This window comes from Lacticaseibacillus sp. 30 (assembly GCF_053819265.1).
In genome coordinates this window covers 1-57671 of the sequence record NZ_JBSOQX010000015.1, presented here as the reverse complement: position 1 = coordinate 57671, position 57671 = coordinate 1, and the positions used below count along the sequence as shown (strand labels likewise).

Sequence of the window (57671 nt, the reverse complement as noted above, 5' to 3'; positions counted from 1 at the left end):
CTGCGCCCAATCTTTTAAAAGAGTTGCTGGCCTTAAAAGGCGGCAGTGATCTGGAATCCAGCAATCTGGTAATGCACGGGATCAATACCTATATGGAAAATAACGATCTTGATGCACATATCAGGGAAATTCAGGATTGCTATCGTGAGAAAAAGAATGCCATGGTGGCAGCGATGAAGCGCTATCTGCCAGAAGAAGCGCACTTCACTAATCCTGACGGCGGCTTCTTTATCTGGCTCACCATGCCAGCCGGCTTCGATATGGGCGCGTTCATGAAAGAACACCTATTACCAGAAGCCAATATCTCCTATGTGCCATCAACCAATCTATATGCGACAGCGGCTTTGTCCAACGGTGCCCGGTTGAACTTCACTGGTCCTAGTCTGGCGCAAATTGATACCGGCATGAAAGCTTTGGGTGCAGCATTAAAGGTTGCTTTGCAACACAATCTGGTTGCCGAACAAGCCTAGGCTATAACGCTTTCAAAAAAACTCGGTTAACCTTAACAAAATGACAACGTAACGATCACATTTTCGTCACACTTTGCCGGTAGTATTAACAGCATAGAAGTGAGCCACCCACTCATTCCTAAACCCCAACCTAATTTTCATTTTTCTCCTCCAAAGAAAAATCGGTGATTGGCCCCCATCCGATCACCCAATAACAAAAACGCCCGCTGCGATGGTAGCGGGCATTTTTGTGTTTTGAAGACAAAAAATCGCCGCACACTTTCTCAAAGTGTAAACGGCGATTAATCAAACATCCATCAGTTGCTTAAACTAACCGATCAACCCCGAAGCTGGCAGGGTCATCTTTCTTGTCGGCTTTCTTTTCAGTATCAGTGGTCGTTGTTTTTTCGGTCTTTTTATCAGCAGATGCCTGATCGTCTTTCTTATCATCCTGCTTCTCATCGGTTTCTTCAGGCTTCTTTGGCGCAACTTGTTCACGAATCTTTTCTTCAATTTCCTTAGAAATTTCCGGATGTTCATCCAAGTAGTGAGATGCGTTGACAAGTCCTTGGCCCAAACGTTCCTTGCCATAGTTATACCAAGAGCCAGACTTGGTGATGACGTCAATGTCATTGTCTTTATCGGTTGCCAAGTTAATCATATCGGTATTGTGTTCAATCCCGTGACCAAATGACATCGTGGTTTCAACCGATTTAAACGGCGGTGCGACCTTATTCTTAGTGACTTTCAGTTTGCTAGCGAAGCCGACAACATCTTTGCCGTCTTTCACCTGCTGCCCACGCTTGACTTCAATCCGCACAGACGCATAGAATTTCAAGGCACGACCGCCCGGTGTCACTTCTGGGTTGCCAAACATCACGCCAACTTTTTCACGCAATTGGTTAATGAAAATAACCAGCGTATTGGTATTATTGATCGAACCGGCCATCTTCCGCAGTGCCTGCGACATCAGCCGGGCTTGCAAGCCCACATGGCTATCCCCGATGGCACCTTCAATTTCAGCCTTGGGAACCAAGGCTGCGACAGAGTCAATGACAACAATATCAACAGCCGCTGATTCAATCAGCATTTCAGCAATTTCAAGCCCCTGTTCCCCAGAGTTTGGCTGAGACAACAGTAAGTCGTCAATATTTACGCCAAGTTCCGCCGCATACTTCGGGTCCATCGCATTTTCGGCGTCAATGTAAGCCGCCTTGCCGCCTGATTTCTGCAATTCGGCAATAGTCTGCAACGCAATCGTTGTTTTCCCGGTACTTTCAGGACCATAGACTTCAACGATTCGGCCACGTGGTAACCCGCCGACACCGAGTGCAAGATCCAAGGATAAAATGCCTGTTGAGACGACATCAACCTTCAGTTCTGGTCGATCGCCCATCTTCATGACGGCACCTTCACCAAAGGCTTTCTTGATCTTCTGAAGGGCTTTTTCTAGTTCGGTATCGCGATCTGTAGCATCGGATTTAGTATTATCATTCTTTGCGGTCGTTTTCTTAGCCATACTTGTCTCCTTAAATGCGCTCACTGGCGCAAAAGTCTGTGTGTAAGCACCTTGGTCACAATAGCTCAACCAGACCACTTATATCCCAGTCTTTAACCATGCCAGTGCACGCTTTGTCTTATAAAAATGCGCCAGCAGTTCCAAAAACCTGTGCACGCTATTTTAAACATATACATCCGAGTGTCAATTTACGCTGTCTCCATTATCGAACATGCGTTTGTTTTTTGCAAGCTTTTACGTTAAAAAAGTCATCCCCAAAAATTGTTTGCAGGTGACTGCTTTATTTTACCTGATACTGACACCTTTTTGGTAAAAATGACGCGTTATTTATGGCACACAAGCATGGTATGATGAGGCGATTGGCTTGATACTACAAAAATAGGTAAACGAGGAAAATGAAATGATGTTCATGGGTTCTATTGTCAATGGGTTGACGATTATCGGTGGCGGGCTCTTAGGCTTGATTCTCCACAGTATTAGCGATCATGCTAAAGATACTGTCACCAAAAGTCTTGGGCTTGGTACCTTCGCATTGGGCATTCAAATGGCCTTGCAGACAAAAAGTTTTATTGTTATGGTCCTCAGCCTTTGCCTTGGCGGCTTGATCGGTGAGTGGTTGCATATTGAAGATGGCATGAACCACCTCGGTTTGATGTTGGAACAGCGCTTTGCCCGCGGCAATCAGCATTTTGCGGAAGGGTTCGTGACCGCCACCCTGATTGCTGTCATCGGTGCCATGGGTATTTTAGGCGCGATTCAGGCGGGCGTTTCTGGAGACAATACCACGCTATATACTAAATCCGTCATGGACGGGTTCATGGCGATTATGCTGACCGCGTCACTCGGGGTTGGCGTGATCTTTTCCGCGTTGCCAGTGATCATTTATCAAGGCACAATCACACTCTTCGCCAGTTTTTTAGTCCAATTCGTTCCCAAGGCATTGATGACGAACGCACTCCGCGAAATTGGTGCAGTCGGCGGCTTAATGATCTTGGGGATTGGGTTAAACTTGATGGGCATTACTAAAATTCGTATTTCTAATCTGCTGCCTGGCTTGCTAGTCCTTGTTGCGATCCTAACTGGTCAGTATTTTCTATGATTAATGATTGAACCATTTAGGAGGAGGCTATTGGCAGATCATAAACTGACCGGTTTGAACGGTTGTGGTGATAAATCAAAGCAGATTTTTACCAAAAAAACGACCCCCTGCTTCACTGGCATGGGTCGTTTTTTTTTGGTAAAAGTGCCGATTATGATTCAGAAATTCGGAATGAGCCGCTGCTTTTGGCGATGGAAACGATAGTAAACCAGTTTGCAATGCCAATCACGCACGACACCCAGCAAGTGCGAATTGGCATCATAATACCAGTAGCGCAGATCATCTTTTAGGTACTGCTGATTCAACCATGCATGATCGTGCCGCAAGAAAGTATAACTTTCAAGCATGTCCTGCTCTCGCCAAACATCAGGTAATAAGAATTGGCTACGGGTAAACCGTTTTAAAAACCGATCTGAATAATAAACCCGCTCAATGCGACCGACAAACAATGCCGTCTCGCCTTTACCCACATATGGCGCCATGGGCACAACAATCAAACCACCGCGTAAACGTTCAAACCAGTCTGTTTGCTGACTGACGTTAATGGCACGTGTGACATCCTTGGGTAACCGAAAATCCAATACTAAACCATCCGGGCGTCGAACCCGAGCAACGATGTGTCGTTTTTTCATATAAAGTTCCCCCAAAACAAGTGAGCGGTCTTCAGCGCGGTTAGCAGCCAGCGTGTAAGCGGCCTTGGCCGTGATGGTCGCTCTTTGACCATTGCGGCCAAGGTCCTTACACGCTGGCTGCTGCGCTGAAGAGCGCGTTATGGTGAGCGCGAGCAGGAGCGCTTAGAAACCGAAACATAAGTGGGCTTGAACCCAAATGGCCCGATCTTGGCCATTTGGGTTCAAGATCCTTATGTATAGGTTTCTGCGACTGCGAGCGCGTTATAACTTGGCCTATAGGCGACTTTTACTAATGGCAAAAGTTTAACACTAAATGACCTCATCTGCATTGAAAACGCTTGTTTCGACAAAGTTTTTTTAAACAGTTCTGTCTGTTAAGCATTGTTCTACGCTCTTTTTTAAATGTGAACAATGTCGCCACAAAACGATAACCAATTGTTGGATTTGTCTTCACATTTCGTTCACACCCTGCCGGTAGTATAGGAAACATAGAAATGAGCCACCCACTCATTCCTACAAACCCCAACCCAACTTTTTCATTTTTACTCCTCCAAAGTAGCAATCGTCGATCGTCCCCCAAACGATCGCAACAAAAGGGCCGCCCACCCAGCGGTCCTTTTTGCTGCACCCGATCACAAGCAACGTGAAAAATTCTCAATCAAAAATGGCCTCCTGACCGAACGTGTCAGAAAGCCATTTTGGTTAATTAACGATTAAATAGATCATACAGTGCATCTGGTGTCTGTGCTGCTTGGAAACTCTTGACGAAGTCTTCGTGCGTCAGCAACTTTGCTGTATTGGACAAGTATTTCAGATGACTGCCGCTGTCATGTTCTGGGATCAAGAAGGAGATCACGGCATTGACAGGCTTGCCGTCAAAGGTTTTCCACTCAACAGGTTGCGCCAAGTGCAAGATCAACATAGCCGATCGTTTGATGGTTTCATCTTGAGCATGCGGAATGGCGATCCCTTTTTCCATCCCTGTTGATCCTTCCTCTTCACGCGCTACGTACTTTTTGAAAATGGCGTCTGCGTCGGTGGCAAGTCCATCCTTGACCGCCATGTCAGCGAGATAATGCAAAACATCATCTCGCGTCTTAGCAGGTACGTTGACCTCAATAAATTCTTTGTTGAGAATTTCGCCAGGATCAAAACTTTGATCATCATCGGTGGTTGGTGCAGGTTGGTTGCGAGCATCGTCGACAGCTATTGGGGCAGCAGCGACATCGTCATCGGCAGCTTCGGTTGCTAACGCCGCTTCAACAACACCGGTTTTTACACCACGTTTTCTAGCCGACCGACCCGCGATCATGGCAAGCAGAACACCTGATGCTGCGGCGCCTACCAGAATCCATGCAACCCAGAGAAATGGCTTATTGACCAACGGCAACACGATGAAGCCGCCATGTGGTGCAGGCACCTGAATGCGTGACATGTAAGTCAAAACAGCCGCAATTGCCGAACCAACCATGAATGCTGGAATATTCATTAACGGATTCTTCGCGGCGAATGGAATCGCGCCTTCTGTGATATGCGTCGAGCCAAGAAGTGCATTGACATAACCAGCACTGCGTTCATCGCGGTTATAAGCTTTCGGGTTGAGCAGAACCGAAATCGTTGTTGCCAACGGCGGGGCAATGCAGGCCGCTGATACACCAGCCATGAAGAAGTAATTGCCTTGTGCCAGTAGTGCCGTCCCGGTCAGATAAGCCGCTTTGTTAATCGGTCCGCCAAAATCAGCGGCACACATCACACCAACGATAATACCTAGAATGATCGGGCTGGAGCTTTCAAGTCCTTTTAACCAAGCCATTAAGCCTAAGTTCATCGCCTTCATTGGCGTATTAATCAAAAACATAATTGATCCGGCAATGAAAACGCCCAATACCGGATACAGAAAAATAGCTTTTAACCCACGGAACTCTCTGTCAGGCATGAAAGCAAATGCCTTTTGCAGTAATAAGATGACCAATCCGGCCATGTAGCCACCAACAATAGCGCCTAAGAATCCCGACCCGTTGCCGCCGTTATAAGCAATCATGCCGACTGCCATCCCAACGATCAAGCCGGAACGCTTAGCAACAGCTTCACCAATATAAGCAGCCAGCACTGGCACCATGAGTCCCATTGCTGCACCGCCGACTGCATTCAGCATGGCTGCAAACTGATTGTATTGAGCGTTCTTGGGATCGGCAGAATAAATGCCCCAGAAGAAGGAAATCGCAATCAGGACACCACCGGCGACCACTAGTGGCAACATGTGTGAAACACCATTCATCAAACTCGTATAAATCTTGTTCCCGATACCTGCTGAACTGGTTTCGGTCTTTTCACCGGCTTCAGCCGTGGCTTTGCCACCTTTAGGCATGAACACCGCCGTATCGCTGCTTAACGCTTCTTGAATCAGTTTAGCCGGTTCGCGAATGCCAGCAGCAACTGGGACATTGACCAGTGGCTTGCCAGCAAAGCGATCGGCGTCGACATCAATATCTGATGCGATGACAACCCCTTTAGCGCCGCTGATTTCTTCTTGTGTCAACGGATCGTCCACCCCGGTTTGTCCGTGGGTTTCGACTTTAATTGTCAAGCCCATTTTCTTAGCCGCTTGTTCCAAGGCTTCCTGCGCCATGTACGTATGAGCGATACCAGTTGCACAGCCTGTCGCGGCGATTAAATCATACTTTGCCATTACTTAACCCTCCATCTTGCGAATTTTGATTTGTCCTAACAACTCATCGGTATTTGAAAAATCAGTGATCCATGCCTGTCGTGCCGTGTCACTGCCAGCCGCAATCGCCAGTTTCAGTGTCTCTGCCAGATCATGATGCTGATACAACCCGGCTAAAAAGGTCCCAAGCATCGTATCGCCTGCACCAGCCGTGTTTAGAACGGCAATTTTAGGAGCATTGCCAACCAGCGTTACATCGTGATTCATGAACAAGGCACCTGCCGCACCAAGTGACACTAAAATGTTCTGTGCCCCAGCTTCCAATGCCCGATGACCTAGCGTAATCATGGTCGTTAAATCAGCCTCCCCGGCCTGGTGGAACCAATTCATCAACTCAACATCGTTCGGTTTCACCAACAGCGGCTTGTAAGCCAATGCCTCAACTGCTTCAGGATACGCACTGTCAATGATCAACTGGAACCCATTTTTTTGGCTCAATGCACCCAGCTTTAATAAAAAGGCTGGCGCGATGCCTTGCGCAAAACTACCAGACACGCATAACCAATCGTCTGACCCCAGCGTGGTTAATTGTTGGTATAATTGATTTAATGTGTCCGCACTAATCTGCGGCCCCGGATTGACCAACTTATACTCCGTATCGGTTGTCACAACCCGCGCAAAGACATTAATCCGGGTAAAGCCAGCATCCTTATAAAAATGATTTGGCACACCTTGTTGCGTTAAAAAGTCGGCGATGTAATCAAGCGTAAACCCAGCACCAACGCCAAGCGCCGTATTGTCCACGCCACGCCGTTTCAAAATGCAACTGACATTCACCCCTTTACCATTGGCTTGCACATCATAACTGTCGGTTCGATTAACCGTATTTGGCGCCATCTGTTGGGTTTTAATAAATAGATCAATTGCGGGATTTAAAGTCAGGGTATAAATCAAGTTAAGCGCTCCTTTGTGTCGTTTGTTTTGCTTATCCTTATGTTAACCGCTTTCAGCCGAAAACGGTTTTCAGTTTCAGGCGAATCTGCGCCAGTACTGAAAATGCTTTTCAGGAGGTTAAATTCATGGCTACACTCAGTCCCACCGAAGCGTACCTTTGGGATTACATTGAAAATCATCAGCAAGCCGTCGTTAACGCATCCATCACCCAACTCAGTACTGCGGCCAATGTCTCTCCTGCCACCGTTGTTCGCACCATGAAGAAAAAAGGGTTTAATGGCTATACCGATTTCCGTCACGATTTGCTAAAACGCACAGGCGATGCCGCACCGTTCAGCATTCTTGACCAAGTTGACGACCAAATCAAAAAAGTCATTATGCAAAACCAAGTGGAAGTCTATAATACGCTGGAAAATTTGAAGGTTTCTGTCATTGAAGACTCGGTTCAATTGCTAGCTAAGGCCGAAATCGTCCTGATTCTTGCGCGCGGCTTATCTGAATCAATTGCGTCGGAAGTCACTTTGAAATTGCAGCTCTTAGGTAAATACGCCGAGTTTTTTAGTGATCCGAATATCATTCAAACGATTGCCGGTCAGGTCAGCCCGAAGGCAGTCGCCATTACTATCACGTTGAATGGCGAAACCCCAGAGCTTGTTGCTGCAGCAAAGACTTTAGCGGCGCGCGACATTCCGCAAATCATTTTGACAACCAACGCAGAAGCGCCAATTGTCCAATATGCCGATGAGTTATTTGTCGGGTACAAATCCAAAGCCGCTTACTTCGACAAATATGAGGTGGCATCACGCCTGCCGCTGCAAGTTATGAGCCGTATTTTGCTGGATAGTTATGTTGTGCGGAAACGTGGGCAGAAAAGTTAACGGTCACTAGCAGGCTTTGATAACTTGCTCGTAACCACATAAAAAGGCAATGATCACTTGAGAAAACAGTGATCATTGCCTTTTTCACTTCATCCAACCATCAACTATGCTTTTGGTAGCGGCCGATGTTTAAATAGTTGTGTAGCGGCGACCGCTTGTTGCCAGCCAGCGTATAAATTCTCGCGCCGGGCTTCTGACATCTGCGGTTCAAACCGCTTGCCGATCTTGAAAATCTTTTTGAGTTCATCCGTATCTTGCCAGAAGCCAACCGCTAATCCGGCCAGAAAAGCGGCGCCCATTGCCGTTGTTTCCAAATTTGCCGCTCGTTCCAACGGCTTGCCTAAAATATCGGCTTGGAATTGCATCAAGTAATCATTTTTAGCAGCACCACCGTCAACACGCAAGGCGGGGACAGCGATTTGGGTATCCTTATACATGGTATCGACCACGTCGCGCGTTTGATAGGCTAGTGCCTGCAAAGTCGCCTTGATGAAATCGGTTTTCGTCGTGCCGCGTGTCAGCCCGAAAACCGCACCGCGGGCTTCAGCATCCCAATATGGCGCCCCCAAACCTGTGAAGGCCGGCACCACATAGACTTCATCATTACTAGTTGACGCATTGGCGGCCATCTCAGTATCTGGTGACTTTGCAACCAACCCCATTTGATCACGCAGCCACTGAATCGCTGAACCGGCGACAAACACCGAGCCTTCAAGTGCGTAATTAATTTTGCCGTCAATGCCATACGCAATCGTTGTCAACAAATTGTTCGCGGACATGGTTGGTTTTTCACCGGTGTTCATGACAATGAACGAGCCGGTGCCATAAGTATTTTTAACCATACCAGGTGCCAGCGCCAACTGACCGAAAAGTGCACTCTGCTGATCGCCGGCCATCCCTGCAATCGGCACAGCACTGCCAAAGAAGTGATAAGCCGCCCCTTCGCCGTATATTTCGGAGTTACTGTGCACTTCAGGCAGGATCGCGCGCGGAATATTCAGCAGTTGCAGGATGTCGTCATCCCAATCCAACGTATGAATGTTAAACAACATGGTTCGACTTGCGTTCGTATAATCAGTCACGTGAATAGCGCCACCAGACAACTTCCAGCTTATCCACGTATCGATCGTGCCAAACAATAACTCGCCATTTTCTGCGCGTTGCTGGGCACCGGGAACATGGTCCAAAATCCAACGAATTTTAGTCGCAGAAAAATAGGCATCAATCAAGAGACCGGTTTTCTCATGAATGGCATCCCCATGCCCTGCTTTGCGCAACTGTTCAGCAATGCCATTCGTTTGCCGTGACTGCCAGACAATCGCGTGATAAATCGGCAAGCCAGTCTTTTTATCCCAGACCACCGTCGTTTCGCGTTGATTCGTGATCCCAAGTCCGGCAATTTGACTAGGCTGAATCCCGGTCGAAATGAAGGTGTCTGCGATCGTTGACAACACGGCTTCCCAAATTTCATTAGCATCATGCTCAACCCAACCAGGTTCAGGAAAATATTGGGTAAATTCTTTTTGCGCCTCACCCACCATGTTGCCGGCGTGATCAACGATAACCGCCCGCGTGCTGGTGGTTCCTTCGTCGATTGCCATCATATACTTGTCTGCCATTTCTGTATCCCCCTGCTAATGACTGTTGCCGCTTTCAATTCAGTATACCGGATGTAGCGAAGGAGGTTAAGGTTCAGATGGTTTAAAAATCCCACCGCCTCAAGTTTAGCCTTATTGCAACGATTAGATCCGGCATGCTATAATGAAGATACAAAGAGGGGCGCTGGCCTCAAACAGCACTCCCTAAAAAGACCGTCACCAAAACTTCGTCAAAAGGTTTGGTGACGGTCTTGTTGTTGTCTAAGATTTGAAATTGGCATCGTTGCGACGCCTTGATACTGCATGCTATAATGAGGACACAAAAGGGAGCACCGGCTAGGATCAGTACTCCCCCTGACAAGGCCGTTGAAGACGGTCGACATTCGTTTAAGCAATCAATTAAGACCGTCAAACTCGTCAAAAGTTTAGTGACGGTCTTTTTGTTTGTCTATGATTGCTACCACAATCGTGATGATGAGTGCGATCAATGATAGTATGAAACCACCAAAGACCAGCATCAGCATCAAGGCGTCAGCAACGGACAACTAGGCACCTCCCTTCGTATAGATTTTGATCATCGCGCATAGGCGACCACCTCACAATACGTTGGATTTGCCAACCGTCATTCACTTTCTTGTCTCATCCATTATGCCATACCAAATAGCAAAACGCTTAGAGTCGCAAAGATTCTAGGCGTTTTTTAATTACTCGTGTCACCGTGGTAGCGACTGCTTTTGAAAATATGCAATACTTTTCCAGCAGTGCTTACAATTCTGGCTCAATGAAGCCATAGGTTGAGTCTGTCTGCAGCCCCCAGAACTCAGGAAGCTTGTAGCTGATGGCGTATTCCAAATGACTTGCTGCGTCAAATGGCAGGTAGGTTTGCCGGAACTGCTGGATAAAGGTTTGTTGTTCAGGGCGCTCGGGAAAATAAGCGGTCACAAGTGCCGCATCAATGGTCCCCGCCAAATTGCGCTGGGTGTATGGCAATTTGTACGGGTCAAGGCGGCTGTCATCACGAATGCGTTGGTACACGGATAAAAAAGCCTCAGGGTGACTAATCTGATCCGTATTGATATAGGCTGCATTAATATTGTTGACCGTGTACTGAACGGCTTGGTCACCGATCATGCGCAATCGTTTGATGACAACATAAGCTTCCTTGTCTGCCAAGCGTAGATTTTGCCGCACAACTGGGTCATCGCCAAAAGCAACACTCAAAACCTTCGTCCATTCTGGCTCGGTTTTGGCCATATTGAGATCAGTCAGGTAAACAACCCGACGATGACTTTCTTTTGCCACAAAAGTGCCGCGGCCTTTAATACGTGTAACGCGATTTTCTGTTTGTAATAAGTTCAAAACTTTGACCGCGGTCGTTGAGCTGACATCAAAGCGGCTTTTAAGTTCTGCCTCACTGTAAAAGCGATCACCTTGATTGAGACGGCCTTGATCAAGCTCGCTGATCAACACATCTGCAATTTCTTGATACTTTGGCTTGGTCATGACAGAGACTCCTTGTTTTCCGTACACTTTCACCAACCCCATTTTTGAGTTGGTGACCGTTTACTCGTAATCTATTTGGGCAATTCGAACCACCCAGTCACTCCCATAAGGATAACCCGTTGCATCAACTGTGAGAACCTTTTTATCTAGATCTTGCGTAAAACTCAGCACTTCATCATTATCTAGCCAGTGAATGCGCTGAATTGGTTGACCAATGCCAACAAACGAACGCGGATTAACCCCTTCACCGCCAAGCACCACATTATCATTACCGACAACTTGCAGGTCCAAAATGCATAAGTAATCATGGTTCGATGTGTGCAAGACAAAGTCACGCGTACCATGTGCTGAAGTTACTGGCGCAGGTCGGCCTTTGTACAACACGGGTGCCGCCATCGCTGTCCATCGTCCTAGTAAGTGCATGTATGTTTGCTCTGCGGCAGGAATAGCGCCTGTCCCTGTTAGACCAATATTGACCAAGATGTTAGCGCCAATATGCCGCGCATGTGCGACCGTTTCAATCACCTCAGCAGGCGACTTATAGTTAAGATCGTTGGCAGCGATGCCCCAATGTTGATTTAAGGTGATTGAAATTTCACCAGCAACATATTTTTCGTTCGGAGCACCGTGGTAAATCTCATCAGGTGTGCGTCGCTCGTAAGTCACCACATCAATTTCCGGATCACTCACCTGGCCGCGATTCTTTAAGCCGGTATTGTTCACAATGATCGCGTTAGGTTGATAATGCCGAATCATGCCATACAGTTCAGGCAGATGCCAATCAGCGTCTTTTTTGTTCCAGTTGCCGTCAAACCAAAACCCGCCAACTGGGCCATAGTTGCGACATAGCACCTCAACCGATTTTTGCAGATACGTTAAATACGCCGGAAAATCATCATCATATAACGGTGTGTGCCAATCATAGGTGGCCATATAAAAGAATGGTAACAAGTCTTCTTCACGACAAGCCGCCACGAATTCGGCAATCAAATCTCGTCTTGCTGGCGCATGCATGACATCAAAATCGCTTAATCCCTTCGTGTCATAAAGAAAAAAACCTTCATGATGCTTAGTCGTTAAAACAATATACTTTGCGCCCATCGCCTTTGCGGCGTGGGCGATTTTTTTTGCATCAAATTGTTCAGCCGTAAAAGTCTTAATCAACTGCTCATAGTCATGCTGATTGCGATGGTGAATAAATTCCGTCCACTCACCAACTGCCATCTGAGAATATAGGCCCCAGTGAATAAACAATCCTAGGCCAAGGTCCTCATAATGTTGAATGCGCGGTAATGGTTCTGTCATGTCTTCACCTCATTTGTTTTCTTATGACACATATCCTAACACATTAAGTAGCCAAATTTAAATTTATTTTTATCTAGACCCATTTTCGACTTAACCGTTTTCTTTTGCTTTAGTACAGCATTATAAGAATGTCCCAGAGTGTTGCCGCCGACAAACTATCGTGCTATTATTTGCGTGTGAAGTTAACTTAACACATTAAGAAAAATGGGGTGATATAGGTGTATGTTTTCGCAAGTCATGGCGATTATGCTGCCGCAACACTCGCAAGTTGTGAGCTAATCGCTGGCAAATTATCCAATTTCGCCACGGTCACATTTCATGATCCAATGGGGTTGGCTGATCTCATCGCGGCCTATGAAGCACTGTTCGCGAAAGAAACCGACCCAGCCAATTTTCAAATTATCACCGATATTCCAAATGGATCACCTGCCAATGCCGCCTTACAGTTCAAGCACAAGCATCCAGGTGTTCGCGTCTTCTCTGGGTTGTCGCTCGGCTTGGCATTGGCGTTAGCAACTGGTACGCCCATTGCCGAAGCGCTTAAGGAGTCGCAGGCTATTGCTAAAGAACTCTTTCTCAAAGGCGAGTCTCAAGCTGAGGCGCCGGCAGACACGGCTGTGACATCAACTGAAAAAGCATTTGTTCCTGCACCTGAAAACACAAACACTGGCGATCCATTGATCAACGTCCGGGTGGATGCCCGCCTAATCCACGGACAAGTCGCCACCATGTGGACACGCACGCTGAATGCCACGCGCATCATGGTCGTTGACGATCAGATCGTCCAAAGCGAAGTTCAAAAAATGACGCTAAAAACCGCTGTTCCCGGTGGCGTTCATTTAAGTATTTTGACACCATCAGGAGCTGCTAAACGAATTTTAGCAGGTAACTATCAGGGACAGCGGGTTTTTGTCATCGTTCGCAATCCAAAAGCATTACAAGAAATGGTTGAAGCCGGTGTCACCTTGAAAGCCGTGAATGTTGGCAACATCTCCATGGCGGCAGGTGCCAAGCAAATCGCCAAAAGTGTCGCCGTCACGCCTGATAATATCGCCGTTTTTGACTATCTAACAAAACACGGCGTTGAGCTATATCACCAAATGGTCCCGAATGATCAAAAAGTTCCTTTCAATACGCTACTTAAAAACAAAGCGTGAGCTGGACCGGTTAGAAACCGGAACATAAGCGGCCAGGGTCCTTATGTGCAGGTTTCTGAGCCAGCGAACGCGTTTAAAAAAGGAGAGTGAGTTCTATGGCAATTGCATGGTGGCAAATTCTACTACTGACAATGTTGGCCTTCTGGATGATCATTGACCAGATCACCGTCGGCATTTTAACAAATTATCCTTTACTCTACGGTTTTGTATCCGGCATCATCATGGGTGACGTCAAAACTGGCCTAGTTGTTGGCGCAACGCTGCAATTGATGGTGCTTGGTGTCGGTACTTACGGCGGCGCCAGTATGCCAGACTTCATGACTGGGGCCATCATTGGAACAGCCTATGCCGTCATCTCAGGAAAAGGTATCAACTTCGCCATTGGCCTCGCGGTGCCAGTTGGTTTATTGATGGTACAACTGGACGTTCTTGCCCGTTTCACCAACACCTTCTTCCTACATCGCGTGGACCGCTACATCGAAAAAGGCGACACGAAGCGCGTCGCCCGCAATATCGTTTACGGTGTCTTCCCATGGGGCCTTTCTCGGGCCATTCCAGTGTTCGCAATGCTCGTTGTGGGTAACACCGTGGTTCAAAAAGTGGTCAACGCGATGCCGCAATGGCTATCAAAAGGGCTAACCGCGGCTGGCGGTATTCTGCCAGTTGTCGGGATCGCCATTTTATTACGCTTCCTGCCGACAAAACGATTTATCTCGTACTTAGTCATTGGCTTTCTGGCAGCGGCCTATCTCAAGGTGCCGATGCTGGGCGTTGCTTTGCTAGGTTTGGCATTAGCCATCATTTATTACAAACAAGGCAGCCATCAATCAAGTGATCATCATGACGATCAGGATACAAACAAAGGAGGCTATGAAAATGCCATCGGCGAATACGAAGACTGAACTGCCAGTCAAACTCACCAAACATGATTTATTTCAGGCAAACTGGCGCTGGCTTTGGGGCAGTCAAATCTGTTGGAACTACGAGCGAATGATGTCAACCGGTTACTTATTTACGATGTTGCCAACATTGAAAAAGCTCTACAAAAATGATCAGGATCTCATCGAAATGATGAAGATGCATAATCAATTTTTCAATACCAACGCGTACGTTGGTGGCTTCATCGTCGGCATGGACATGGCCATTGAAGAAAAACAAGGCCGCAAAGCTGAAGACACCGTTGCCGGCTTAAAAACGGGCCTCATGGGTCCTTTTGCAGGTGTTGGCGATACGATTGTCGGCGTCATCCTGCCAACGATTTTCGGTTCAATCGGCGCGTATATGGGGCTGAAGGGCAATCCAACCGGTGCAATCTTATGGTTACTCGTAAATTTCGCTGTCCTTATCCTCCGATTCTTCCTCCTGCCCCTTGGTTATTCGCAAGGTGAAAAGCTCATCTACGCGACAGGCGATAAGCTGAATCGCATTACGGATGCTGCAATCCTGCTGGGGGTCACGGTCGTCGGTGCGTTAATTCCAACAGTAATCTCCGCCAATGTACCATTGGTCTTCAAAACCGGCAAAGTCGTCCTCAAGGCACAGACGGTTTTGGATCAAATCATGCCGTCGCTCGTACCAGTAGCATTAGTCGCTTTATGTTACTGGCTATTAGGCAAAAAGAGAATGAATTCGACCCGACTGATTGTGCTAGTGCTGATTCTTGGGATCGCGCTTGGCGCATTTGGTATTATCGGAAAGTAAGTCGTCATAAGTATCACTGTCTCAGTTATCAAAAAGGCGCAAGCAACGTGTTTAATATCACGATGTTTGCGCCTTTTTACTTTCCATGAAACAACTTGCTGCGTTTTTTGTGGTGGTCGTCATTGACTTAAGCTAAAGTTTCTTTACTTCCCACAATTTTAACTCGTCAATGACTTTACCGACTGGCGATCTGCTCATGTAAGGCAACAATCTCGCCCGCCAAATCCCGGAAAGTAATCGCCGTCATCACATGGTCCTGTCCATGCACCATCAGTAACGATACCGGTTGATGTTCGCCGCTTGCCTCAGCGGTTAGCATGCCGGTTTGTGCTTGGTGTGCCTCCGCCAGAAATTGATCGGCTTCTTTTAGTTTGGTTTCAGCTTGAGTAAAGTCACCAGCTTTGGCAGCTCTAATTGCTTCAACCGCTGCCCCTTTTGCATTGCCGCCTGCCATGATTAACTGCATGACGACAAGTTGTTGTTGTTCATCCATAAAAGCGTCCCCCTTAATAGCCTTGAGCGCCAGCACTGTCTTTATGTCCTGCAAGCAGGTTGTTGACGCCTTTTCGGCCTGTTTATGCCATCAAATCAAGCGCTGTTTGTAGAACATGATCGCCTTTCATCAGCCCGTAATCTTGCATATTAATGACCGCTACTGGAATCGTCAGCGTCTTTTTAAAGTCACTTTCTAAGTAACGCACTTGCGGCCCAAGCAGCAACACATCAGGGTGCTCAGCTGCTAATTGATCCTGAGCATCGGAAGCTGATGCGGCAAATATTTTGACATGAGCATCTGTCTGCTCAGCAGCATCCAGCATTTTTCTAACCAACATACTGGTCGACATACCTGCTGCACAAACCAGCATGATCGTCTTCTCATTTTCAGCCATGATTCTTTTCCTCACTTTCAAATGGACGCAACGTTGGCGCCACCAGTCCAGTCGCCGCCACCTGACTAAACCAGTGACCTGATTTTTTGAGTGACTTTGTTTGATTGCGTAGGTCATTACGAATCAAACCGTACCGATTCTTGTAAGCATTCAGCCATGACCAGCAGTCAATGCCGGTCCACACGAAGTAGCCATGACAATTAGCCCCTTCTGCGATAGCCTGGCTTAAGAATCGCAGGTGATCGGTCATAAACTGAATGCGATAATCGTCTTGGACCATACCGTCTTTCAAAAACCGTTCTTCGTTTGCTACCCCTATACCATTTTCAGCCACAAACCAAGGCAGATTGTCGTAGCGACGCTTAATGGTCATTGCAATGTCATATAATGCGTCTGGGTATATTTCCCAGCCTTTATCCAAATTCATTTTTCGGCCTGGCATGTCGTAATTGTCAAAATAGATGTCAGGCAACCACGCTTGTAAGCTATCTGGTGAAACAGCCGGGGCTTGCACCCGGAACGGATGGTAGTAGTTAACCCCAAGGACATCAATTCGGTTGGCAGCAATCACTGCGAGTTCATCAGGAGTTGCCTCCCATAAAACGCCATCTCGTTTGAGTCTTGCTACCAGCTCTTCTGGAAAACGGCCATGAATAGCTGGCTCTAAATAAAGATCATTCGCCCACTGTTCCGCAAATCGCGCCGCAGCCAAGTTCTCAGGTGCCTGCGAGGCCGGATAAACCGGTGTCAGATTAACAATTGTGCCAATCGTTCCTTGCGGCTGCCGATTGATCTGCCGAAACGCCGCCACAGCTTTGGCGCTAGCTAAGTTCAGGTTGTACGCAGCTTGCACAGCCAGCCGCCCATCGACAATATTAGGATAGTGAAACTGATATAAGTATTGACCGTCAACGATGACTTTAGGTTCATTAAAGGTAAACCAATGCGTCACCTGATCGCTATACAGTTCAAAACAACGCGTGGCAAATTTCACATAGAGATCCACCACATGCTTTGACTGCCAGCCGCCATATTGATGTTGTAACGTCACTGGTAAGTCAAAATGATGCAGATTCACATACGGCGTGATACCAAGTTGATGCATAGTCTTAAAAACTCGGCGATAATAATCGGCCCCTACTGGATCCACCGTGCCTGATTCAAGATCGTCAATCAGGCGCGTCCACTGAATCGAGATTCGTAATGCCTGCACGCCTGCTTGCTTCAACAAAGCAAGATCGTTTTCATAATCGTTGTAGAAGTTCGAGGCAACATCCGGACCAACGTTGTGGTAGAAGTCTTGTGGCCGAGTATGGTAATGATAATCAAAAATATTTTCGTGCTTTTTATGAAAAGTGCCTTCTGCCTGCGGACCGCTGGTTGCCGCTCCCCAGACAAAGTCAGCATCAAATTGAATGGTCATGTCTTAGCCTAAATGCGCTTGCCAGACGAGAAGCTAGTCTGACTTGCGCTCCTTTCTATACTCGATTTCTGATGTCAGCGGCTGCGTTGATGCTGTTGAAAATTAACTGCGGCGCCGTATAAATTGGCTTCAGCCTGAAACTTGGCAATGCGAACGATTGGCCGAATGGGGGCAATTTCGACTTTTGCCATCACAACATCGAGCGCCTGATTCAAATCTGCAAGCAAGTCAGAATTTTGGGAAATGCCACCGCCAATGACAAAACAATCTGGATCAAGACTGTACTGCAAATTGAAAATGGTTGTCGCCAGCACCTGTAGCATGTCACGAACGGCTTTCTGGGCTAATGGCTGTCCGGTTTTGGCCAGTTCGTAAAGGGCTTTCCCGTCCAAATCAGTGCCATTTGCCCGGTTGTAGCGATCAGTCGCGTTCACAATGGTACCAAGATGACTGACCGTGTCGTCATTGCCGTACAACATATAGCCAAACTCGCCGCCTAACAGATGTCGACCACGATGAATCCGGCCATCCAAAACGACCGCACCGCCAACCCCAGTGCCTAATACCAGAAAAATGACGTCACGAACATCCGCTGCTGCACCGGCCTGAACTTCTGCCAGTGCGGCGCAATTGGCATCATTTTCGATGGTGACAGGCAGCTGGAAACGTTTGGTCAATTCAGCCACAATTGGAAAATGGTGAATATACGGAACCGCACTGGCACCGCGAATGATGCCTGTAGTTTGATCCACGGAGCCGGGACTGCTGATGGCCACACCGGTAATGGTTGCTTTGCGTTGCAATTCATGAACCTGAGTTTGAAGCGCCTGGTAAAACGAGGCCAATGTCTGCGGTGTTTTCACACTGGTCTGGTGAGAAATACCAGACACTTCATCGTAACAACCGAATTTAAGGGTTGTGCCGCCAATATCAATGACTACTAAACTCACAGTGCCACTTCCTCTTTTTGATCACTTAGGTAGTCCAACGCCAATTGACAATAAGTCATGTTTGCCCACGAAAACCACGTTCGCGTGAATTGTGCGGGATCGTCTTTGTGCACGCCTTCATGACATTGGCCGGTACCGGCTGTTGTGGCGGCAATCGTGGCAAGTTTTGCTGCCTTCTCCGTTTTGCTTTCAGCCACTAAGCCTGCCATTGCCACTGCAATCGGCCAAACATATTCCGGCGGGGTGTGCTCGCTACCAATGCCTGCAAAAGCTTCTCCTTGGTAGTAGTACGGATTTTGTCTACTCAAAATAAAGGTTTTGGTTGCCAAGTAAATCGGATCGTCAGCTGCAATGGCCCCCAGAAAAGGTAAACTCAACAAACTTGGAACATTCGCATCATCCATGAAACGTGTCCTGCCAAGGCCATCCACTTCATACGCCAAACCTTGATCCCCGCTCGGCAACGTTTGAATCGCATACTTAGCAATGCCTCGCTCAATTGCTGTCACCAAAGTTTGTGCTCGTGCAGCCAAGGACTGGTGATTGGCCGGAATCAGCGGCAACAAGCCTTTCAAAACCGTTTTTGCAAACAAATTGGCTGGAATATGGTACCCATATTCACACCGGTTATCACTCGGCCGGAAGCCATCCCAGATGAGCCCAGTATAAGCAACAGGGGTGCCATAACCGTTATTTGGCAAAGTATCGTTAGCTGCAGTGTCACGCCGGCGGAAAAAATAGGGTGACTGTTCATGATGCTGTTCCTGTTCAAAAATATCTAAAATGACCGCGAATGTTTCCCAAAAAGTCGCATCAAACAGCGCTGCATCGCCTGTTTCAGTATGCAACCGCAACGCCAACAGCAACGGTGCACATAGCGTATCAATTTCGAACTTGCGCTCCCAGACTTGTGGTGAAACCGAAATATTGGTTTCATCGTCATCGCGCCAATGAGCCGCATTGGCCGTCTGATTAAAGGCATTGGCATACGGATCAAGCTGCACGAACGCCAATTCTCGTCGTAGGACACCTTCAAGAATCGGCTTTAAATCAGGCACGTCTTTGATGAGCTGTACATAAGGCAACACTTGAAAGGTTGCGTCTCGTAGCCACATCGCCGGAATATCGCCGGTCGCAACAAAGTAGGTCCCATCCGCCTGCCGACTTGTGGCCTTCATCAGCGCATCCGGCAGTAAGGTGCGAAACATTTGCTGAGCCGGGGCATCTGGTAATGGATGCTCATCAGCAAAAGCAGTAAGTGCCGCTGCTAACGGTCGGCTGTCTTCAGTCATAGCGACTCCTTTTTCGATGCTAAGCTGATGTGTCGCGGATAGATACCGTACGTACGAATCTCTCCCGGTTTGAAGGCTGGCAGCTTAAATGTGGTGACATCGGTGGCAAGCGTTTGCTTCGTTTCATGATTGAGATTCAATTGACGAATACTTGCCGCAACTTCAAGGATAAAGTCTCCTGCTGTTACCACAGTGACATCGGTCGGGTTATAAACGCGAACTAGGTAGCCTGCATGGTCAGGCGTTTCACTGACACTCGACACAACCAGATCGCGACTCACCAGTTGCACAGGTGACTGATGCACTAGGTTTGTCTGATCAGTGTTGATCGGGAAGTATTGCAAAGGCGTGGTGAAACGATCCAACGTCTGTGTTTGATAGCCAAGGCTGCCAATTGCCAACGACTGAACCCGTCGTTGCAATTCCGCCGGGACAAAATCAGCATCAAGGCAACTCCCGCCTTGCATTTGCCGGGTCCCTAAAAGTTGACTATCAGGCGTCGGCACATACTTGGTCTGCAGGCCAGAGGCATCACCAGGCCGCCGTTTTAAGTCAGGTCGGCCAAGGTACCCGACACCGCGGAACATAGTAACGGCTAACTGGTCAAATTGATCACCAATCAACTGAAATTCTTTTTCGCCTAATCCTAAGAAGGTCCAGCTCGTTTTGTCATCGTGCGTATTGGCAAAATGAATGAGCGGCCGCAATGCCGTCGGTTCTTCATGATAACCAATGGCGCGCCAATCTTTGAGATGTGGATCAATCACCGGACGAGCGGCAATTCCGAATGGCGTATCGGCAAAACTCGTCTGTGCTTGCACCGGTGTCTTCAGAATTAAACGGAGTCGATGATCACAAACGGTGTTTTCAACGGTAAATTCAAAATGAATCACCGGATCATCAGCGGCCAACTTCAAGACCAACACATACGGCATCCCGACACTGGCCTTTTTGGCTGCACGTTGAGCTAGATCACTTGGCAACTGCCATTGACCACGAAAGACAAGTTCGCTTACCAGTTTCCCTTGCTGACCCGTGACCTCGGCTTCAGCCAGCGTCAAGTCCAGCAGCCAGTCTTGAAAAGCCGGCGAGTAGTCATAGGTATCACCTTCATCACCGCCATCGTCAAAATGAAACGGGTTCACAAACGATTGCTTCGTGCGTCGATCAACCAACACCAGCTGGCCCTTGTCGAATGTCAGCGTGTAATAGGCGTTGCTAATCGTTGTGCTCGGCTGACGATCCGTTACGCACTGGCCCGCTTCCTCAAGCGTGAAGCCCACCCAATCCATCGCCTTCATTGTCAATGGCACGACAATCGTTGTCCGATAATAAACATCAGGTTTTTCCTGTGCTGGATCGCGCCGCAAAACGGCGTTATCAACTTTCACCTGTTTTAAGATTTCATACGCGACGACTTCACCATTTTCATCTTTAAGTGAAAAATGCTTGCCACGCGTTGCCAGCGTGATCTCACCATTTTGATGAACGGGCCGCACCGTTGGATTCCAGAAAAAGACATTTAGCGATGCCGGTGCTCCGCTAGCCAGTTTGCGTAAAAGATAATCGCGGACTGATTCTGCCAGTTGTAGCGCCTCAACGCCGCGTTGGTAAATATCTTGATTCGTCGCATCTGAATTGCAGCCGCCTGATGAATCATGTGCTTGGCCACGGGCGATGGCACGCCAGATATGAGCCACCATCCCATCTTGCGCTTCGATGCCTTGATGAGCCGCAATCACCATCATCGGTTCAACCACATCGACCATCAAATGCTCAAGCCGATCGTACAAATGCTTTAAATCTGCTCGCGATGAATAAATGCCGCGATGAATTTTCGATGCTGACGGATCAATGAACTCGCCTTGATAGGTTGGCAAATCAGAACTTGTTGCTAAAGCTTTGAAAAAATCCGGATAGTTGTCTTCCACCAATTCAAAGTCGGACGTCTGCTGATTGGCGTACTGAAGCCGATCCTTCAAGTTAAAGTCGACTGCTCGTTGATCACCACCCACTGGCAGCGCTAAGTCATGTGCTTGCGTATCTGTGGCAATACGGTGTAGCAAAGCCGCCGTATCATCGTTTTCAATTAGGTCAACGCCTGCATAGTAACCATTCTTGATATTAGCCGCTAGAACTTTTGAGCCATCATTAGCCGTCCAGTAGAAGTAACGGGCATTCTTTTCATGCGGCATCCCGCGCCAAAAGACAGTGGCGGTAATGTCAAAACCTTGATAAATCTTCGGCATATCCTGTCCTTGACCAAATGAGTCAGGCAGATAGCCAACTTTCATGACGCCGCCCAAGTCAGCCGCTAATTTGTGGCCAAGCTGCAAATTACGAACGATGGCTTCACCACTCGTTACCATCTCGTCAATTTGAGTGTACCAAGGGCCAATGAAAAGCCGCCGTGCTTTGACAAAGCGCATCATGGCTGCTCGTTTATCCGGGTTTGTCTGCAGATAATCGTCGACAATCGCCAATTGCCCATCTAAAAGGTAACTATCCAGCTGATTATCGGCGAGTGCCTGTAAGACTTCTGCCATGTGATAGGCAAATTGAACCCGTGCTTGCTGGCGCGTGAAATACCATTCGAAATCCCAATGTGTATGGGCAATAACATGAACTTTCTGCATCAAATAAACTTCTTTCTATTCTTTATCGCTCGTTAAGTTTGCAACTCATTAAGCTGCTGCCATTTGTCGCTCGTTGCGTTGATTCATAATGACAAACGGTGCGTAAAGGAAAACATCAAAGATCACTAATACCAAGGCGAGAATGACGGGACTCATATGCAAGTCGCCAAGAATCCAGGTACTAAAGAAGATCGGTTCATTACCCGAGTTAAGTACCACCAGCGGCACAACCCAACCGATTGACGTCACTACATAAGCCACAATGGCATTAAACAGCGGTACGACAATCCAAGGAATGAACATGATCGGATTCAAAACAATTGGCAGTCCGAAGATCACCGGTTCATTAATACCGAAGCAACCTGGCACCAGCGCCAATTTTGCAACTTCGCGCTCCTTTTCGCCTTTTTTAGCAAAAATCAACATGGCAATGATGAGGCCAAAGGTAGCACCGGAACCGCCAATCATGGCGTACACATTCGTCATGGTGTTAGGCGCGATCGAAATATCGGCAAAACTTTTGGTTTCAGCAAACTTAGCAACATTTTGTAAGAATAGCGGTAACCAGAAGGCCGATACGATCCCCCAAACAATGTTGAAGCCGTGCAAGCCAAGGAACCACAGAATTTGTTCTAGTAAGATGACAACAATGATAGCTGGTAATCCTGTACCCACGGTCAACAGCGGCTTAATCACGACCGTCGCGATCAATTGAATTAAGCTTGCATACCCCATCGCCTGCAGCCCAATTCGAGCAAGCCCAAAGAGCAACAACACTTCTGCCATTGGAATTAAGGCAAAAAATGAATCAAAAACATTTTGTGGGACGCTGCCGGGCATTTTGATCGTGAATTTGGAACGGCTAAATGCCGCGAAAAGGGCAACAGCCAACATTCCGACAATCAAGCCGGTAAACATCCCTTCATAACTAAAAAGTGATGACGCGAAGCCTTCAATCACCTTCGCCTTAGGATCGGCAAAGTTCACATTGTTGGGTACCATCACAAAATATGCAGAGAAGGCTAACAACGTGGCGATAATAATGTTCATACTCTTGTTTTCATCGCGCTGTTTTAATTCAACTGCGTAGGAATAGGCGCTTGAGATCACGACAATCAAACCAACGATGCCAAGGGTTGCGACGCCTAAATAACCGAATAAATTGCTAATACTTGTCAGCCAACCCCAGTGAAGATTTTGAGACTTAATCAAGGCATCCAACTGCATCTTGATTAAGTTAGAAAAAGACCCAATCACTGTAAACGGAATCGTTCGAACAAAGGCGTTCTTGACCGCCCGTAAAATCGTGTTGTTTTGAACCCACATTGATGCTTTAAGCAACGGTTCTTGAAGCTTATCAACATTGAACTTCATCATTAACCACCCCTAAGTAGATTTTGTTGGGACAACGCGCTGTGATATTGTCAGTTTAAAGGCGCTTTCATTTTTTGTAAAGACTTATTTTTATCTTGTGTATACAAATTTTGTGAAATAGAAAAATGTTAATATACAAATATTCAAATAATTAACAGAATGACATGCCAAATATCTGGCTTGTGTTACAATTAGTGAACAAATAATCCAGCTGAGGTGACATCGTTGTATCTATATTGGGAAATCTATTCCGACATCAAAAAAGACATCCTGACAAATCATTATCGCGCAGGCAAACCGCTGCCAACTCAGGAAGTTCTCGCCAGAACCTACCACACAAGTCGTTTGACCATCAAAAAAGCCCTTCGTATGTTGCAAGATGAAGGGCTAATCTATACCAAACAAGGATCAGGCAGCTTTGTGCGCGCCCAAGCACCAGACGACGACAAGGAATTGTTGCCGCTTGATGCACCAATTGGCGTGACTTATTCGCATCGTGATCAAAAAATCACCAGCAAGCTGCTTTATTTTGACGCCCGCTTACCAAGCGCAACTGAGCAAAAAAATCTTGGCATTAAAAGTAATGAACCTGTCTACGATATCAAACGGGTTCGCCTCGTGAATGGGCATTTTTACAGTCTAGAACACACCACCATGCCGACCAACATCGCACCGCTCGACAAGAAAATCTTGAAGGGCTCGATTTATGATTACCTTGGCAGTAAGGGCGTTCAGTTAACTGATGCCCGACGCATCTTGTATGCCACCGAAGCTGATGAAGAAACAGCCGAGGCACTCCAAATCAAACAAGGCAGTCCAGTGCTGGTTATCGAGCAGACCGCCTATGATCAAGAAGGTCACGCATTTGAATACTCGGTTTCAAGCTTCATCCGCGACCACTCGCGATTCGTTTTGAATATCCATCGCCGCTTGCCGGATTTACCGCATTAGTTTGGGGCTGTGCGAATTCATTAAAGCTGTGATTACTGACAGCCAAGATGAGGAAAACGGTCCCTCTGTACGCAAAGGGCCAGACTAACGTTTCTCTTGCCGTGCCAAACTCCGCAATCTCCGGCCAGATGGGGCTTGCGACGCGAAGCTAGAGCGGAGACGGCGCTTCGAGCCCAGTCGCTGTGTTGTTTGCACGGCCGAGCCCCATCTGGCCTACGATCGCTCCGCCTTGGCACTGAAATCCTCAATCCTCGACAGGTAATCTATGAGACAACAAAAGCCGGACAAATTTTCCTCGCATGGGAAAATTTGTCCGGCTTTCTTTACCAGTTTTAACTTGTTCTAATCTTGTCTTGCTACATTGTTTAAATTCAGTTTTTAACCACCGCTAGGCTTTCAAAGGTTCCTTCAACATGCCATCAGTTGTTTTACCGCAGGACTGATAGCTTTCTAACAATCCCAGTTTCATGAAGACCGTCTGTTGATAAGCAATCTTCGCATTCCATTCAACGGTTTCCAGAATTTCTGTGGCATGATGCAAGTCTTCGGAAGTGATCAAAACACCATGGCTGTTTAAGAGGAAGATGTGCTCTTTTGCCGCATCTCCGACTTCCTTCAGGCCATTGTAGACCGTGTCTGCAAGTTCCTTGGAGCAGGCTGGTGCGTATGGCAGTACCCGAATCGGACCAACTTCTTCAGTAACTTCGGTGACATTTGGCATATCCAATCCGGCTGTTGCCCAGAACATGGATTCTTCAGCATGGGAATGATAGACACAACGGATCTTGTCGTTGGCCCGATAAGCTTCTTCATGCATGTTGATTTCACGGGTCAGACGACCAACGCCGTCAATCAGTTTGCCGGTTTCAAGATCAACCACCAAAATTTGGGTTGGTTGCAACTTGGCATACCAGGCTTCAGACATCATGGTTGGCGTCATAATCAGATAATCTTTGCCAGCTTTAATATGAATATCCCCGTAATCAAAATCCTTGTCAGGGGTGATCCGAACGCTAATGTTGCCACCTGCAACATTGGTATTCTTCCGCATGAACATTTCGCGGGCCACTTCGGCTAAATCTTTCCGCTCATTTTCAAAGACATATTGTTCGGTCATTTTGAAATTCCTTCCTTATTTGTCCGACGCGCCAATAACTCTTCCCGTCTTTTTTCAATCTTTTCCTTGCGTTTGCGATCATAATCGCCAAACAAAATTGGATTGACTTTGACGTAAAGGATCACGGTGGCAATTCCCATCAAGAGACATAACCATGTGTTACCACCTAGCAAAGCAATTGATATCCCAATCGTATCTAGGAAAACCAAGAATGATGCTAAGGTTTTACTCACCTTTATCACCACGTTTCTTATCATGACTGGTCTGACTGAAATCCAGCCCGCTAATGTCATTCAAATCAACATCATCAGCTGTATCATTTTGCTTATCTTTGGCAGCCTTCTTTGATTCGTTCGACGCTTTCGCATCGCTGAAGTCCAAACCGCTGAGATCGCTCAGATCAACATCGGTAGCATCACTGCTGGTTGAAGCCGGTGCTGTTGGCGCAGCTGCGGCCGTGACCGGCGCTAGTGCACCGTAACGTTGACTCGGTAATTTGATCTTGATTTGATCGCGGTACAACCAGATGAACCCGAGTGTCCAAAGCACCGCCAACGCGATTGCCCACCACTGACCATTGAAAGCTTGCGCGAAGAACAAGCGGAAGTCCGGCCCTTCAAATGTGGACCATGAAAGCTGCTGACCAGCCTGAACTTTAACAGTGCCGGTTGATTTGGCCAGATTCGTGATAACTGGCGCAAAGTACGTGGCACCATATAAGAAGATCGGCGTAGTAATGATGCCCAATGTGATCATCCGCAACAGGTTTGCCCCAGTCAGTAACAACGCAGCGTTAACAAAGGACAAGTTGATGATGCCAGCGAATGGCAAGACGGTGTTGTGCGGCAAGATCATGGCGAAGACCAACATGATCGGCACCAGAATGATCACCGTAACCCACAATTCGTTACGTCCGGCAAGGATTGGCCAATCAAGGCCGATATAAACCTCACGACCTTTAAAGTGTTTCTGCATGAAGCCGCTCATCGCATCAGCAATTGGTGATAAGGCGGTCATGAAAAGTTTGGAGATCATTGGGAATAAAGTCATCGCAGTTGCCGCTTTAATCGCTAAGTTCAAGGAGCCAGAAACGGAATACCCGGCACCAAAGCCTAAAAGCACCCCAATCAAGGCACCCATGACAGTATTGTCACCCCAGACACCAATTCGCTTTTGCAACGCATCAGCGTCAAACGGCTTGTTCATAATCGGAATAAAGTCAAGCAACTTATTAAGCGGTTGCAAGATGACCGCGAATAAGGTGATAAAATGCGGTACCGTGACACCTGGCATGCCTGTCAAATCCTCAATATGCCGTTGCCACATATCACCTGCTTTCAGTTCGAAAACAATTTGAATCCCGGCAACTAAGAATCCGAAGAAGGCATTGTGCGTAAAGTACAAAACAACGACGTAAGTGAAAATCTTGTTCCAAACGTTCCACATATCAACGTTCAGGGTTTTGGTCCAGTTGAACGTCAACATCACGAAGTTAATAGCTAATAATAACGGGAAAAATAGGAACGCGGACTTGTACGACCAAGTGATGGCAGCAACCCCGGTCCAGCCGGCATCAATCGCATTCAGGCTCAAATGGAAGAGCTTGGACATGGATTTTGCCGCTGGTGAAATAGCCTCCATCATGTAGTTAACGACCAAGGTCATGCCGGAGAAAGCAACCTCCAAGGTCAAAGCGGCCACAATTGATTTTTTGAATTTCAACCCGGCAACCAGACCCAGAATTAACATGATCAATGGCACGAAGACCGGTCCACCTAAATTCAGGATATAATTAACGACGTCTTTTAAGATTGTCACGATTTTCCACCTCCTCTAGTAGGATGGGCTGTTATTTCCCAGCAGCCTGCATGTTCTTCAATGCTTGAACAATTTCTTTGTAGGATTTTTCAGGATTCATGTTCATGAAAATCGGCATCCCATTCACAACAGCGATGTTATTATCCTTGGCCAGTTCCTCCAACTGTTGATTCGGTTTAGCGATCCAGACATACACATCATAGTTATGCAAAATTTCCGGTAACTGTTTGAAATCCGTCGCATCAACCGAAATGCCTTTAACGTTATTGGTTTCAAAAAAATCTTTGATTCGACTAGCGGTTGCTTCGCTGGAAGCTACACCGGAACCACATGCAACAACAATTTTAGCCATAATAGTTTGCTCCTTATTTTGATTGGATCAGTTATTTGTTAGCAGCTTGTGTCTTGAACGTATCGACAAAGAATTGATACATTGCTTCAGGATCAGTCGTTGCCTTGAACTTGGCGACAAACGCTTTGTCTTGCAGCAGGTCCATGAAAATCTGCAATAACCCGACCTGTTGACTAGAATCGGTAATCCCCAAGAAAAACATGGCCGTTGCATCTTCAGGCTCGTTGTACCCCATTTGCAGCACCCGAACTGGCTGGGCATTTTTGACGATAGCCATAAACGGCTCGTTCACGTTCTCAGGATCGGCATGCGGTAACATGACCGAGATCTCAGGAAAAACAACCCCAGTCGGGAACTCATCTTCGCGTTTGTTAAGGGCAGCTTCATAAGTGTCCTTAGCATACCCAGCCGCGCGAATCTTCTTGGCAACATCTCTAAACAGTGTTTTTCGATCGGCAGCGTTTTCGTTGAGAAAAATTAAATCTTTGTGAATCATTGTGCTATAGTCCATCTTTATATCACCTCATCTTTTCGAGTGGCCTTAGCATTTGGAACTTTTTGAACCTTTCCCTTGTTTCCAAAGCTAATGATAAAGCGCTTACAGCCTTTTGTCTACGCTGTTAAGTGGAAGTCATCAAGGTTGACAATGGTTCATGAAAGCGGTTAAAATTTGTTCAGATAGATTCATAATAATTCATAAACTGGAGGTGTTAACTGTGTCACAAAAACCAGCTAAGTTTGAAAGACTAAATGACATCATCAGAATTTTGCGTGAAACACCGCAAATTAGTGTGGCTGAACTCAGTCGACAAATATTCACAAGTAAGTCCACCTTGCGTCGCGATTTGATTGAGCTTGAAAACACTAACATCATTCAACGCCAATACGGGATGATTCAGCTCCTGCAAGGTAACAACATTGAATTCACCTACGAAAAGCGCCGCAACGAAAATGCGCGGCTCAAGCGGATTATCAGTCATCAAATTGCTGACAAGATTCCTAGCAACGCCGCCTTTTTCATTGACGGCAGTTCAACTTTTTTCAGCTTACCTGAACTGTTGCACAATCAAGTCGGCCTGCATGTGATTACAAACAACGTCAACATGGGGCTACAATTCAATTCACTGAACAATATCGAAACCATTATCATTGGCGGTAAAATGGCTCCACGATCGGCTTCGACCCTTGGCTCAACGACCATCGAGGAAATCCAGAGTTTCCATCCGGACTTTGCGCTGCTTTCGACCGGTTCCATCGATGCAGGCGGCATTTATGTTGCCGATCCAGAGCAAGCAGCAGTCAAAGAAGCCATGATTGCCAATGCCAAGTGTGTCATCTTCGGCATTGACTCGACTAAGTTTGATCAAAGCGACTACATTCGCATTACGAACATGAATCAGATTGATGAAATCATCACAGATAAAAAGCCAAATGCCGCCTATCAAAATCTATTTGAAAAAAATCATATTCTGCTGACCTATCCGCATGAGTATCGCCAAACATCTAAAAATTGATTTGCTCATCACCATAATTAAAATCATTTTTTCCCCAGTTCAAAGCTAAGTCACTCAAGCTGACTATTCCAAATTTCAGTTGCTTAGAAACCACGATCACGTACAAAAAAGGCGGTTCAAAGCGCTCCCAATCGCACCAGTACGCGTGATTGATGAGACCCACGCTCCGGGAAAATAAGTTAACTAAAAGACTCATTTAGTCGCAGTATTTAAAAAGAACCTGCCCGAGCAATTTTTACTCAGGTAGGTTCTTTGTCATATTTGTTTTCTAGCCACCAGCGAAAACGTCAACGGAATTTGTGGCAGATCAGCCGGCATCTGCCAACCGTCCTCTTCCCGATTGAACGTCAGCATCGGCAATGCCTGCCAATCGGTGATGCGCTGCTCCCCCAGTGCTTCAATCGTTAAACCAGCCTTCAGTAGCACACTCGTTATTTCTTGAAAATCATGTGCCCAGTTGTGGTTGCGGGTGTGTTGGATTAGCCCTTTCGATCCCGCCGTGTACGAACCATCTGAATCGTAAGAGATTTCGGCCCCGCTGAAATAATTTTGCGTGATGGTAAGCCCGTCATTATCCAGTGCGAACAAAAGCGGGTGATTGTCACGTATCATGAAAACCCCGTCTGGTGCAAGTAATGCCGCGATTGAATTAGCCCAATCTTGCAAATCTGGCAGCCAAGTAATGGTACCCGCACTAGTCACGATCACGTCAAACCCCTGAGCTTCATTAGCCAGCGCCTTTGCGGCATAACGCGCATCACTTTGGACATAAGTAATATCCGCGCCGGCTTGCTTGGCAATGTCACGGGCGTAATGTAATGAATTCGGCGAAAAATCAATGCCATGAACATGGACTGCGCCTAGGCGCCACCAGCTCAAAGTGTCGGTGCCAATGTGACTTTGCAGATGCAACAGTCGCTGCCCCTTAACCGAATTTGCTGGCAAGTGCGGCAAGAGTACTTCTAAATCTCGCTTGACTGTGCCAGTCACACCGTTTGGATTGTTAATAAAGCCAGCAATGTTACCATAACCGCCACCGGCATGGATGTTAGCGCGGTCATCCCAATTGCTGAGATTGTCTTGAATATCGTGATTTGTTGGCATAAAGTTCTCCTTTTTGAGGATGCAAATTAAAGTCCGTATGGTCCTTGTCATGCTGGGAATACCTCAGTGGCTGCGGCTTGTTAGTATTAAAAATATCTCACTTGAAGATGTGATGCAAAATATCAACCATGTGTGGGCTATTTTTTAGCTGCTTGTCGCTTTAATGCCACCCTATCAGCAAAAAACCAACTAATTTTGAAGATTACGAACCAAGTCCATTTAAATATCGCGTACCACGTAATCGTGAATTCACGCTACCGACTGACGCACAATAACTTGAAATTAATAATTGTTTATGATTACATTTTTACGTCATTTTCACTTGGGTAATGGTTATGAACCTTTATACTGAAATTGACGTCAAAAACGAGCGCGCGTGAACTGGTGCAGTTAGAAACCGGCGTATAAGCAGACTTGGGCGTGATGGCTGCTTCTTCATCATTGCGACCAAAGGCCCTTACGTGATGGTTTCTGCGCCAGTGAACGCATTTAAGGAGGCATTCATATGCATAAAAGCTGGTGGCAAGAAGCTGTTGTTTATCAAGTGTACCCACGCAGTTTTCAAGACAGTAACAATGATGGCATTGGTGATCTAACCGGGGTTGTCGAGCACCTAGATTACATCAAACAGCTTGGTGTTGATGTTATTTGGCTCAACCCAATTTATAAATCACCTAATGCCGATAACGGCTATGACATTGCTGATTACGAAAAAATTATGGCAGAGTTTGGCACGATGGCGGACTTCAAGCATTTGCTAAACGAAGCACATGCACGTGGCTTGAAAGTCATGATGGATTTAGTAGTTAATCATACTTCTGATGAGCATCCGTGGTTTCAGGCTGCCAAGCAAAGTCGCACCGATCCTCACCATAACTGGTATATTTGGCGCGATCCGGTTGACGGTCATGAACCGACCAACTGGCGGGCTGATTTCGGTGGCTCTGCGTGGACCTATGTGCCAGAAGTCGGCCAATACTACCTGCATCTTTTTGCGACCAAGCAACCAGATCTCAATTGGACGAATCCTGCAGTACGGAAAGCCGTGTTCGACATGATGACATGGTGGTGCGAGCAAGGTATCGATGGTTTCCGAATGGACGTGATCAACCTGATCTCGAAACCCGAGCAATTCACTGATGATCCTTACATCGTTGAACATCCTAATGGCAGTTCATTGGGATTCATTGCAAATGGCCCGCATGTTCATGAATACCTCCGGGAAATGAATCAAACGGTGTTGTCAAAATACGATCTCATCACGGTTGGTGAGGCCCCCGGTGTCACACCTGTTTTGGCAGAGAAATATACCGGCTTTGATCGGCGCGAACTAGAGATGGTTTTCCAGTTTAAGCATATGGGGCTGGACGATGATCCACAGTTTGGAAAATGGTCCTTGCATCGGCCAAAGTTGACCGATCTTAAGCGCGTGCTTTCCGAATGGCAAACCGACCTGCACGGAAAAGCTTGGAATAGTTTGTATTGGGACAATCATGACCAACCACGAGCCGTCTCGCGTTTTGGTGATGATCGTCCAGCCTTCCGAGTTCGCTCAGCGAAAATGCTCGCCGCAACCTTGCACATGATGGAAGGGACGCCCTACATCTACCAAGGCGAAGAGCTGGGGATGACCAATATCGATTTTCCCTCCATTCACGATTATCGTGACCTTGATACTTTAAATGCCTGGCACGAGCTCGTTGATCAACAGCATGCACTGACCTCTGAAGACTTGCTGAAACGAATCCATCGGCGCTCGCGTGACAACGCCCGCACACCAATGCAATGGGATGCCACGCAACATGCGGGTTTCACAAAAAGTACCCCTTGGATCAAGGTCAATCCAAACTATCAGACCATCAATGCAGCGGCTGCATTGGCAGATCCTGATTCAGTCTTTTTCTTCTATCAAAAGCTCAATCAGCTGCGCAAGCAATACCCAGCTCTCATTGTCTATGGTGATTATGAGTTATTGGATCCAGACGACCCAGATGTCTTTATGTATCGGCGTTTTACCGATGATCAAGAGTTGCTCGTTATCAACAACTTCACCGATCAGGAACAATCCCGCCCAATTAGCACGCGCTTGCCTAAAAACGCACGGCTAATGATCAGTAATTATGCTGACGATCGTGGTGACGTTTTGCGGCCTTATGAAACACGCAGCTATCTTGGCGAACGGCGTTAAAGAACCAATATTCAATATCTGTGACAAAAACTAAAGCGTCATTTTAACGCAAAAGTGTAACGATGGTTTGGATTAGAACTCACTGCACCACCTAACCTCAAGTAACAAGGCCAATCGCTTCAGGTCACCACATTAGCCTTTATGAGCAGTCAAATTTTCACCTTGTATGAATAACACAATGAACATTTCAACGTCACAATTTCATCACACCTAGCCTGTAGTATTAGCAATATAGAGATGAGCCACCCACTCATTCCTACAAACCCCAACCCAACTTTTTCATTTTTACTCCTCCAAAGTAGAAATCGCCAGTCGGCCTCCCACCGGCTGGCCAATACATAAGCAAACCCGCGTATGAATGCGCGGGTTTTTGTTTGGCTTTATTTAGCAATAGGCACAACTTCCCTAGTCAGTTTATATCATTAAGAACAGGTATTGTGAGTTTGGAGGGGTATTCGTTTTGAAGAAAAGAACATGGGTGATAACAATCACAGGTGTCGCCATTTTATTGGTGATTACATTTGGCGTCATACTCATTCAGAAAAACAATGCAGAACGCCGATTATCATTAGGGCGCTCAAGAGCATCAAGTATATCGGCATCAAAAGCGAAAGCATCAAAGTGGCAAGTCTCTGTTTCGGAAGCACAAAGCACCGCAAACTCAAAATTTTATGCAGATAAAACGTCAAAAGACGCGGTAGCTTCATCAGCCATTGTCGCATCTGAAGCAAAGAGTAAAGCAGAAGCCGTTAATCATGTTGACTTCGATAAGTTGAGCAAAATTGACCAAGCAAAAGCGGCTATCTATTACGGATTAGGCAACATGCAATATTTTAACGACAAAAGCGTCAGTAATTACCCCGGAGACGCTGTTTATTCGAGTAGCGGCGTTGATGTGGTCTTTGTAAAAGATATGTCCGCAGGCATTGGCAGTACACCTTATTTAGTAGCGCCTCATCTTTCTCAAGTAAGTGCTGCAGCACCAGTATTTTCATACGTCGAACTAGGTATGCAAGCAGATGGTCACCGACCTGAAGGATTGACATATGGAAAAGTTGATGATAATTCCTCCAGCTTTGTTATCGATCCAAGATTACATGCCATTGGTCTTTCCTTTTCAACAGTAAACGACTGGATTAATTCACATGGAGGCATGGTCGCTGTTCAAAAAATCAACATCAACCGTTTTATTGATTTTGACCAAGAGTAATGCCAATTTTGCCAGCAAACAACTAAATTGATTCTCGCAAATTCAGTATGCAAACCAAAATTTAAGGGTGATGCCAAGTGTGACTCAAAAATAAAGAGCAATAGTTTAGTTCTTTTTACTAGCTGCTCAAATCTGTTATTTTTCTGTATTTGAATAACACAAAGACCATCTTTGCGTCACAATTTCGTCACACCTAGCCTGTAGTATTAGCAACATAGAAATGAGCCACCCACTCATTCCTACAAACCCCAACCCAACTTTTTCATTTTTACTCCTCCAAAGTAGAAATCGCCAGCCGGCCTCCCACCGACTGGCCAATACATAGGCAGACCCGCATGATTTCGCGGGTTTTTGTTTGACTTTAATTAACGATGGATAAAATGCTCCCACAAGGCAATTGGCAGTCTTTTTGTCTTTCGAATTGGACCACGCCTAGTTCTTTCTGTGTTGCTTTACCATACTAAAGTGAGCCAAATCATGTGTAGCAGATGATACCAAAATGCCTCTGCAGGGCTGAGCAATCAGAAAAAGGCCATTAGATTTCTCCCAGAAGTCCAATGGTCTTTTTCGATGCCTAACGCCCGCCCTCAAGCACATTGCCGATCAGCAAGCCCTACAAATATTTACTGCCTTCCCGGATCGCCAACGGACTGAGCGCATGGACAGCTATGAATGTTCGCACCCAATCTGGGTCAAACTTACTATACTGCCGCAAAGACCACCCGATGGCCTTCTGAATAAAAAATTCATTCGTGTCCAAATCAGCCAAGATAGCTTTGCTAAGCAGCGCCGTATCCATCGTTTCTTTTTCTAGCAGTTGTAAATTAATCCCGATACGTCGTAACCAAAAATTCGGTTGATCGAAAAACAAATTAAAGACAGCCAGTTTCTGATCAGGGTGCAGCTTCACATAGTCTGCAAAAACCTTACGCCAAGCATCCACTGTATCCCACCAGCTTTTCTGCACAACAAGTTGTCGAAAAGCCTGCATATCCGAAAAGTGCCAGCGCTTGATGTGATCAAGTGCCAAATCAATTGCCACATATTGGTATTCCCGGGCATCGCGTTGATACAACGCATCAATCCAAACTCGAATCGTTGGTAAGTCCTCACCGCGACTGGCTTTAAGCAACGGTTTCGTCTGTGCCTTGCGTTCCGGTGTTTTGAGTCCTAAAAATGGAAATTGGTTCTTCATATACTTCGCCATTTGCGGCGCTTGCGTTGGATCGCCGCTTAGTTCAAAATCTAAAGACTGCATATGTTTTCTCCAACCATCTACAAAAAGTACGATGCCCTCACCAACGAGAACATCGTACTTTTTGAATGCTATCCACGATGTGCGTCCAAAATCTCTGGGCCATGTGTTGTGCCAACCACCACGGTTTTGACCAAATCTAAAAACAAGCCGTGCTCCACAATACCGACCTGCTTATTCAGCCATTCAGCCAGCAGATGCGGGTGCTCGATTTTGCCCAGATGCAAGTCAATGATATAGTTCTTGGAATCTGTCAACGCCTTGCTTCCATCTTCATTTAAGCGGTATGCCGGTTTAAGTCCTTCGTCGGCCAACCGTTGCAACAGCTTGCCGCTGCCAAAAGGGATCACTTCAAGCGGCAGTGGAAATTTGCCAAGGATATCGACCAACTTGGTTTCATCCACGATCCAGATGTTGCGGGCCGAGTTGATAGCAACGATCTTTTCGATTAAGTGCGACCGGCCGCCACCCTTGATGCCCTGAAAGTGCTTGTCGACTTCATCGGCGCCATCAATCGTCAAATCAATTTGGCCAACCTCGTCCAGTGCTTTCATTGGGATGCCCAGCGATTCTGCTTGTTTACGCGTACGAACACTGGTGGCGACACCGGTTAGATTGAGATGCTCGTCTTTGATTCGTTGCGCAATCGCTTCGACCAAATAAACCACTGTCGAACCTGTCCCCAAACCAATTGTCATACCGTCTTCAACAAACTCAGCTGCTCTTTGCGCGGCTTCCTGCTTCAACTTATTCTGGTCCATGGCCAACCATCCTTTTCGCTTAGTTGCCTTCATTATAATATGAATCGGTCGACAGATGGCGAGTTGTGTAGAAAAAGCCAAATTAATAGATCCGCAAGTTTGGCCACGCGGCATCCTGCTTGTTGGCCGCACGCCTTTACCCAAAAGGTACAAAAGATCACGTTGGTTGATACAAACTCGTATAAACAAACGATGCCGTCGCGTTCTTGACGCCATTGACGACCAATGGATACTCGGCCAACTGATATCTCTGGGTGTTCACAACATCGACTTGCTGGCCAATGCCGGAAGTGTTTTTAGCCGTAATTCGATAATGGCCAGCAGCAATATTGGTTTCGAGTTTATAAACAGCAGCGGCTGGTTTCAGCTTGTACACTTTGCCAGTACTTAGACTTGTCAACGTTACCTTCATGCCAGCGGCTTGGTGAATTTGAACTGATAGGTAATTTGATGCACCGTTCAAGCTGATTTCTTCGGACATCACTGTATTTGGTGCAATTAGTTGCGGCTTTGCATGATATTGCGTGGAGAGTTGGGAACGTTGCGCCGCCACAACGATCGTATTCGGATAGTCCTTCGCTAACAACCCCGAAAACGTGCTCAGCCCAAGAATAGCGGCCAAGGCAAATCCAACTGCCAACCGATTGCGCGTCCGTTTAGGAATGACAACACGTTTGCGCGCCGTATTAGGCAAAGCACCTAGGGCAAAAAGAACAAGCGGCACGATCGCCTGGCCGTATCTTTCTTCAGTTTCCCATAACAAGGTATGGAAGGCGAGATATCCAAGTGCGGTGACAATCGCCAACAGTCCTATCAAGGCAGTTTCATCACGTAAATCTGGCCGCCATGCCAGCAACCGAATGATTAACGTCAACCAAAGCACAATCGTGACAACTTGATAACTCACAGCCGTAACTGCTCTCAGAAATTGTGAATGCTGATCGTACCAAGTCGGCGCCGATTGAAATCCGCCATTGTACCAGTCTTGGATGGATCTGACATTAAGGAGAATCCCTATTTTGACAAGCCAAAGCTTCATTAATCCAAAGACGCCGAGCTTCTTAACTCGAGTTTGAATCGTTTGAATGTCGTATTGCTCAACTGCCTGTTTATCTTTTAAGGTAATCGCTTTTTCAATATCCTTGGTGCTATACATCCCGTCAGAGTTTGTATTCACGCCCATTAGCATCCAAGACGTAACCGGCAGTTCATACGCAGCATTTGGATGGAAATTAGCCGCAGTATGAATCACCTGTGTCGTTGGCACGCTCAGGCCGAAACCAGCAACAATCAAAAGAAAAGGCACAGTCAACTTAGTAGTTCTTAGAAGTTTTCGATGCCACAGGATCACAACGATGATGAAAAGTGCTGGCAAGAGAACAATCAAGTTTGGTTTTAGCAATTGACCGACTAAGACAAGCATCGTCAAGCCGATGCCGGTACAAATTCGTTGCAGGTTACTCTTGATTCGCCATCGCCATAAGATCCGAAAAATCATGAGTAAAATGAGCATAGAAGGCAGATCGGAATAAAAGACCTGTAAATAGTAAGTGTACGCGAAGGGACTTAAGACTAGGAATGTAAAGCCGCCTAACACGATGCTATTGCGCTCGCTCAATTGTTTCAAAGTTACTAAGGTCATGATGATAAATGTATCTAACAAAGTGATGGTCAGTATATGACTCGCAACGTTCGTTGACATCCCCACCAAGCTCGTTAACCTGAACCAAAGCGAGAGCAAGTAGGTCAGCGAAACATTGTTGGGATAACGCCAGAAGTAAGTCGTGTTCCAAATGTTGTGGCCTGCCGCCATTTGATCAGCCTGTGACAAAATTCGGTACGGATCATGGTAAATCGTGTCTGGCAGAAAGATCAGAATCAAAACTTGCCCCACGAGCATCAGGGTTAAACCAATTCCGATCATTATCCTCATTTGCCTAGCAGTCAATCGATTAACCAACGGACCTAAGTTGTGTGCAGCTGCGAAAGTAACGACACTGATGAGCAGAACAACGACACCCCACAAAACAGCACCAGATTTCATTAAATTGCCGCAAATGCCGATAATCAGACAAATTGCTAGGAAAACTGCCATCCATGAATGTTTAGCCATTTTTGTCATTTTTATCACTTCTAATCTAAGCGGGTTTGAATCGTATACCGTGGTCGTCCTTTGACTTCAGTCATCATTTTACCAATATACTCGCCGATGACGCCCAGACTCATCATCTGCAAACCGCCTAGAAACCACAAGGAAACCATCAATGATGACCACCCATGAACGGTCAATCCAAGGACTTTCACGATGATTGAGTAAACTGACATGCCAAAAGCCAGCATCACAGCAAGTGTCCCAAGCAGAAGAATTAACCGCACTGGCGCAATGGTGAGTGAGGTAATGCCGTCCCAAGCGAAAGCAAGCATTTTTTTAAGCGGATACTTCGACTCCCCGGCGAGCCGCGGGGTGCGTTTATAATAGACTTTTGCTGTTTGAAAGCCAAGCCTCGGGATCAATCCGCGAATGAACATGTTTCGCTCAGGATAAGTGAGTAACGTCTGCACCGCTCGTTTGGACATTAGACGAAAGTCAGCATGATTGGGTACCATCTGAACACCTAGTAGTCTGAGCAGTTTGTAATAGCCTTGTGCTGTCGTACGTTTAAACCAGCTATCAGTTTCACGATGGGTGCGCACACCATAGACAATATCTGCACCGGCACTGTATGCCTGAACCATCTCCATGATCTTCTCAGGATCATCTTGCAAGTCAGCATCAATGGTAATGGTCATGTTTGTGGTCTTAATCGCTTCCGTCAACCCAGCGATGAGTGCAGCTTGATGCCCAAAATTGCGTGAAAAACGTAATCCGCGGATTTTTGAGTGCTGCTTATGGAAACTTTCAATGATTGACCAAGTGTTGTCCGATGATCCGTCATCCACAATCAGTATATCTGAATCTTCGGAAAGGAAATTTTGGGTAACCACCTCTCGTTCAATTGACCATAATCTCGGCACAGTGTCTTTTAGCACTTCTTGTTCATTATAGGATGGTATCACAATTGTTAACTTTTGCATGCTACTTATCCTACCTTTGCGGACGAAATGCTGAACGTTGTGCTGCCTGTTTGACAATCAAAGCATCAATGTATCTTGCTTGCGGCAACATAACGAACCAAAGACCATTTGCGAGTAACAAGCTGCCAAGAATATCAGAAGCAAAATGATCGCGCAGATAAATCCGACTGGTAGCGACCATGCCAATCCAGATCATACTGAGTAAGATTGCCACAAATTGATTTTCTTGTTCTTTAATTTTTGGCAGCATCAGCATTAACAGACTCAGAATCAGTACCATTGAGCACATGACGTGACCGCTTGGGAAACTAAAACCTGTGTCGGCAACAAGTTGATGTATCGGTCGCGGACGTTGAACCAGCAATTTAATTAGTAGGAGAAGGCCTGATCCAAGTAATTGACACGCGCCGATCCAGATGCTGTCGGATCGTCTTCCCTTGACCCATAGATAGTCGCAGATCGCGGCGGTCAAACTGATCACAACAGGCGGGCTGCCCAACAACGCCACTACTTCAAAGATACGGGTATCCATTTGAGTGTCATATTTGATGATGCCCTGAACACTGCGATCCAGCTCACCGACCCACGCTACCTGCATCACAACAGACCAAGTTAGCAAGGCAAACAGCAGCAATAATACACCGCCCAAGAAATAGTCTTTTTTAATGTTCATCTGCAGTCATCCCCCGTTTTCGTATGGCCATCACGATCATCGGGAACAAGGAAATGCCGATAATTGCAAGCATGATGAGTTCAAAATGTGCTTTAATGAATGGCACATTTCCAAACAGGTACCCCGCGCCAGTGGCCAGTGTCACCCAGCTAAAGCCGCCAAGAATGTTGTAAATGGCAAAATCTCGATAATGCATTTTTCCGATCCCAGCTGTGAAAGGGACAAAGGTTCGCACGATCGGTATCAATCGGCCTAAGAAAATCGCAATATGACCGTACTTTTTGAAGAATGTTTGACTGCGTTTAAGATACGCTGGTTTCATAACTCGTTTAAACTTTTGGCTGGTGGTCAAGTAAGCGCCAAAATGTTCGCCAATTTCAAAATTCAAGGCATCGCCGAGGACTGCAGCGCCAGTCAAAAGTCCGACTAACAACCCGTAGTTAATGGCCCCATTACCTAACGCCGCTAGCGAGCCACAAAGGAAAAGTAGCGAGTCGCCGGGTAAGAATGGGAATATGACAACGCCAGTCTCGATAAAGATAACGCCAAACAAAATGACGTCAATCCAATTACCGGTGTGGGCTATTAATGACGGTATCAGCTGATTAAGATTGGGGATAAAGCTTGTGAGTAAAAGCAATGCCATTTGAAATGCCCCCTTTGGTTGGTGTTTGCTAACAGCATCTAGCTTAATCGTCTAATCGGTTCATCACTACCTAGACAAAATAAATCATTTCTAAATTTTTTTTAGTTTTCTCCATGCTATTGCCGAGAATAGCGACATCTTTCCTTAATTTTTTGACGCAAATCGTTTTGCCAATCACGCAAAAACGTCATCTTTTTGCAGATGGCGTTTCAGCTTTCATTCAATTGATGCCGTTCCTTCGTTGTTGCCAGCGGCAGGATAAGTTCGGCAATCGTTCCATGAGGTTGGTTGTCTCGCAACTTGATTCTGCCATTGTTGATCGTGGCGAGCTGGTTAGCAATAGCGAGCCCAAGGCCAGTTCCGGGAACCGTGCCCCGGACGTTAGCACTACGATAAAAGCGCTCAAAGACATGGCTTTTGTCTTCTGCACTAATCCCCGCGCCTTGATCAAGTACTGCCAATACAGCATTGCCATCATCATCGCGCGTCAAATTCACCGCAATGATTGTATCAGCCGGTGAATATTTAGCAGCATTCGTGACAAAGTTATCCAAAATCTGCTCAATAGCCGACTCATTACTTTCTACAGACATATTAGGCGTCACGTGTACCTCAATGGTTTGAGAAAAAGCACTGGCCAATTTTTCAGCTAAGTGTTGAACCGTTTCACTCAGGTTTAACAAATGCGTATCAAGCGTTAACCTGTCAGCGCGTGATAGCTGCAGCAATTCTTCAATCAGCTGTTGCATCTGTCTGGATTCTTCAGTGATATAGTTGACCGATTTGAGCACAATTTCAGGATGCGCCCGCCCATGCCGCTCAATCAGTTGCGCGTGACTGCGAATCGTCGCAATCGGTGTCCGCAGTTCGTGGGCCGCGTTCATGATAAACAACTTTTGCTGTTCTTGCCGATCATGCAGTTGTTTCATAGGTTGACCGTCAAAATCGGTTCCCCAGACGGCAGCAAGCAAGTCATCCCTCGAACAAGCTTCGTCCTGATGGGCAACAAGTTCGACAAGCAACTCATATTCCCGCTGTGTCAATGGCATAATCACCTCACCGCGCTGAACGCGTTTGTTATCCGTATCCACCAGCAGATCATCGACTTGAAAAATAGTCGCTGGTGAGACAGCCTGCCGATTGTGACGCAAGGCGACTTCGACACGAGCAACCAGTTCCTCCATTTCAAAAGGCTTGGTGATGTAATCATCGGCCCCGCCAGTCAGTCCAGCCACCTTGTCGCCGATGTAGTCACGAGCCGTCAACATAATAATAGGCACCTGGCTTGATTGTCTGATTTTCCGCAAAACACTAAACCCGTCTAGTTTAGGCAGCATCCAATCCAAAATAATGACATTGATTTTACCTTCATTGTTCTTAAACAGCGTCAATGCCTCCGCGCCGTCTTTTGCCCAAATAACTGACATATTCTCTAACTCGAACTCCGTTGTTAATGAATCCGCCAGAGCCGCTTCATCTTCCACCAGAAGCAATGTTGTTTTCAACTGATTTCCTCCTAACGCGGTCATTTGAATTATAAGCGCAAGTACAGGAGAATTGACACTGCTTTTTCTATAACCAAAAACTACCATCAATTTTGCTTTTGGTTCATAGTTTTTCTAGCAGCCTTAGAGAAGGTGCCACAGCGAAGAGAGCACGAATTTACGATAAAACGTGCACTCGCAAAAGGACCGTCAATCCCTTATCCTGAAAGAAGTTGACGGCCCTTAGTCTGCGTTAAAGTGTTGAATAATATTTTTGTAAAGAACTCCTCAAAATCACCAAGCCCTAAATTTCGCTCACTGCGCCCTCACTAATCAAGTGCACCTCATGTTCATCATGCTTCAACTCAGGCCAATATTCTCGATTGGCTTCGATAAGATCATCTAAGACTTCCTTCGCCACTTGGGCGCTTGGCAGAGTTTTAGATAAGGTCAAGGCTTGCCACAGTTCTTGATAATCATGATTGATCCATGCATCAACGACTAATTTTTCGACCATCGCTTGATTGAGGATCATCCCCCGTTGAAACATCGGGATCTTGCCTTGCGTCAGCGGTTCGGCACCGTCTTTACCAACGATGCACGGTACTTCGACCATAATGTCGTCGTCGATATTGGCCACCGCACCGTTATTTTCCACGATTAGCAACATACGTTCATGCGTGTTGAAGGCAATGGCACAGGCAAGATCGACGATGAAAGAGGCGTGGCTGTCGATCGGGAAGGAGCCAACGTCACTGGTACCGGCATCGATAATTTTCTGGGCGGCACTGAAGACGCGCTTTTCACGGCCATCTTCGACTTCATTGGCGCGCGTATAGTCAGGATCAGAGTGAGCCACCACGTAATCCGGATAGAGATAATACTTTAGATATGTGTTCGGTAGATAATGCGGATCAACTGCCAACAAATCCTGTGCCTTTTTGTGAGTTGCTTGCCAGCTGGCATCCATGTGCTGGGTGTCGACTTCGATCTGGGTCAAGTAGCCATGATGAGCCACATAATCCCGAATCTGCGGCAAATATTCATGACCAGCCTTATCCTTAACACTTGTCCACCAGCCAAAATGATTCATCCCAAAGTAACGAACTTCCAGATCTTTGGGCTGCAAGCCGATGATCTGTGACATCCGCCGCTGCGTACCAACCGGCATGTCGCAAATATTGAGAATCTTAGCATCAGGCCGCAATCGCCGACATGCCTCGGCTACGATGGACGCTGGGTTTGAGTAATTGAGCATCCAGCAATCTGGCGAATACTTTTCCATAAAATCAATCAGTTCGATAATATCGCCAATACTGCGCATCCCGTAAGCGATACCGCCAGGGCCGCAAGTTTCTTGACCGACCACGTGATGTTTAAGTGGAATCTTTTCATCTTGCTCACGCATCTTATAGCCGCCGGAACGAATGTGGGCAAAACAGAAATCAACATCAGTGAAGGCGGTCTGCGGATCAGTGGTCCAAGTGAAGTCAATCGCCGGCGCCTTTTCTTTTAGCTCAATAGCAATTGCCTCAGCAATCGTCGCCTGTCGCGCTTCGTCGATATCATAAAGTTTCAATGCTCGCAGTGGAAAACGTTCCGCATTTTCCAGTAGCATCATCACGATCCCTGCTGTGTACGTACTGCCACCACCTGCAATGACAATGGAAAATTGTTTGTTCTGATTCATTATATTGTCCCCCTAAACGCGCCAGTTCTCGCTCTTTCTAACCGAGCTGATTCACACTTTTTCTACTCAACTTCTGCCGCATCAAAGCCTAATGCTTCATCCACCGCCGCGCGAACTTTCGTAACGGCAAGTCCATAAACAACATGCACATTGTTGCCTTTTTTGATGACACCACTGGCACCGGTTTCATTTTTCAAGACAGTTTCATTCACCAATTCCGGATTTTTCAAAACGGTTCTTAAGCGTGTGTAGCAGTTCGTGACACTTTCAAAATTGTCGGCACCGCCTAGCGCCTCAATAATCGTTGCCACCGGTACTTCCGTCGCACCTTTAGGGACACTGACCGGCGGGGCTTGTTTCTTTTCTTGATACTCGGCTTTGCTGTAAAGCTTAGTCTCTTCTGCATCAGCTTCACGGCCAATCGTTTTCAAATTGAACCTGCCGATTAAGAATCTGAAGGTGAAGTAATAGATAAAGAAGAACATGATGCCGACAACGATATACATTGGCCAATGGGTTTTACCGACCCCCAGCGGCACATTGTAGAGCAGAAAATCGAGGAAGCCATTCGGACCAATCGCCCGAACGTTCAGAAGGTTCAAAACCACCATGCTTAACCCGCTTAACGCTGCATGAACAACAAACAGCAATGGTGCGATGAACATGAAGGAAAATTCAATCGGTTCCGTGACCCCTGCTAAAAAGGAAGTCACAACGGCTGGAATCAAAATAGCCTTCACTTTGTTCTTGTTTTCAGGTTTTGCCATTTGATACATTGCCAAGCAAGCACCGATTAGACCAAACATTTTTGAGATGCCTCGCGCGTCCCAGATAACCGAACGTGACAACAGATGAATATTGGGGTTAGCCATTTCGGCGTAGTAGATGTTCCGTGCGCCTTCAAAAATGTGCCCGCCAATTTCTTCAACCCCACCAAGCGAGGTATACAGGAATGGCGTGTAAATGAGGTGATGCAACCCAGTTGGAATGAGTAATCGTTCTAGCGACCCGTAGAGGAAGAGGCCAAAATTGCCTGTTTGATTAATCACGTGCCCCAAGCTGGAAATGCCCATTTGAATGAACGGCCAGACATACGTCAGCAAGACTGCTAACATGACAGTAACTGGAATCAAAACAATGAAGACAAACCGGCTGCCACCATAAATTTGAAAGGCACTGCGAAATTCAGTATCCACAAATTTGTTATGAATGAAGCCAACCGTTAACCCTAAAATAATACCTAGGAAGACCCCCATATCGAGAATTTGAACGCCAAGAACCGATGCTTGACCGGTACCTTGAAGATTCTCGGCCTTCGATAAAATCCCGCGCAGTTCCATAAACTTGTTCATCGCGTTAACGAAGACCAAGAATGTCAGCAGCGCCGTAAACCCAGCCTCTGCCTTTTTCTTCTTCGCTAACCCAACAGCCAAGCCCACACAGAAAATCACCCCAAGGTTGGTTAAAATTGACACCAACGATCCGGACAAAATCAAGCCGAAGCCTTTTGTCACCGGATTATTCATGAACGGCACCGCTTCAAGCAGCTTCTGATTGGTAAAGATGTTCCCAATGGCAATCAGAATCCCCGCAATCGGCAGGATCAGCACGGGCACGAACATGGCCTTGGAAAAACGCTGCAAACCGTCCATAACCTTCTGTTTCATCTTTGTCACCTCTTCTAGTAATAGCAAAATAATTTCTTGATGATCTAAACATAACAGACAAGCTTTATAGTGAAAACTCTTTCAATACAACAAGAAACGTGTTCCGCTGATTCGGAACACGTTTCTTGTTGTGCCAAACTCCGCAATCTCCGGCCAGATGGGGCTGGAACGCTGTGACGGCGCTTCGAGCCCAAAAACCGGTCTCGAAGTCGCCTAACAACATCAGCGACAAGACCGGTCGCTGTGTTGTTTGCACGGCTGAGCCCCATCTGGCCTACGATTGCTTCGCCTTGGCACTAGTACCTTTAAATTTTGGTGGATTATCTGTAAAAAAAGACGAATGGCCTTCCCTATCGCACCACTAGATAAGGAAGAACATCCATCTTGGTTTGGTCGTTGTAATTTAAGTTCTACCCATTCGCTCTAATCTCATTTATTTAACAGCTTGCAGTACGAACAACTCGACTATTGCTCACGCCGTTTACGCCAAATCATTAAGCCGCCAATCAGCAAAAGCATGCCCACGCCTGCCAAACTTAGCCATTGAATGACCTTATCGCCAGTTTGTGGCATATCTGCTTGCATTTTCTGATGCCGGCCGTTTTTATCAGCTGGTAACGGCTTGGTCGGTGGGGTTTTGCTGCTTGGATCTGTCTGTGATCGTTTGACGAGCGCTTTTTGTGCAGCAAGTACGGCCTTCGTGGCGTGATCCACCATAACTTGGGTCGGCTCGTCAAGCGTCAGAACGTCTTTTGCAGCATCAATCGCTGCTTGCAAGTCCCGCCACGAAGCATCGGTATAAGTTTTCGCATCAAGTTTCGCCGCAGCAGTCAAAGCAGCCTGAAGTGCTTTCGTATCAGCAGTTTTTACCAGCCCATCAATGGCTGCCACCAACGCTGTATTAGCATCATCCACTATCTGCTGGTCAGTCGCTAAATCGGCGATGACTGCTTTTGCTTCCGTCAGTGCCTGCGTTAAGGTCGCGAAACTTGCTTTCGTGTAATCCTTCGCCTTCAAATTTCCTGCAGTTTTGATAGTCGCAGCTAAGGTAGTACGGTCAACTGGTACATCGAGCTTAAAGGTGACCGCTCGACTGGCACCTGCCAAATCAGCCGGATTAAAGGTCAAAACATGGCCGTTCGTTGAAAAGAGCGCCTCCGTCTTTCCTGGAAGATGAACTGGATAGTTAAAGCTGAAGTTGATTAGGTTACCGGTTTGACTTGGTTCGGCAGCCGTCAGCTGATAAACATTGTTGCCAAGTGCTTTGATGATGACCGCGGCCGGCTGATCAATTGAAACAAGGCCATCCAGTTGATCGGCCTTGGTCCAAACATTGGCCATCACCTGATCTTTTGTCTTGATTGCTTGCAACTCGCCAGTATTTGCGAGAACCATATAGTCTGGTGACTGCGCTAGCTGGGCGACTTTTGTATCCGTCGCATTCGGCACAGTGACATATTCATACGATCCGTTTTTAACGGTTGCGCCATGCATGGCTGCCAATGTTGCATAAGTATGCTTATAAACCGTATCGGATGGGAAATACCCATTAATATCTTTGTAGGTGCCTGTCCGCGTCGCCTGATTGATCGTAACGGGCGCATTGCCTTTTGCGATAATATAGCCAACATTATTTTCGGGATCGGTGGTGTTAATATTTGCCCACCGGCTGACTGTCTTTTGTTTCGTATATACCTGACCATCAACCGTGATTTTGGTGATTGCCGGATCAATTTGGCGTTGATCGATAATGGTTTCGATATCGGCGGCAGTTGTGCCATTAATATTGGCACCGAGATTAATGATTTGGTCGTTTAATAAAAACCAGGATTTCATCGCCTGCAGATTCTGACCTTCATTGGCTTTGTTCAATGCCATGCCAACACTGGCGATGGTTCCATCGGTCGCGCCGCCAACCCAAGCTTGCGGACTTTTTGAAGACGACTTCTCACCATCCGGCAGTGACACCGTGTCAACTGTCGTTCCGGGAAGGCGGTATGGATCAACCGTTGTCCAGTAACCTTCACCGAATTGATTCAAATCATTGTTATACAGATAAACCATGCCGTCAGCCGTATGCCAAGCATGGCTATTTTCGGTATTACCGTATTCAAAATTGGCAATTCGATTGGAGTACATCGCGATGCCAACCGCGTGCGTCGGTGTTTTTTGCATGACCCGATCCATCGCCCCATAAATATTCAGCGAACTGACGTCATCTTTCTGAGCTGTTGCCTGATGCAAAGCTGTTTTGAGACCATTTAATGCCGCGTAATCTCGTGGCTTGTCATAGAAATTGTAGCGCTCACCCACCTGTGCAACCCAAGTGGCAACGGCCTGATAAATTTTCTGCTTCAATGTTGCTGGCGTTGCGTCGGCAATTAAGGTCAGATTGGCTAACGTCTCTTTGCCAGTCTCCAACTCCGTGGTTTCCGCATTCGTCCCTGGTGCGCGCGAAATACTACGACCCGAAACCATCGACGGCATGCGTCCATTCACCATCAATTGCAAAAAGCCTTTGTCAATTAAGTTAAAAACGTTCGAGAACTGAACTTCACTAATAGCCCAAGGCGTACCAACGAGGGTCGATGAAACGCGCGCAATGCCTTTAATCATTTCGTTGCCATAACTGCCATTGTATGGAAAAAAGGTGTGTTGAACGAAGGAACCGTCTGCATAGATACCATCCTTGGCGGTAACAAGCCCCATCGCTTTAGGCAAATTCTGTTGAACAAGGGCAACCCGCTTGTCATCTTCTAACAACAACCCACTAGCCAAAACCGAAATCGAAATGTCCGTCAAGTTAGCCCCTGTTGCTGTGTAAGCTGGCCATTGAATATTAGGATCCTTGGCATAACCCAACAATGGTTGAACAAACTTGACCAACTTTTCTGGATCCTGTCGGTGCAAGTCATTGTATAACAGGATCAAAGTATCATCGAGCTGTTGTGCCGAACCGATTTGCCAATCCCACCAATTGCCGGTGGAATAGCTCCCGTTATATTTTTTGGCCGTCTCCATAAAATCAATCGCATCAATGATTGTCTGATACACCTCAGGATTTTGGTACTGTTGGCTCACAGGATTATAGTAACCCAATGTTAACATTTTAATATTGGTAAACATCGAGGTGTAATCCGCCGAGGTCGTGTCCGAACTTTTCTTCGGCCAAAGCCGACTACGATTAGCACTTCGATCCATCGTCGCCCATAACGTTTGACTCTGCGCTGCCAAGTCCGTCAAGTAAGCTTTAACATTGGGATCACTCATATCCGGTTTGGTCGCAATCAGGCGGTCACGCCATCTTGCGCGCATCGTCACATACTCAGCACGGCTTGTTGCTGTTGCTGCTTTCTCGACAGGTTTAGCCCCTTGCGCAGGAACTTCCGTGGCAACTGGTTCATCATTAACAGCCTTCAGTATTTCTGAACTCGACGTGGCCGACGATGGTGTTGCGACCGCGCTGGCACTATCATCAGCCGCATGCGCAGTTACGGCCCCCGTCGAAAGTACCAGCATTCCCAACAGGCCTACACTCACCAAAAACTTTTTCATGCTCTTCCCCCTGTTAAAATGATTTTCTGATGATAAGTGATCATCAATCAAGACGTTGCTCCGTTCAGCTACAGCAGCTAAAACGTTCAACTGTCTAAAATAGCCAACATCTAATCTCAGAGAGCTTATCATCGCATAATTGGAAGCGCAATCATAACAGGACTTTGGTATACACCAGCAATCGTTTTAATATTGACGTGATGCTTGCAAAAATAAAATAAATTATTTTACCAACGAAATTTATTAATCCACTTTTTGAATTTTTCAAAACGAATCAAAAAAGCTGCACGAAAGTCTTCGTGCAGCCAGCCTGCCACGTAAAAGTAGGCAGTATTTTTAACGATCATGATGTAAATCCTTGAAAAGGTCGGCTAAATTGGTAAAGTCTTCATAGCGTCCATTCTTTAAATCCTAGAGTGAATGATTTCGTTCCGTTTTGCTGATTAATGTAATACCTCAAACTTAAAGGTTAAATCCATGGCCAGATTTTGCCGACTCGAATAATCACCGAAATATTGACCCGACAACGACACACTAGTCTTAGCCTGATCATCTAACGTTCCTAGCTCTTGATTCGCTGTTGAATCATCAAGCGGGATTTTATTTGCGGCAAATTTTTCGTTGCCTTTCAAAAATAATCTGGCACTTTCTGAGACATTTACTGGATCAGGATCATTAACATGCACTAACTTAATCGATGATTTGGTTGTGGTCTTAACTTGTTGCAAAACCACTTTGACTTTTGTCTTTGAACGATTCTTGATCTCATAGTTGGGTGAGACAATCTGGCCTGGATCAACATCAGTCGAACCAAAGGCGAGACTTTTCGGAATCGTCAAATCGATCATATTGTTTGATGCTAAGACATTGATTGAAATCTCTTTTCGAAGCTTACCAATCGCTAATGTTGCCTGATAAGTACCAAATTCAGGCTTTAGGTTTGTTGTGATCACCTTGATTTTCTCGGAGGGGGTCTGCTTATTCTTTTCCCAAGCCTGAGCTTGACTTTGCTTCAAAATAAACGCCGCCAACTGATCGGACGTTTTATTAGCTAGTTGATTAGAATAAGCGGTTATGTTTTTTGCCGTGAGAATAAATTGATCATCCGATTGATCGTCTGTATCTTTGACGACAACTGGAATTGTGTATGTGAAGAACACCTTATTCCCTGAAGTAAGCTTTTCAGAAACTTGCACCTTTACATCTTGAAACCCATCGTGAGTAGTGTCCGGATAGTCAGTTATCTTTTCGAATGTCACCGTTGCTTGCTTGTTTTTATCAATAGCAGTTTTAACTTCCTTTTCAATCGCTTCTTTTTTAACAGCTGGTGGGACGACCAACCCTTTAAAAGTCAGTTGGTTAATTTGCAAAGGTCGATAGCCATTTTTTGTAACTTCGAAAAAGATTTCTTTAGGTTGCTGATAGCGGTTTAAGGAAGTATACGTAGAATCTTGCGTATAGCCAATTTTTCCTTCTGCTTCTTTGGCTTTAAAAACATCGCCGTAATTAACGGACAGCGTACGAGAAGCGCCCCAACGATTCAAAAAGTCTTGCTTCTTATCATCGCCGTTCGCTTTAATGACCATCGTTGGCGTACTTTTATCAAGTGCTAACTCGGTATGCTGATTCATGCTATACAAAGCAGTCTCGACATAAAACTTTCCAGGAAACGAGGAATGAATAGCTTCGTTATCGGTTGACTTCCCCGAAGTCGCGATGATTTTCGGGTTACCATTTTCCTCAATCAAAGCGAACACACCAGCTGAATCACGAGGGCCATATTCATATCCTCGTAAGACAATGGCGTTCCCATACTTTGCTTCAACTGGACTGACAGAAGTGACTGTTCCGCCCATGGACGCAAAGACGAGTTCAACGGATGCTTTAAAGAGCTTATCTATTCGGTCATCTTTGAGTGCTTTTTTAACTTCATCAGGGTTACTCGACCCGACTCTGCCGTCACTGTATGGCACATCACTGCCATCAGTGTCTGTCGCTGACACCATCATCCTTGAACGATTTTCTGTGTTCCACTTTTCACCAAGTTTATAAAAAGCCTCCTGTGTTTTAAATTTTCCCGGCTTGGCGACCACGGTTACTGGCACTTCATAAGGATAACTGACTTTTTTGCCACTCGATAAGGTTTGTGACACAAGCACTTTAGCCGTCTTTTCACCTGCAGTATCCACATCAGGATACTCCGAAAATTTTTCAATGGTGATGTTTGAATTACCTTTAGTGTCAATAGTATTTTGCAGTTGTTGCGCAATTGTACTTTGAGAATCTTTTTGGGTGACCGAGATCTTTTTAGAGCTTAATTGATTGATGGCTAAGGGTTTGTACCCATTTTTCGTCACTTCGAAAAAGATTTCTTTAGGTTGTTGATAGCCGTCCAAGGAAGTGTAGTTTGAAGCTTGCGTATAGCCAATTTTTCCTTCCGCTTCTTTTGCCTTGAAAACATCCCCATAATTAACCGACATCGCACGGGCACTTCCCCACCGATCCAAAAAATCCTGTTTCTTTTCATCGCCGTTGGCAGTGATCACCTTTGTCGGGCTTTGATTAGCAAGGGATAAGTCGTTGACATTATTCATGCTAAATAAAGCAGTCTCAACATAAAACTTTCCAGGAAATTTTTGATGAATTTTGTCATTGTCGTTAACTGCACCGGAAGTGGCAATGATTTTAGGACTGCCATCCTCTTCAATTAGGGCAAACGCTCCTGCGGCATCTCTTATTGACTCAACCCCATTTTGAGCTTCAAACCCCCGTAGAACAACGGCATTCCCATAGCTTGAGGTGGCTTTACCAGGCGAATCTATGCGGCCGCCCGATGACTTAAAAAACAGGCCAACTGGCGAATCAATATTGGCATCTATTCTGCCATTTTTAATTCTCTTTGAAAGCTCATCTGGGATGGTCGCCCCAATCCTGCTGTCACTGTAATTAACAGGACTACCATCGGCATCTGTCGCCGACACCATCATCCTTGAACGACTGGCTGTATTCCACTTTTCACCTAAAACATATTTAGCGTTGCGCGCTAGAAGAAAGCCCAGTGGTATTTTCATTTCTATAGATTCGCTGTATTCAATCTCAACAGGCGAATAATTATTAGAATTGACAGTATAATATTGAAAGCTGGTGAACGGTCCCAACTGTCCCGCTCTCATGTCAAACTTCCAAGTTAATCTATACTTAACCGAAATGCTAACTTTAGAATTAGTCCCTATTCCCCTTTTAAGTCGAATGGTCGATTTGTTAACTAGCGTAGCGGCTAACGTCTCGGGATCACTAGATTTTACTTCGACAATGTCCCGCCCGACCTGACCAACCTCAATCACAAGATTACTAGCGATCCTTTCTTCTTTAAATGTTGACGATGGTTTTAATGATATGTCTACTGCTTCACCTTCTTTAGTGCCAACCTTTGTTGCTTTAAGTAATTTGATAAAGTCTTTCCACTCGCGATCAGTTTTACTCAGCACGATATTTGGATATAGCTCAGCTGCCTCTACTGGACGTGGGAATGCCGCAGAACTTAAAACAAGGGCAACGACTAGCAATAGACTTAAAAATTTTTTCATTTGCTTTACTCCTTAAAAAATCAGCGTTATACCAAATTTTTTCGATGACTGGTATGACGCTGATTCTCATATTGCTAAGGTTCGACTTTTTTGGTGGCATTGCTGGCAGTTCCCTGATTGCCATCTTCTCCTTGATATTTCCTTGTCCAGTACACGAAAATTGCACCGGAAAGGCACAGTAACCCCAACCTCAAGAATACCTGCGCTTGCGCGGCATCTGCCCCCAGTTCGGGCATCTCCTGCCTTATTTTGTCATTAGGTTCCTTGCGCTGAACAATCGGGCTTTTGCTGGCATCGTTTTTGTCAGTCACATCAACTGGCTGGTTGCCAATGATGCCCTCCACCTCAATACTTGCATTGGTTTCCGCAAGGCCTATATGCGGTGGCATATTCATAAAGAAAAACAAGGCCATCAAGAAGAAACTAAGCTGTCCTTTCTTCATCATGATCTTTACTGTACTTCGAATTTAAGGACTAATTTATAATTTGCTTTAACTGTCTCTTTGGTGAAGTCAAAACCCTTTTTGACACTTCCAGCCAAAGTAAACTGGATTTTCCCGTTTTGGCTTGTGATCGTACCAATCTCAGTAGGAAAAGAAGGTACTTTTTGTTTGTCAGTTGAACGCAAAGTAACCTTTTTGCCGTCTGAGTTTAAATTTAGATCCAAGCGACCCTCTAATTTATTAGCATTATCGCCATCAGTAAAATCATTAATGGAAACTTTGACGCCTTTGGCTGATAGATTCTGGATTTCATAATTCGGTGAAATAATACCTTCACTGACGTCGGTTTGACTAAACAAAACTTTGGAGGGAATTTTGACATCGACCCACGCTTTATGATCTTTTTTAGGCGTTGGTTTAGCCGGATCAGGTAGTTTGGTAGGATCAAATGGTTCAAACGTTCCTTCAGCCGAAATCGTTGCACTGTCTGTTTTCTTCACTTCTAGCGTGTTAGTAGCAGCATGAGGATCATTTTGGCCATTTTCGTAAGCGTACACTTGGGTTGATCCAAGCAGTGATGCCCCTATAGCTAATACACCGCATAGTGTCAGAAGTTTTGTCTTTGTCTTTTTCATTTTTGTTCCTCCATTAGTTTGCTTTTATTGATAACTAGCAGACTAGTTATTCACTGATAATTGACCGACAATTGCGGTTTCACCGATTTTTGTTGAAGAATCGGCAAGTTCATAATAGGTAACGGTGCTTTGTGTCTTATAAACGCCTCTTTTAAGGTTGGCTTTCAATTCACCAGCCTCAACATATTGTTTGGGCTTAATTAAACCGGAATCGTAAATGACTTTGTTCTGTCCTTCTAATCGTGTTTGCACCCGAATACCATACTGGTTGCTCGCAGGATTCAAGATATTGACCGTCCCGACTTCATTTGCGGCATTGAAAACCATATTCGTATCAAGCTTTAAATGAAATTTGCTTTTGTCGGCTTTTTCTTGCAGATATTCTTTGAGTTCTTCATCCGTCATATTCTTCACGAAGGAAGTGTCTTCAGCACCACCTCCATTTGCAACAACATTGGGAACGCTTCTGTGCAAGTACATGTAGCTTCCAATGCTGACAATCCCAACTAATAAAAGCAGTAAGACTACCAGTTTCAATTTTTTGTTTTTTTGCATGCAATTTTTCAACCTTCCCAATTGAATTCCAAATCGAAACGGTGTTATAATGCACCTGATATTAGCAATTTCTAACAATGAAAGTTAGTATAATCTAATTTCCCGCCTAGTTGAAGTTCACTTTTTGCCTAACGTTAGGCAAAGAAGGAGAGTTTATGGAAGAACTTTTAGAAAGCAATTTGCTTAGACACTTTCGGATTGTTCGCTTTTTACTTGGCCGAGAATGGGTGACAATTGGCGAACTCGCTCATACATTGCGTATTCCATCCAGAACGATTCGCCAAAGCATCGGGGAAATAAATCAATACATTAATCCCGCTAAAATTGAAAGTAGTCAGAAATTTGGTATCCGATTGACCTATGACGCTCAACTTAATTCTTTTTATATCTACGCATCGATCTATAAACAATCGGCGCACTTTTTAATTATCGAAAATATTTGTATCCATCGATATGCAACGCTGGCTGTTTTAGCCGAAAAACTTTTCATTAGTCAGTCAACCTTAAAAAGGAAGATAGCGGTCATCAATCAAACTTTGGAAAAATACGGTTTTTGGATTGATACCAAGTCAGTGGACATGGTCGGCGATGAGAGAAAGATTCGCTTTTTTTATTATTGCTATTTGCTTGAAAAATATGATGTCCTTGATCTTGTCGCGCCTGAGCAGGAACTTCGTGTCATAGATGAGCTTATTTCGGAGTTTTTCGCCCAATTTCCGTCTTTACAGGGCCCCGAGCGACAGGTCTTTTCTTATTTGAATAAACTTCGGACGATGCTGTTCATCAGTTTTAAAAGGCTTAAAAAAGGGTGCCGCTTAGATAGTCACGATCAAATCGACGAACAGTATTCCCTTTTACTTTCAGAAAAGTTAAGTAAAAAAATAGCGGTCTGCTATCACATTGACTGCACAAAAGACGTTCTTCATCAGTTGTTCTTTTTATTCTTCAACCGAAGATATGCTTGGTCCGCTAATGATCTTCAAAAAAAAGCTGAACACGATGAAGCCATCGCAAAAGTCCGTCGTACTTTGCTGGCGTTTTTCGCGAAGATCGAAAAAAGTGAACAACTGGTTCTAATTAACAAAGATGAGCTTTTGTTGCTGCTTTACAACGCAACGAGCTACACCTGGACTTCAGCTAAAATCTTGCATAACCCTAGCGAAGACTTCTTTGTCAATCTAAATCATTACCATGAAGGATTTGCCCGCCGCATCAAAAAAGAATTGGTCGCTTGTTTAAACAGAGAACAGCTCGACATCTACCTGGATGATTCGGTGATCAATCAATTACTGTTTATGCTCGTTACCGCTTGGAAAGGCTTGATGGATCAGCTAGAAGCGAGCGCCCCACGAGTAAAGGCGGGGATTTTCTTTAATACTAGTTTTGAACACAGTCAGTTTTTGCTGAACGACATTTCATATCATCTGAAATCTCGGCTTGATATGACACTGATCACTGCCAAAACGATCAGCGAGTTGCGCCAACAATGTCAACATGTTGATATGCTGATTACTAATCTATCTATGCTGCCATCACCTGACTGCCATACTGTTTCGATCCAAGCAAACCTCACGCCAAAAGATTTCGAAAACATTCTCTCCGTCTATAGCGAGATTGTGAACGCCAACGTCACAGCCTCTTGACACAGTAAGGAAAGTGACTACGATTTATCAACGTAAAAAAGTCAGAGCACGGTCCGGATTTCGGAGCGCGCTCTGGCTTTTAACATGTCTTAACCTTCTCGTCATTATATCTGCTAATAAAACCAGACATCAACAACGCCTAGCTCAATCCAGCTTCTCAACTTCTCCAATCACCAATTCAAACGCCGCCAACATCCGTGGATAAAACAGCGAAGCACGTTGGTTGAGATCGTCTAAGGGAAACTCATCCGGGACGGTCAGCGTCCAGTCGGCTATTTTAGCCAATGTGCTTTCTGGGTTGCCAGTAAACGCTACAATTGGGATCGGCAAACTGCTGACCAATCTCGCCTTATCTAAGACACTCTGCGTTTCGCCAGACTTAGAAACGACTAGGAACAAGCCGAGATCTTCCAAATAGTTTTCCAAAAGCGCTGCCGAGTCTCCTGGCGTCGAGAAAAAGCAACGCTTACCAAGAATTTGAAACTTTTTAAACATATAATTTCCAATCACACCGGAAAACCCTGCCGCATAAACGTACAGGTAACGATCTTCAACGGCGGCGATACGCTGGGCAACGGTCTTGATGGTGCTTAGATCGTTGTGACTGGTCATCGCCGTCAGCAACTGATCCTGCTGGTCGCTCGCCGCTGTTCTCATGCTATCATGCCGCAACATCGTCATGAGCTTATATTGCAGCTCGACAAAACCGCGATAGCCCATTTTGTGCGCCAATCGCATGACCGTTGTCGCCGATGTAAAGTTTGCTTTCGCCACACCGCGAACGCCCATGTCCAACACCCGATCAATATTCGCCACCATGTAGTGCAACACTTCCTGCTCGGTCTCAGAAAGGTTTTTCCCTGAAACTAACTTATCGAATTTCATTACACTCAAAAATCCCTTCTGAAAACGACACAGTCCTTATAAAAAAGCCGCCACCTTGATTACCAGTGGTCGACCTTCTACGTTAGCCAGCATAGGTTAATGTCGTCACGGCATCGCCATGCGTCACCGGCCCTGCTTTGATGGGTGAAAAATCCTTCACCTTGTCCATGTTGGTAAAAATCACCACAATCGCAGCATCGCGATCCGAGGCCTGAATAGCAGCAACATCAACCGTCGACAGCAAATCCCCCGCCTTCACCTGATCTCCGGCGGCAACCTTGGTCTCAAACGGCGTCCCATTCATCTCTACCGTATCAAGTCCCATGTGAACTAACACTTCAAGTCCCGCATCGGATGTAATCCCAATCGCATGTTTTGTCGGGAAAACCGAACTGATCGTCCCAGCAATCGGAGCATAAACCGCTTGTTCTTCTGGCGCAACCGCGTACCCCTCGCCCATCATCTTCTCTGAAAAGACACCATCGTTAAGCGCATCAAGCGGCATTAACTGGCCTGTCACTGGTGCTGTAAAAACATCACTTTTTTCTTTTTTAAATAGCCCGAACATTCATTGCCATCCCCTTCTGGTTATCAGTCACCATGATCAATTTTTACAGATAACCGCGGTTATTGCAAACGTTTACTTTTAATTGAGGGGTAATTGCTTATTTTGGTGGCTCACCATGGTTTTCTAGTACCAACCACCGTCAGCTTGACGGCTTTTCAGACTAAACGCTTTTTCAATGTTTGAATATCGCATTTCCCACGACAAACATCTGACATAAACTGTTAATACAAATAACCGTCTCCTCTGATCAGAAAACGGCTATTATGC

49 protein-coding genes and 1 pseudogene (1 of these 50 running past the window's edge) are annotated in these 57671 nt (G+C 46.0%); 11 read left to right on the top strand and 39 right to left on the bottom strand.

The genetic code is table 11. The features are described 5' to 3' along the window. On the top strand, positions 1 to 470 hold the end of the coding sequence (locus ACWPAB_RS10530) for an aminotransferase-like domain-containing protein (RefSeq protein ID WP_003567842.1). 733 nt of this gene lie to the left of the window's left edge; 470 of the gene's 1203 nt are visible here — the last part of the coding sequence; the start codon falls outside the window, past its left edge; the stop codon is at positions 468 to 470. Between the two features lie 304 nt (positions 471 to 774). On the opposite strand, the gene recA is transcribed toward ACWPAB_RS10530, so the two are convergent. Beyond that, a complete protein-coding gene (gene recA / locus ACWPAB_RS10525; RefSeq protein WP_003567844.1) occupies positions 775 to 1968 on the bottom strand; it encodes a recombinase RecA in 1194 nt (397 codons plus the stop codon). A 400-nt stretch (positions 1969 to 2368) separates the two neighbouring features. On the opposite strand from recA, the gene ACWPAB_RS10520 reads away from it, so the two are divergent. Beyond that, on the top strand, positions 2369 to 3067 hold the full coding sequence (locus ACWPAB_RS10520) for a DUF554 domain-containing protein (protein WP_016380477.1): 699 nt from the start codon (positions 2369 to 2371) through the stop codon (positions 3065 to 3067). A 158-nt stretch (positions 3068 to 3225) separates the two neighbouring features. On the opposite strand, the gene ACWPAB_RS10515 is transcribed toward ACWPAB_RS10520, so the two are convergent. The 4 genes from ACWPAB_RS10515 to pfkB form a co-directional block, all read right to left on the bottom strand. After that, entirely contained in the window at positions 3226 to 3699 is a 474-nt protein-coding gene (locus ACWPAB_RS10515; protein ID WP_003567848.1) for a DUF7679 family protein, read from the bottom strand. A gap of 319 nt (positions 3700 to 4018) precedes the next feature. Then, positions 4019 to 4357: a hypothetical protein gene (locus tag ACWPAB_RS10510; protein ID WP_016381812.1), complete on the bottom strand. Its 339-nt coding sequence runs from the start codon at positions 4355 to 4357 to the stop codon at positions 4019 to 4021. Positions 4358 to 4405: 48 nt separating this feature from the next. After that, complete coding sequence (locus ACWPAB_RS10505) at positions 4406 to 6388, bottom strand: fructose-specific PTS transporter subunit EIIC (protein ID WP_003585717.1); 1983 nt, start codon at positions 6386 to 6388, stop codon at positions 4406 to 4408. 3 nt (positions 6389 to 6391) lie between these two features. Further along, a complete protein-coding gene (gene pfkB / locus ACWPAB_RS10500; protein ID WP_003585718.1) occupies positions 6392 to 7321 on the bottom strand; it encodes a 1-phosphofructokinase in 930 nt (309 codons plus the stop codon). 125 nt (positions 7322 to 7446) lie between these two features. Here pfkB and ACWPAB_RS10495 point away from each other — a divergent pair, with 125 nt between their 5' ends. After that, entirely contained in the window at positions 7447 to 8199 is a 753-nt protein-coding gene (locus ACWPAB_RS10495; protein ID WP_003567854.1) for a MurR/RpiR family transcriptional regulator, read from the top strand. Positions 8200 to 8303: 104 nt separating this feature from the next. Here the strand turns inward: ACWPAB_RS10495 and glpK are convergent, their stop codons facing one another. From glpK to ACWPAB_RS10475, 4 genes are all read right to left on the bottom strand, one after another. Next, positions 8304 to 9818 carry a glycerol kinase GlpK gene (gene glpK, locus ACWPAB_RS10490; RefSeq protein WP_003585725.1) on the bottom strand — a complete coding sequence of 505 codons (1515 nt, stop codon included), beginning with the start codon at positions 9816 to 9818 and terminating at the stop codon, positions 8304 to 8306. Between the two features lie 404 nt (positions 9819 to 10222). Continuing rightward, positions 10223 to 10342 (bottom strand): putative holin-like toxin, encoded by a 120-nt coding sequence (locus ACWPAB_RS10485; RefSeq protein ID WP_003585727.1) that lies wholly within the window; start codon positions 10340 to 10342, stop codon positions 10223 to 10225. 220 nt (positions 10343 to 10562) lie between these two features. Then, positions 10563 to 11300, bottom strand: coding sequence for a GntR family transcriptional regulator (locus ACWPAB_RS10480; RefSeq protein ID WP_003585729.1), 738 nt, complete (start codon positions 11298 to 11300; stop codon positions 10563 to 10565). A gap of 60 nt (positions 11301 to 11360) precedes the next feature. Continuing rightward, the gene (locus ACWPAB_RS10475; protein WP_016381404.1) at positions 11361 to 12605 is read right to left on the bottom strand and encodes an alpha-L-fucosidase; all 1245 of its coding nucleotides are present in this window, start codon (positions 12603 to 12605) and stop codon (positions 11361 to 11363) included. Between the two features lie 218 nt (positions 12606 to 12823). Between ACWPAB_RS10475 and ACWPAB_RS10470 the strand changes: the two genes are divergently transcribed. The 3 genes from ACWPAB_RS10470 to ACWPAB_RS10460 all read left to right on the top strand — a co-directional run bounded on the left by ACWPAB_RS10470 (position 12824) and on the right by ACWPAB_RS10460 (position 15463). Then, the gene (locus ACWPAB_RS10470) at positions 12824 to 13762 is read left to right on the top strand and encodes a PTS mannose/fructose/sorbose transporter subunit IIAB (RefSeq protein WP_016381403.1); all 939 of its coding nucleotides are present in this window, start codon (positions 12824 to 12826) and stop codon (positions 13760 to 13762) included. Between the two features lie 95 nt (positions 13763 to 13857). Then, positions 13858 to 14664: a PTS mannose/fructose/sorbose/N-acetylgalactosamine transporter subunit IIC gene (locus ACWPAB_RS10465; RefSeq protein ID WP_003585737.1), complete on the top strand. Its 807-nt coding sequence runs from the start codon at positions 13858 to 13860 to the stop codon at positions 14662 to 14664. After that, positions 14639 to 15463 carry a PTS system mannose/fructose/sorbose family transporter subunit IID gene (locus tag ACWPAB_RS10460; RefSeq protein ID WP_003585739.1) on the top strand — a complete coding sequence of 275 codons (825 nt, stop codon included), beginning with the start codon at positions 14639 to 14641 and terminating at the stop codon, positions 15461 to 15463. The genes ACWPAB_RS10465 and ACWPAB_RS10460 overlap by 26 nt, the downstream gene beginning before the upstream one ends. Positions 15464 to 15638: 175 nt before the next feature. Here ACWPAB_RS10460 and ACWPAB_RS10455 read toward each other — a convergent pair whose 3' ends face one another. The 7 genes from ACWPAB_RS10455 to ACWPAB_RS10425 all read right to left on the bottom strand — a co-directional run bounded on the left by ACWPAB_RS10455 (position 15639) and on the right by ACWPAB_RS10425 (position 24028). Next, complete coding sequence (locus ACWPAB_RS10455) at positions 15639 to 15956, bottom strand: PTS lactose/cellobiose transporter subunit IIA (RefSeq protein WP_003585741.1); 318 nt, start codon at positions 15954 to 15956, stop codon at positions 15639 to 15641. A gap of 82 nt (positions 15957 to 16038) precedes the next feature. Then, on the bottom strand, positions 16039 to 16353 hold the full coding sequence (locus ACWPAB_RS10450) for a PTS sugar transporter subunit IIB (RefSeq protein WP_003585743.1): 315 nt from the start codon (positions 16351 to 16353) through the stop codon (positions 16039 to 16041). After that, positions 16346 to 17776 (bottom strand): glycoside hydrolase family 1 protein, encoded by a 1431-nt coding sequence (locus ACWPAB_RS10445; protein WP_016380577.1) that lies wholly within the window; start codon positions 17774 to 17776, stop codon positions 16346 to 16348. Before ACWPAB_RS10445 ends, ACWPAB_RS10450 begins: the two co-directional genes overlap by 8 nt. Positions 17777 to 17850: 74 nt before the next feature. Continuing rightward, positions 17851 to 18726: an ROK family protein gene (locus tag ACWPAB_RS10440; protein WP_003585747.1), complete on the bottom strand. Its 876-nt coding sequence runs from the start codon at positions 18724 to 18726 to the stop codon at positions 17851 to 17853. After that, positions 18723 to 20018 carry a glycoside hydrolase family 125 protein gene (locus tag ACWPAB_RS10435; RefSeq protein WP_003585749.1) on the bottom strand — a complete coding sequence of 432 codons (1296 nt, stop codon included), beginning with the start codon at positions 20016 to 20018 and terminating at the stop codon, positions 18723 to 18725. Before ACWPAB_RS10435 ends, ACWPAB_RS10440 begins: the two co-directional genes overlap by 4 nt. Further along, positions 20015 to 22654 (bottom strand): glycoside hydrolase family 38 N-terminal domain-containing protein, encoded by a 2640-nt coding sequence (locus tag ACWPAB_RS10430; RefSeq protein ID WP_016380578.1) that lies wholly within the window; start codon positions 22652 to 22654, stop codon positions 20015 to 20017. Before ACWPAB_RS10430 ends, ACWPAB_RS10435 begins: the two co-directional genes overlap by 4 nt. A gap of 48 nt (positions 22655 to 22702) precedes the next feature. Beyond that, positions 22703 to 24028 carry a PTS sugar transporter subunit IIC gene (locus ACWPAB_RS10425; RefSeq protein WP_016381813.1) on the bottom strand — a complete coding sequence of 442 codons (1326 nt, stop codon included), beginning with the start codon at positions 24026 to 24028 and terminating at the stop codon, positions 22703 to 22705. A gap of 225 nt (positions 24029 to 24253) precedes the next feature. Between ACWPAB_RS10425 and ACWPAB_RS10420 the strand changes: the two genes are divergently transcribed. Further along, positions 24254 to 24979 (top strand): GntR family transcriptional regulator, encoded by a 726-nt coding sequence (locus ACWPAB_RS10420; protein WP_003567895.1) that lies wholly within the window; start codon positions 24254 to 24256, stop codon positions 24977 to 24979. Between the two features lie 388 nt (positions 24980 to 25367). On the opposite strand, the gene ACWPAB_RS10415 is transcribed toward ACWPAB_RS10420, so the two are convergent. From ACWPAB_RS10415 to ACWPAB_RS10395, 5 genes are read right to left on the bottom strand one after another with little or no spacing between them, the layout of a single operon-like run. After that, complete coding sequence (locus ACWPAB_RS10415) at positions 25368 to 26096, bottom strand: class II aldolase/adducin family protein (RefSeq protein ID WP_003567897.1); 729 nt, start codon at positions 26094 to 26096, stop codon at positions 25368 to 25370. Beyond that, positions 26093 to 26329 carry a hypothetical protein gene (locus tag ACWPAB_RS10410; RefSeq protein ID WP_003567899.1) on the bottom strand — a complete coding sequence of 79 codons (237 nt, stop codon included), beginning with the start codon at positions 26327 to 26329 and terminating at the stop codon, positions 26093 to 26095. The genes ACWPAB_RS10415 and ACWPAB_RS10410 overlap by 4 nt, the downstream gene beginning before the upstream one ends. After that, entirely contained in the window at positions 26322 to 27914 is a 1593-nt protein-coding gene (locus tag ACWPAB_RS10405; RefSeq protein WP_016381814.1) for a PTS galactitol transporter subunit IIC, read from the bottom strand. The genes ACWPAB_RS10410 and ACWPAB_RS10405 overlap by 8 nt, the downstream gene beginning before the upstream one ends. 31 nt (positions 27915 to 27945) lie before the next feature. After that, complete coding sequence (locus ACWPAB_RS10400; RefSeq protein WP_016380308.1) at positions 27946 to 28266, bottom strand: PTS sugar transporter subunit IIB; 321 nt, start codon at positions 28264 to 28266, stop codon at positions 27946 to 27948. A 31-nt stretch (positions 28267 to 28297) separates the two neighbouring features. Continuing rightward, positions 28298 to 28777 carry a PTS sugar transporter subunit IIA gene (locus ACWPAB_RS10395; protein WP_003585758.1) on the bottom strand — a complete coding sequence of 160 codons (480 nt, stop codon included), beginning with the start codon at positions 28775 to 28777 and terminating at the stop codon, positions 28298 to 28300. 205 nt (positions 28778 to 28982) lie between these two features. On the opposite strand from ACWPAB_RS10395, the gene ACWPAB_RS10390 reads away from it, so the two are divergent. After that, complete coding sequence (locus tag ACWPAB_RS10390; protein WP_003596477.1) at positions 28983 to 29780, top strand: DeoR/GlpR family DNA-binding transcription regulator; 798 nt, start codon at positions 28983 to 28985, stop codon at positions 29778 to 29780. Between the two features lie 255 nt (positions 29781 to 30035). On the opposite strand, the gene ACWPAB_RS10385 is transcribed toward ACWPAB_RS10390, so the two are convergent. Further along, a complete protein-coding gene (locus ACWPAB_RS10385; protein ID WP_003585760.1) occupies positions 30036 to 30884 on the bottom strand; it encodes a class I SAM-dependent methyltransferase in 849 nt (282 codons plus the stop codon). A 505-nt stretch (positions 30885 to 31389) separates the two neighbouring features. Here ACWPAB_RS10385 and ACWPAB_RS10380 point away from each other — a divergent pair. Continuing rightward, positions 31390 to 33072, top strand: coding sequence for a glycoside hydrolase family 13 protein (locus ACWPAB_RS10380; protein WP_016380309.1), 1683 nt, complete (start codon positions 31390 to 31392; stop codon positions 33070 to 33072). A gap of 460 nt (positions 33073 to 33532) precedes the next feature. After that, the gene (locus ACWPAB_RS10375; protein WP_003585766.1) at positions 33533 to 34282 is read left to right on the top strand and encodes a hypothetical protein; all 750 of its coding nucleotides are present in this window, start codon (positions 33533 to 33535) and stop codon (positions 34280 to 34282) included. Between the two features lie 613 nt (positions 34283 to 34895). On the opposite strand, the gene ACWPAB_RS10370 is transcribed toward ACWPAB_RS10375, so the two are convergent. From ACWPAB_RS10370 to ACWPAB_RS10300, 15 genes and pseudogenes are all read right to left on the bottom strand, one after another. Continuing rightward, entirely contained in the window at positions 34896 to 35540 is a 645-nt protein-coding gene (locus ACWPAB_RS10370) for a DNA alkylation repair protein (RefSeq protein WP_003585768.1), read from the bottom strand. Between the two features lie 68 nt (positions 35541 to 35608). Next, positions 35609 to 36298 carry a ribose-5-phosphate isomerase RpiA gene (gene rpiA, locus ACWPAB_RS10365; RefSeq protein WP_003585770.1) on the bottom strand — a complete coding sequence of 230 codons (690 nt, stop codon included), beginning with the start codon at positions 36296 to 36298 and terminating at the stop codon, positions 35609 to 35611. A gap of 157 nt (positions 36299 to 36455) precedes the next feature. Beyond that, on the bottom strand, positions 36456 to 38420 hold the full coding sequence (locus ACWPAB_RS10360; protein ID WP_003585772.1) for a hypothetical protein: 1965 nt from the start codon (positions 38418 to 38420) through the stop codon (positions 36456 to 36458). An 11-nt stretch (positions 38421 to 38431) separates the two neighbouring features. Next, the gene (locus ACWPAB_RS10355; protein WP_003585774.1) at positions 38432 to 39373 is read right to left on the bottom strand and encodes a glycosyltransferase family 2 protein; all 942 of its coding nucleotides are present in this window, start codon (positions 39371 to 39373) and stop codon (positions 38432 to 38434) included. Positions 39374 to 39383: 10 nt separating this feature from the next. Next, positions 39384 to 40046 (bottom strand): phosphatase PAP2 family protein, encoded by a 663-nt coding sequence (locus tag ACWPAB_RS10350; protein ID WP_016381815.1) that lies wholly within the window; start codon positions 40044 to 40046, stop codon positions 39384 to 39386. Beyond that, positions 40036 to 40692 (bottom strand): VTT domain-containing protein, encoded by a 657-nt coding sequence (locus tag ACWPAB_RS10345; RefSeq protein WP_016381382.1) that lies wholly within the window; start codon positions 40690 to 40692, stop codon positions 40036 to 40038. Before ACWPAB_RS10345 ends, ACWPAB_RS10350 begins: the two co-directional genes overlap by 11 nt. Positions 40693 to 40901: 209 nt before the next feature. Next, positions 40902 to 42197 (bottom strand): hybrid sensor histidine kinase/response regulator, encoded by a 1296-nt coding sequence (locus tag ACWPAB_RS10340; RefSeq protein ID WP_016381383.1) that lies wholly within the window; start codon positions 42195 to 42197, stop codon positions 40902 to 40904. 283 nt (positions 42198 to 42480) lie between these two features. Then, the gene (locus ACWPAB_RS10335) at positions 42481 to 43866 is read right to left on the bottom strand and encodes a 6-phospho-alpha-glucosidase (RefSeq protein ID WP_003585780.1); all 1386 of its coding nucleotides are present in this window, start codon (positions 43864 to 43866) and stop codon (positions 42481 to 42483) included. A 62-nt stretch (positions 43867 to 43928) separates the two neighbouring features. Then, positions 43929 to 45533, bottom strand: a complete 1605-nt coding sequence (locus ACWPAB_RS10330; RefSeq protein ID WP_003585782.1) for a PTS transporter subunit EIIC — start codon at positions 45531 to 45533, stop codon at positions 43929 to 43931. 465 nt (positions 45534 to 45998) lie between these two features. Then, positions 45999 to 49088, bottom strand: coding sequence for a polysaccharide lyase family 8 super-sandwich domain-containing protein (locus ACWPAB_RS10325; RefSeq protein WP_003585784.1), 3090 nt, complete (start codon positions 49086 to 49088; stop codon positions 45999 to 46001). A gap of 128 nt (positions 49089 to 49216) precedes the next feature. Next, positions 49217 to 49405 (bottom strand): annotated as a pseudogene (locus tag ACWPAB_RS10320) (hypothetical protein). A gap of 126 nt (positions 49406 to 49531) precedes the next feature. Next, entirely contained in the window at positions 49532 to 52675 is a 3144-nt protein-coding gene (locus ACWPAB_RS10315) for a hypothetical protein (RefSeq protein ID WP_003585788.1), read from the bottom strand. 74 nt (positions 52676 to 52749) lie between these two features. Then, positions 52750 to 53121: a hypothetical protein gene (locus tag ACWPAB_RS10310; protein ID WP_003585790.1), complete on the bottom strand. Its 372-nt coding sequence runs from the start codon at positions 53119 to 53121 to the stop codon at positions 52750 to 52752. Positions 53122 to 53126: 5 nt separating this feature from the next. Then, on the bottom strand, positions 53127 to 53753 hold the full coding sequence (locus tag ACWPAB_RS10305; protein ID WP_003585792.1) for a hypothetical protein: 627 nt from the start codon (positions 53751 to 53753) through the stop codon (positions 53127 to 53129). A gap of 42 nt (positions 53754 to 53795) precedes the next feature. Then, positions 53796 to 54308: a hypothetical protein gene (locus ACWPAB_RS10300; protein WP_003567975.1), complete on the bottom strand. Its 513-nt coding sequence runs from the start codon at positions 54306 to 54308 to the stop codon at positions 53796 to 53798. A gap of 155 nt (positions 54309 to 54463) precedes the next feature. On the opposite strand from ACWPAB_RS10300, the gene ACWPAB_RS10295 reads away from it, so the two are divergent. Continuing rightward, on the top strand, positions 54464 to 55951 hold the full coding sequence (locus tag ACWPAB_RS10295) for a helix-turn-helix domain-containing protein (RefSeq protein WP_003567977.1): 1488 nt from the start codon (positions 54464 to 54466) through the stop codon (positions 55949 to 55951). 144 nt (positions 55952 to 56095) lie between these two features. Here the strand turns inward: ACWPAB_RS10295 and ACWPAB_RS10290 are convergent, their stop codons facing one another. Both ACWPAB_RS10290 and ACWPAB_RS10285 read right to left on the bottom strand, forming a co-directional pair. Then, a complete protein-coding gene (locus tag ACWPAB_RS10290) occupies positions 56096 to 56836 on the bottom strand; it encodes a MurR/RpiR family transcriptional regulator (RefSeq protein WP_003567979.1) in 741 nt (246 codons plus the stop codon). Between the two features lie 82 nt (positions 56837 to 56918). Next, entirely contained in the window at positions 56919 to 57404 is a 486-nt protein-coding gene (locus ACWPAB_RS10285; protein WP_003567981.1) for a PTS sugar transporter subunit IIA, read from the bottom strand. Between the last annotated feature and the right edge of the window lie 267 nt (positions 57405 to 57671).

Bases quoted from the DNA above. Each gene is read 5' to 3' on its own strand.
- recA (WP_003567844.1), bottom strand. From the start codon at position 1,968: ATGGCTAAGAAAACGACCGCAAAGAATGATAATACTAAATCCGATGCT.
- ACWPAB_RS10520 (WP_016380477.1), top strand. From the start codon at position 2,369: ATGATGTTCATGGGTTCTATTGTCAATGGGTTGACGATTATCGGTGGC.
- ACWPAB_RS10515 (WP_003567848.1), bottom strand. From the start codon at position 3,699: ATGAAAAAACGACACATCGTTGCTCGGGTTCGACGCCCGGATGGTTTA.
- ACWPAB_RS10505 (WP_003585717.1), bottom strand. From the start codon at position 6,388: ATGGCAAAGTATGATTTAATCGCCGCGACAGGCTGTGCAACTGGTATC.
- ACWPAB_RS10495 (WP_003567854.1), top strand. From the start codon at position 7,447: ATGGCTACACTCAGTCCCACCGAAGCGTACCTTTGGGATTACATTGAA.
- glpK (WP_003585725.1), bottom strand. From the start codon at position 9,818: ATGGCAGACAAGTATATGATGGCAATCGACGAAGGAACCACCAGCACG.
- ACWPAB_RS10480 (WP_003585729.1), bottom strand. From the start codon at position 11,300: ATGACCAAGCCAAAGTATCAAGAAATTGCAGATGTGTTGATCAGCGAG.
- ACWPAB_RS10475 (WP_016381404.1), bottom strand. From the start codon at position 12,605: ATGACAGAACCATTACCGCGCATTCAACATTATGAGGACCTTGGCCTA.
- ACWPAB_RS10465 (WP_003585737.1), top strand. From the start codon at position 13,858: ATGGCAATTGCATGGTGGCAAATTCTACTACTGACAATGTTGGCCTTC.
- ACWPAB_RS10460 (WP_003585739.1), top strand. From the start codon at position 14,639: ATGCCATCGGCGAATACGAAGACTGAACTGCCAGTCAAACTCACCAAA.
- ACWPAB_RS10455 (WP_003585741.1), bottom strand. From the start codon at position 15,956: ATGGATGAACAACAACAACTTGTCGTCATGCAGTTAATCATGGCAGGC.
- ACWPAB_RS10450 (WP_003585743.1), bottom strand. From the start codon at position 16,353: ATGGCTGAAAATGAGAAGACGATCATGCTGGTTTGTGCAGCAGGTATG.
- ACWPAB_RS10445 (WP_016380577.1), bottom strand. From the start codon at position 17,776: ATGACCATTCAATTTGATGCTGACTTTGTCTGGGGAGCGGCAACCAGC.
- ACWPAB_RS10435 (WP_003585749.1), bottom strand. From the start codon at position 20,018: ATGACTGAAGACAGCCGACCGTTAGCAGCGGCACTTACTGCTTTTGCT.
- ACWPAB_RS10430 (WP_016380578.1), bottom strand. From the start codon at position 22,654: ATGCAGAAAGTTCATGTTATTGCCCATACACATTGGGATTTCGAATGG.
- ACWPAB_RS10425 (WP_016381813.1), bottom strand. From the start codon at position 24,028: ATGAAGTTCAATGTTGATAAGCTTCAAGAACCGTTGCTTAAAGCATCA.
- ACWPAB_RS10415 (WP_003567897.1), bottom strand. From the start codon at position 26,096: ATGACCGAACAATATGTCTTTGAAAATGAGCGGAAAGATTTAGCCGAA.
- ACWPAB_RS10400 (WP_016380308.1), bottom strand. From the start codon at position 28,266: ATGGCTAAAATTGTTGTTGCATGTGGTTCCGGTGTAGCTTCCAGCGAA.
- ACWPAB_RS10395 (WP_003585758.1), bottom strand. From the start codon at position 28,777: ATGGACTATAGCACAATGATTCACAAAGATTTAATTTTTCTCAACGAA.
- ACWPAB_RS10385 (WP_003585760.1), bottom strand. From the start codon at position 30,884: ATGCCAACAAATCACGATATTCAAGACAATCTCAGCAATTGGGATGAC.
- ACWPAB_RS10380 (WP_016380309.1), top strand. From the start codon at position 31,390: ATGCATAAAAGCTGGTGGCAAGAAGCTGTTGTTTATCAAGTGTACCCA.
- ACWPAB_RS10370 (WP_003585768.1), bottom strand. From the start codon at position 35,540: ATGCAGTCTTTAGATTTTGAACTAAGCGGCGATCCAACGCAAGCGCCG.
- rpiA (WP_003585770.1), bottom strand. From the start codon at position 36,298: ATGGACCAGAATAAGTTGAAGCAGGAAGCCGCGCAAAGAGCAGCTGAG.
- ACWPAB_RS10360 (WP_003585772.1), bottom strand. From the start codon at position 38,420: ATGACAAAAATGGCTAAACATTCATGGATGGCAGTTTTCCTAGCAATT.
- ACWPAB_RS10355 (WP_003585774.1), bottom strand. From the start codon at position 39,373: ATGCAAAAGTTAACAATTGTGATACCATCCTATAATGAACAAGAAGTG.
- ACWPAB_RS10350 (WP_016381815.1), bottom strand. From the start codon at position 40,046: ATGAACATTAAAAAAGACTATTTCTTGGGCGGTGTATTATTGCTGCTG.
- ACWPAB_RS10345 (WP_016381382.1), bottom strand. From the start codon at position 40,692: ATGGCATTGCTTTTACTCACAAGCTTTATCCCCAATCTTAATCAGCTG.
- ACWPAB_RS10335 (WP_003585780.1), bottom strand. From the start codon at position 43,866: ATGAATCAGAACAAACAATTTTCCATTGTCATTGCAGGTGGTGGCAGT.
- ACWPAB_RS10330 (WP_003585782.1), bottom strand. From the start codon at position 45,533: ATGAAACAGAAGGTTATGGACGGTTTGCAGCGTTTTTCCAAGGCCATG.
- ACWPAB_RS10325 (WP_003585784.1), bottom strand. From the start codon at position 49,088: ATGAAAAAGTTTTTGGTGAGTGTAGGCCTGTTGGGAATGCTGGTACTT.
- ACWPAB_RS10315 (WP_003585788.1), bottom strand. From the start codon at position 52,675: ATGAAAAAATTTTTAAGTCTATTGCTAGTCGTTGCCCTTGTTTTAAGT.
- ACWPAB_RS10310 (WP_003585790.1), bottom strand. From the start codon at position 53,121: ATGATGAAGAAAGGACAGCTTAGTTTCTTCTTGATGGCCTTGTTTTTC.
- ACWPAB_RS10305 (WP_003585792.1), bottom strand. From the start codon at position 53,753: ATGAAAAAGACAAAGACAAAACTTCTGACACTATGCGGTGTATTAGCT.
- ACWPAB_RS10300 (WP_003567975.1), bottom strand. From the start codon at position 54,308: ATGCAAAAAAACAAAAAATTGAAACTGGTAGTCTTACTGCTTTTATTA.
- ACWPAB_RS10295 (WP_003567977.1), top strand. From the start codon at position 54,464: ATGGAAGAACTTTTAGAAAGCAATTTGCTTAGACACTTTCGGATTGTT.
- ACWPAB_RS10290 (WP_003567979.1), bottom strand. From the start codon at position 56,836: ATGAAATTCGATAAGTTAGTTTCAGGGAAAAACCTTTCTGAGACCGAG.
- ACWPAB_RS10285 (WP_003567981.1), bottom strand. From the start codon at position 57,404: ATGTTCGGGCTATTTAAAAAAGAAAAAAGTGATGTTTTTACAGCACCA.